Genomic DNA, 56,726 nt, shown 5'->3' on the forward strand with positions numbered 1-56,726 from the left:
CCAGCGGGAATAGCTCAGTTGGTAGAGCGCAACCTTGCCAAGGTTGAGGTCGCGAGTTCGAGTCTCGTTTCCCGCTCCATATATGGACTTGCAGAGGGCTGTCGGTACCTGCAGGTCATTCAGAAGAGAGCCAAGGCTCTCTTTTTTTGTGCCGGAACCCGCTGCGGAATCCAGGCTGTCGCTCCGGGCGGCAGGTGCGCGCAGGCAAGTAGCGGATTTCCCGAATGAATTTGGCCAGACGCCTCCTTGTATGGGCGGCGGGCGCAGCCGCGTGCCTTGAGTGATGGTGATATCGTCTTTGCGAGTGCCTGAACGAAGTTCGTGGATCATGCGAGACAACCTGCTCAAGGACTCTTTTGGCGGACTGTCGGCGTTTTTCGCTGTGGCCCGAGAAAGGAGCTTCACTCGCGCGGCTGCACGCCTGGGCCTGTCCCAAACGGCGGTAAGCCATGCCGTGCGATCGCTGGAAAAGAAGCTGGGTGTCCGCTTGCTTGCGCGCAACTCCCGCACGGTCGCGCCGACCGAGGCGGGCGAGCGGCTGCTCCTGACGGTGGCCCCCCAGTTCGAGGAAATCGATGATGAGCTGTCGTCATTGTCGGAACTGCGGGACAGTCCCACGGGGACGATACGAATTACCGCTTCGGATTACTCGATCCGGACGCTGATAGCCCCCAAGCTGAAGAAATTCCTGCCGAAGTATCCAGGCATCAAGGTCGAATTGTTTGCCGACAATGGACTCACCGATATCGCTGCCGATCGGTTCGATGCGGGTGTTCGTCTTGGCGAGTCCGTTGCTCAGGACATGATCGCCGTACGAATCAGTCCCGACATTCAGTTCGCCACGGTGGCCACCAAGCGTTATTTCGCCGGCCGCCCCATCCCAAAGAAGCCGGAAGACCTGATGCAGCACAACTGCATCAATCTGCGCTTGCCGACATACGGTGGTTTATGGGCATGGGAGTACGAAAAGGCAGGGCGAGAGGTGAACGTCCGTGTCGACGGGCAGTTGATCTACAACAGCATTTACGATTGCGTCGATGCCGCCGTGGCCGGCCTGGGAGTGGCCTATGTGCCGGAGGACTTGGCCAGGCCCTACGTGAAATCCGGGCACTTGGTTTCTGTTCTTGAAGACTGGTCTCCCCCGTGGTCGGGGCATCATCTGTACTATCCCAGCCGACGGCAGTCGTCGGGCGCGATGGCATTGCTCGTGGCGGCGTTACGTTACGAGCCGTAGTTGGACGATAGGCAAATCGTCGTTTCAGCCCTCGCCATACATGGAGCGTATTATGCACTTTCCCATGAGTGCGAAGCTGCTTGCGGCGCGCCGATACCGCATTGCGTGCTTTGTATCGACACGCCACAAGCGGCTTCCCGGAGGGCTGATCGTCAGCGGCAGGGAGTCGGCGCCGTTGATGACTAATGCAGCTCATGAAAAACGGCATAACAAGCTCCAGGCGCGATACCAGGATTCCGCGCACAGGTTCTGCCGAGTGTCGCGTCATTCAAGGACTGTGCCTTATCCGTGTACGCAGCAGTCGTTGGACGCGGCGGAGATCCTCTGACGTATCCACGTCACGGACGACACCGGCATCGTTGAGATGCAGGTCCAGGATGCTGCCGTTTTGTCGATGCGCGCGTACGACGGCGGCCGCGCCACCATCTCCGGAAAGGCCCGCAAGCGCATCGAAACACTCCGCCCGGAAACCGACAGGATGTCCATTGCTTTGCCTGTAATGTGGAACGACGATGGCGTGATCGGCCAGTGCCGCGGCAACACGTCGCAGTGATTGAGCGCGAATCAAGGGCAGGTCGCCGGGCAGAACGAGCCAGCCGGCCGCATCTGCAGTTGCTCTCACACCCATGGCGATCGAGTCGCCCATGCCAAGCGTGCCTCCTGCCGGTTGCACGACGTGGCAGTCCAGGCCGGAAGATTCCACCGCCTGCATCACATGCCATAGCACGGGCTTGCCTGCCAACAGGGCATCGAGCTTGTGGGACGTTCCCCCTGATGCAAGAAAGCGCTCACCACGCCCTGCAGCGAGGACGATGACGGTGATGGACCTGGTGGGTGGGAGGTTTTCGAGCCGGTTCATTGAGCGGTTCTTCCGCTGTGGTGGTGAGTTGATCCGCTTTGATGTGCACACACGTGGCAGAGAGTGGATGCGCCTGTTCGATCACCTCATAAGGATATTCTTCACGATGAGGCGATGTGCTGGGGGTTGATACAATCGGAAACACCTATGCGTGGTGGTCGATAAATGCCTCGGGAACATTACAGCGAGCTTCTTGTGCTGATCGCGGTCGCGCGGGAACGCAGTTTCACACGCGCCGCTGCTCAGCTCGGGATGTCGCAGTCGATGCTCAGCCACACGATCCGCGAAATGGAGGAGCGCCTGGGCGTGCGGCTGCTGACGCGTACCACCCGCAGCGTATCGGTCACCGAGGCCGGGGAACGGCTGTTGAAGGTGGTGACCCCCAGGCTGAAGATCGTCGAATCGGAGCTGCGCTCCATCACGGACTTGAGAGATGTTCCCGTTGGCACGATCCGGATGACCGCGATTGATCATGCCATCGATACGCTGCTGTGGCCGAAGCTCTCGGGAATTCTTGCGTCGTACCCGCAGATCAAGGTGGAGCTGAATGTCGATTACGCACTGACTGACATCGTGCAGGGTGGCTACGATTTCGGTGTGCGGCTTGGGGATGAACTTTCGAAGGACATGTCGGCCATTCGTATCGGGCCGGACCTGCGCTTCGCCATCATCGGAGCGCCTTCCTATCTTGCTTCGCGTCCGACGCCGGTAACGCCGGAAGAATTGGCCGATCACGATTGCATTAATCTTCGGCTTCCAGCGCGAGGCAGCCTGTACACCTGGAGGCTCAAGAAAGGGCAGCGCGAGATGAACGCAAGGGTGGATGGCCGGCTGGCATTCAACGGTTTCTATCAGATATTGAACGCCGCACTATCCGGCTATGGATTGGCCTATGTCCCGGAGGATCTGGCTCAGCCATATCTTGAGTCGGGAAAACTGCTGCCGGTGTTGAAACCGTGGTGGCGCAGGTTTCCGGGATATCACCTTTTCTATGCCAGCCAGCGTGAGACATCACGGGCGATGCAGGTGCTGATCGAGGCGCTGCGCCTGAAGAGAAAATAGCGCATGCCGGACCCGTCGCAAGCTGGGCGAACCTGAGAGCTGGAATCATTGTATTGATCAGGTTGCTTCATGGATCCGGTCGTATGGTTGGTGTTTTCATACGCCTTGCCGGCTCCTGCCCAATGACCTGCCCGGGAATGGATGACATGCCCTAGCCTGATGGAACTGCGGGAGTGACCTGCCTGGTGCGTGCCGCCGCGACGTCGGCCAGGACGGACAATGCAAGCGAGTGTGCATCGCGGGCCTTTGGGAAGATGCCGATAGGTGCTTTGATCCGTGCGATGTCCTGATCGGCATAGCCAAGTTGGGTCAATGCCGCGATCCGTCGGAGATGCGTACGGTGGCTGCCGAGTGCGCCGATATAGAACGGTGCCGAGGCCAATGTGGCGCGGAGGGCGACCAGTTCCTGGTCGAGATCGTGGAAGAGCAGGACCACGGCGGTGTCCGCATCGATGAGTTCGGAAGCCGAGCGTGGCTCGCAGGTGTCATGGGCATGCACGTCGTAACCGGCGGCCCGCGCCAGCTTTGTCGTGGTTTCGACCTCGATGGAACGGCCATAGATCACCAGGCGCGTGCGTGGGTGGTAGCCGATGTCGAAGTACTGGCCATTACTGCCGGTATCCAGCGCTCGCGGGACGTATTCGAGGGTATGCGGGCCGAGGGCGTAGCGCAGGCCGGCAGGCTTGCGGCGGTCCAGTGCGGCCAGTAGCGACAGTAGAGGTTGCGCGGAATCCAGGAGGTGGATATTCAACGTGATGCCACCGCCGCAGGGCAGGACGATATCGAAATAGCTCGATCCCAGGCCAAAGCTGACTTCCCTGTCTTCTCCTGCCGAAAGCGCTTCGAGGGCCTCGGCGGCGGCCGCAGCCTCGGTGCAGCCACCCGAGACGAAGCCGCAGTACCGGCCGTCCGCTCGGACTGCCATCTGGGAACCGAGCTGGCGTGCAGCGCCGCCGCGGATCTCAGTCAAGGTGACCAGCGCAGTGGGTACGCCTGCTGTGACGGCATCGGCCGCGTAGCGGAGAATCGCGGTGCTGTCGTCGCTCAGGATGTCCGGGTAGGGGGAGATGGGTTTAAGCATGATGCTCAGGTGATGTCGGACCACATGTCGGGATAGGCTCCCGGGGCATGGTTATCCTCGCCTATTCGAGACCACGACATGGCGTCATCCGACTGCATGTTGGTATGAACGCGACTCATGAATGTACCTGCCCCTTACCTTCAATTCACAAGGCTTGCACGGGGCGCGGAGCTACATCTGCAGCGCTGTATTTATCAACTTTATTGATAGGTCTTAGCAAGACAACGCTATGAGTGCCTGCGAGTGCCCGTGCTACCTTCGCCGAGCTACTCAGGGCACGCATTGGGGTGTCGTGTATGGCCCGCCGAGGTGTTGAGCCAGGGAGTTTGCTCCCAAGCAAAGGGTTGGTGAACCATGCAGCTTCAGATCAACGACAAGACCTACGAGATCCAGGCCGACGCCGATACGCCCCTGCTGTGGGTGATCCGCGACGAACTTGGCCTGACGGGGACGAAGTATGGTTGCGGGCTCGCGCAATGCGGGGCTTGTTCGGTGCTGGTGGATGGCGAGGTGGTGCGTTCCTGCGTCACGCCCGTGGAGGGCATGGTGGGGCGGAAGATCACCACGATTGAATCCATCGAAGACGATGATGTCGGCAAGCGCGTCGTCGCAGCCTGGGTCAAGCACCAGGTTCCTCAATGCGGTTATTGCCAGTCCGGCCAGGTCATGGCGGCAACCGCGCTGATCAAACAGCTTCCACATCCGACGAACGAGCAAATCGCCGCCGCGATGATCAACCTGTGCCGCTGTGGCACTTACAACGCGATCAACGCAGCGGTCCACGATCTGGCAGGTGGTGATGAAGCCGGCCCGGTTGCCGCGAGCACCGTATCGCGGACTTCAGAGCCTCCGGTGGGTCAGGCCGTCGTCGCCGCGACGATTGCCCTGGCCGGTGCTGCTGTCCTGGGAGCGAACCGCAAGGTTCCCGAGGCGGTCGATGGGGAGGGGGATGCATCATGACCACGTTGGTGGATAAACCCATCGCGGGCGAAGTCTTTCCGACCGGAGAGCAGCCGACCAATATTTCCCGCCGCCGTTTTCTGCTCGCCTCGGCAGGTACTGCCGCGGGAGCGCTGGTACTGGGCCTGGGCCTTCCGGTCGGCAAGGCGCGCGCTCAGGTTGCCGTCAGTGCGACGGTGCCGGGCACGCGGGTTCCCGCGTTCCTGGAAATCCGGCCGGACAACACGATCCGCTTTCTGAGCCCTTTCATGGAAGGCGGGCAGGGCATCTTCACCGCGATGGCGCAGATCGTTGGCGAAGAACTCGATGCCGATCCGGCGACCTTTATCGTGGACAGCGCGCCTGCCGGCACCGAATACAAGGTGATGGACAACGGCATGCGGATCACCGGCGGCAGCATGTCGGTGCGCATGAGTTATTCGACCATGCGCCGGCTGGGCGCGCTGGCGCGGCGAATGCTGCTGCAGGTGGCCTCGGTGCAACTCGGCGTGCCGATTGATGCGTTGACCACCGAGCCGGGCAAGGTCATCCATGCCGCGTCGGGGCGATCTCTGGACTATGGGCAACTGGCCGCGCGTGCCCTGGATCTGCCGGTGCCCGATCCGGACAGCGTGAAGTTGAAGGATCCCAGCGAGTTTCGTTGGATCGGCAAGCCGGTGCTGCGCCTGGATGCGCATGAAAAATCGACCGGCAAGGCGGTCTACAGCATCGACTGCCGCGTGGAAGGCATGTTGCAGGCGGCAGTGCAGCATGCGCCGCGGCTGGGATTGACGGTGGGCGCCATCCGCAACGAAGCGCAGGTCACGGCGATGAAAGGCGTGCATTCCTTGCACCGTCTGCCCGGCGCCGTGGCGGTGGTTGCCGAACGCTGGTGGGATGCCAAGCGCGCGGCGGAAGCAGTGCAGGTCGTCTGGGAAGAACCCACGCCGGATGCCGACGTGCGTTACATGCCCGCCGATTTCTCCACGGCGGCCTTCGTCGAGCGCCTCGCCAACGAGCCAGGGCAGGGCGATGACGCGGAGGTGGTCGGCGATGTCGGTGCGGCGTTCAAGCGTGCCAAGACGATCGTCAGTGCGACCTATCACAGTCAATACCTCAACCACGCGCAGTTGGAGCCGCCTTCGGCCCTGGCCCGGTTCAACCCGGATGGGACGCTGGAATTGTGGGTTCCCAATCAGGCGCCGGAGATGTTCCAGGACGACATTGCCAAGCGCACCGGCTTGCCTGCCGAGAAGATCCTCATCCACTCGCCGTTGCTGGGGGGATTCTTCGGCCGTCATTTTCTTTACAACGCCGCCGTGCCTTATCCGCAGGCGATCCAACTGGCCAAGGAAACCGGGCGTCCAGTCAAGGTCATCTGGAGCCGTGAGGAAGAGTTCCTGCGCGATGCCTTGCGCCCCATGGCCGCTGTCCGCTTTCGTGGTGGACTCGATGCACAGGGCACACCGATTGCCCTGGAGGCGATAAGCGCTACGGAAGGCCCGACCGAAGGCATCAACAACAAGCGCGGCGAGAAGATCGACGACAGCGCGGTGGAAGGGCTGATCGACAAGTCCTACACGATTGCCGATCGACGGATCGCCCAGCTCTACGTGAAGTCTCCGATGGCCGTTGGCTACTGGCGTTCGGTCGGCAGTTCGATGAACGACTTCTTCTATGAGACGTTTCTCGACGAGTTGGCCGACATGGGCGGGCAGGATCCGTATGAGCTGCGAATGCGGCTGTTGCAGGGAAATCAGCGGCTGACCACGCTGCTGCGTGCGGTCGATGAATTGTCCGGTGGCTGGAAGCGCGGCCCCTTCACCGCCGAGGACGGTACGCGCCGCGCGCGCGGCGTGGCGATGGCCAAGGCGTTCGGTACCGAGACGGCGGTGATCGCGGAGGTTTCGATCGAGCATGGACAGGTCAAGGTGCACGACATCTGGGAAGCAATCGATCCCGGCAGCATCGTCAATCCCGCCATCGTCGAGGCGCAGGTGAACGGCGCGGTGGCGCTGGGGCTTTCCGAAGTGCTGCTGGAAGAGGCCGTCTATGAGCACGGCATGCCGGTGGCCCGCAACTACGACATGTATCCGATCCTGCCACCCAACCGCATGGCGCGCGTACACGTGCGGATCGTCGAGAGTGGCGAAAAGATGGGCGGCATCGGCGAGCCGCCATTGCCGGCCGTGCCGCCGGCCGTGGCCAATGCGGTTTCCCACTTGACCGACCAGCGGATTCGCAGCATGCCGCTCTCGCACTACAACTTCACCCGTTAGCAAGACCGCCTTGCCCAGGTCGCAACGTCATATGAAAAAGCACCGGTTGAGAAAATTCCTTGTTCCCGTGCTGCTGGTCTGCCTGGTCGTGGCGGCCGGTGTGGCGTGGTTTGCGAGCCGTACGCCGTCCTCGCCTTTCGATGGTGTTGCCAATACGCAAGCACCACCCGCCGAGTTGATCCAGCGGGGTGAATATGTCGCTCGTCTCAGCGATTGCGTGGCCTGTCACAGCACGCCAAGCAGCGCACCTTTCGCCGGTGGTCTCGAAATGGCCACCCCCCTGGGTTCGATCTTCGCCACCAACATCACGCCCGACAAGGAAACCGGCATCGGCAGCTACAGCCTGGCGGAGTTCGACCGGGCATTGCGCCATGGCGTTGCGCGCTCCGGTCACCGGCTTTATCCGGCAATGCCTTATCCGTCCTACGCCAAGCTCAGCGACGAGGACGTGCGCGCGCTCTATGCGTATTTCATGAATGATGTTCGACCTGTCCACCAGGAAAACAAGCCGAGCGACATTCCCTGGCCATTGAACATGCGCTGGCCGCTGGCGCTTTGGAACGGTGTTTTCGCCGAACCGGGCACATACCAGTCGGAAAGCTCGCGCGATGCGCTATGGAATCGCGGCGCTTACATTGTCCAGGGCCCGGGCCACTGCGGCAGTTGCCACACGCCACGCGGGCTGGCGATGAACGAGAAAGGGCTTGATGAAAGCAGTCCACGCTATCTTTCAGGGGCATTGCTGGATGGTTGGTATGCCCCGAGTCTTCGGGGCGATGCAAACACCGGGATCGGTCGCTGGAGCGAGCAGGACATCCATCAGTTCCTCAAGACCGGACGCAACCAGCACGCCGTCGTCTTTGGCTCGATGACCGACGTGTTCAACAACTCCACGCAGTACATGAGCGACGAGGACCTGAAGGCGGTCGCGCACTATCTCAAATCGCTGCCAGGTGATCCCGGGCGTGATGGAGCGCCATGGCAATACGATGCAGCTTCCAACGCGACGCTGGCGCTTGATCAGCGGTTGAAAGTTCCCGGAGCACAGACCTTCATGGCCAAGTGCAGTTCCTGTCACGGCCAGGACGGACGCGGACAGAGTCCGTGGATTCCTCCCCTGGCAGGATCCACATCATCCATGGCGCAGCAGAACGCCTCTTCGATCAACGTGACGCTGAATGGATCCGGTCGCATCGTCGCCAATGGCGTGCCGGACGCCTATCGCATGCCCCCCTTCCGCAAGCAGCTCTCCGACCAGGAAATCGCCGACGTTCTGACGTTCGTCCGTACATCCTGGGGCAACCGCGGCGGCTCGGTGAAGCCTGAGGAAGTGAAGGACCTGCGTGGACGGACGAACCCGGCCAGCAGTCAGCCTGTCATCCTGCAGATGCGTTGATGCTGTGACTGCGTTGCGCGCTTTGCCTTGGTCGCCCGCCTGAACCGCAGCGCACGCCTTGTCTCGACGCGCTACAAGCGGCTTCGCACTCATGAAAAGTGCATGACACGCTCTGGAAGCTCCAGGTATCGCTCGCACATCAGGCGACGTTACGTTGTTGGGGTCGATGACGCGCCATGAACTCAATGAGCTCCATAAGCACATCGCAGCACCCATCAATGGACGGCTGGCTACCCGCGGAAACGGGCCTGGGTCCTGGTGAGGATTGGAGGGCTGGTACAGGCGAAGAATCTTTCGTATCATATGCAGCTCACGCGGGAATAGCTCAGTTGGTAGAGCGCAACCTTGCCAAGGTTGAGGTCGCGAGTTCGAGTCTCGTTTCCCGCTCCAATTTACGATCTACAGACATCCACTGACGTCTGTAAGTCGTTGAAAACAGGGGCTTCGGCCCCTTTTTTCATTCCAGGGCCGTCCACCGAAATCCACCGACAGCCAGCGTTTTTGAGGCCAGAATTGAGGCCAAAGAATGCGGGTGGATCCAGGACCGGATTGTTGCTGGGCCAGGAGTGGAACCGTGACGAGCATTGAGCCTAAGTCTCAACTTAGGAGCTCGATGATGGCACTCTCTGATCTGATCGTCCGCCAAGCCAAGACGACTGGCAAACTTTACAACCTCCCCGATCTTGATGGCCTCGGCCTGGTGGTCTCACCGGTCGGTGGCAAGTCGTGGCACTTCCGCTACTACTGGCTCGGCAAGCAAAAGCGCATCTCTCTGGGTAACTATCCCGAGATCGGCTTGCGCGATGCCCGCATCTTGCGCGACGAAGCCAGGGCCCTGCTGGCCAAGGGCATCAACCCCCACACTGATCGCAAGCAGAAGCGGCATGCGATCCAGCTTGCGGCCGAGCACACCTTCAAGGCGGTCTTCGACGCGTGGGTGGAGCATCGCCGCAAGGAGCTCAAGGAGGGTCGCCAGAGCACGCTCTCGCAGATCCTGCGGATCTTTGACCGTGATGTGCTGCCCAGCCTGGGCAAGATGTCGATTTTCGACATCCGCCGGCCCCAGCTCTTGGGCGTGCTGGCGAAGATCGAGGAACGCAAGGCCTTCACCACCGCTGAAAAGGTTCGGACCTGGTTCCGACAGATGTTCCGCTATGCCCTGGTGATCGCCGAAGGAATGGAGGTCAATCCGGCCTCGGATCTTGACGTGGTTGCGGCCCCAAAGCCGCCGACCGCCCACAACCCCTATCTGCGACTGCATGAGCTGCCCGAGATGCTCCTGAAGCTGCGCGACTACCGTCGGCGTGGTCTGCAGACGCAGTTGGGCATCCGTCTCTTGTTCCTGACGGGTGTGCGCACCGGCGAGCTGCGCCTGGCTACCCCCGACCAGTTTGACCTGGATCGTGGCCTCTGGATCATCCCACCCGAGTTCGTCAAGCAATTGCAGGACGAGATGCGCAAGGCTGGCAAGCGGCCCCAGGATGTCCCGCCCTATGTTGTTCCGCTCTCCCTGCAGGCCATTGAGGTCGTGCGGTACCTCCTTGGTGAAATGAAGCCGGCCCAGCGGTATCTTCTGGCGCACCGCAGCGAGCTCAAGAAGCGCATCAGCGAAAACACGCTCAACAGCGCTTTGCGCCGGATGGGCTACGAAGATCAACTGACCGGCCATGGCATCCGTGGCACGTTGTCGACTGCGCTCAACGAGGTTGGCTACCCCAAGATCTGGGTGGATGCCCAGCTGTCCCATTCCGATCCGAACAAGGTCAGCTCTGCGTACAACCATGCCAAGTACGTCGAGCCGCGGCGCCGCATGATGCAGGATTGGGCCGACCGCCTGGACCTCTTGGAGCAGGGGCAGGTGGAAGCTGCAAGCGCGCATCTCACGATCCACATCGAAGGCGTGCCGGCGATGGCTGACGGCGAGAAACTGGCCGAGGCTGCAATTGCGGCGGCAATGGGCAATGCGCCAACTGCGGGTGGCGTGCCCATCGTTGTCAGCCCAGGCGGCCAAGGCGCTGGATTCCAGCGCCTGTCCCCTGTCCCGATCGTGCAGGCGCCTGCGGTGCAGGAACCCGAGGTGTCTGGCATCCAGCGCGAGCGCGAGGAGATGCTGGCGATCTACGAGGCGCCGAGCAGCCTGCCTGTGCCGCTGTTCGCCAAGCTGGCGGGCAAGTCCAAGGACCAGGTCAACCGCGAATTGAAGGCGGGCAAGCTGCTGTCCATCAGCATCGGCAACCGCGGACAGCGCGTGCCTGACTGGCAACTTGTGCCGCTCAAGCTCAAGCTTGCGCAGGTGATGTTGAACCAAGCCGCGCACGCTGAAGCGTGGGAGCTGTACCACCTGCTGACGAAGCCCCATCCCGGGCTGGACGATCGCGCAGCCGTGGACATTGTGACGCCGACCAATCTGGATAAGGTCGTGCAGGCGTTGCTGGGTCCCCAACAGCTGGCATCGGAGGCCGTTGCCGAATCAGCCGAGTTCTCCGCGCCCGTTCGCGAAAGCGTGAGGCGCCTAGTGGACAATGCTGCCGCGCTGGAGACTGTGTAGCTTTGTGCTGGATGGAGGGGCGACGACACACCGTCGCCCTTCTCCACAGGGCGTCATCCTTGCCCACCTCCTTTTGACGGGCCATGGACGGGCGCTTTGGCCGCTTGGCTCTCATCAGATCCGTGGTGAAGGTTCCTCCGTATCACCCATGGCCTCCCGCAGCTTCGGAAGAATCACGGCCTTGAGTTGAGCCTTCGCCCATTCGCTTCTTGCGTGAGTCTCGAAGCCGGCCAGAACCCCAAGCGCGATATGTACCCGGGAGAGCAAGGCAACTGAGCCCGAACTGGCCGCAGTCGCGACCCAGTTGTCCGCCTGATCCTCGGCAGCGGAAAGATAGTCGAGGATGCCGAGCGTGACGGGTTCTATGACCCCGGCGTCCGAATGCACGATGGATACGCCATCGGGCATGTCCAGCGTCGGCAGCATCCGCAGCGATTGCGGCCCCCGATTTCCACGCAGAGGCACACGGCACGTCCCAATCTGCAGCAGCAGGTTCGGGTCTTCTCTTACGGCCCCATGGTCCCCCATCACCTCGAAAGGCGTGGATGCCACGTGAGACAAGATCAGCCAGGGGTGGATATTCTTGTAGCTGACCTGTTCATCATCGCCGAGGTCAATCTCGTGCTGCTCCCCATCAATGACGACAACGCCTTTGCCATCGGGCTGGAATTTGATGTCCATCATGGCGCCGTTGGGTAACACCATCGCGTAGTGACCGCCTGTATCCAACACCTCGCGTTCGGGGGGCATCGCCACCAGCGCGCTGATGAGGCCGACGGGTAGGCCATTCGGACGCTTGGCGGCATCGACAATGGCCTGCGCTGCCACCACCTCGCCAAGCGGAAGATTGCTTGCAGCGCCGGCAATCCACGCAGCGGTTTCGTACAGATCCTCCTTCGAGCGCTTCACAAGTTCATCGGCCAGTGCGTGCGCCATCTCGCTGGCCAGCAGCTCTGGTAGTCGAACCAGGATTGTCGCGCCCGCCACGTCGTGCATGCCAGGGCGAACGAATCCATGATCGATCAGCCATTGCAGATCATCGAGCTCAAGCTCCGCTTTGACCGCGGTGCGGCGGATGATGCCCATCTCCAGTTGCTGGAGCACGATTTCGGGCGGCCGGGATTGGTCCTGCGCATCCGCAATCATCGAGCGCGCCAGGCCCCTGAACCTTCGTCGCAGTTCGTGGTGTTGCGCGAAACGCTTGCGAACGACCTCCAGCAACCGCGGCCCGAGCAGCGAAGGCAGCGAAAGCGCCTGCGTCTCGGGCTTGCCCTTGAGCGCAGCCTGGCCAGAGCCGCTGATAGCTCGCAGCACCCACGGCTCTCGATACTCGGGCGCCATCTCGGCGCCATTAATCAAGTACAGGCGGCGCTGTCCCAAAAGGGCTCGAGCAAGCTTGAATTCGCGGTCGCGCAGGTGTCCAACGCTTACGACCTTGGATCGGCGTCCCAACGGTGAAAGCGAAAGCTGGTTTGGCGTCTTGAGCACGCTCTGCGCCACAGCGTCATCCATTGCGACCACCACCGCCAGGGAGGGGCCGAACGCATTGGAAGAGAGATCCTCGATCTCCCGCACCGATGCAGTGTCTGCTGCACGCAGGCCGTCAAATGCCAGGACGAGCCGCACGCCATCGTGGTTTGAGATCCGGTTCAGCCAGTCCCGTGCCTCTTGCGGCGATACGGGCCAGCTCAGCGAACGCGAGAGGGCGTCGGCCAGAGTTTGGAGCACGCCACCGCCAACACCCGCCTCGACGTACAGGGTGGCGAGGGCATCGCTCTGCTCCGTGCGCGCACAAAGTTCGCGAAGCACATTGCTCTTGCCGGCGAGAGGAGGACCTTGCAGCACCAGTAGCTTCTTCCCTACAACCAGGTTTCGCCACAACAGATGGGTGGCAGCGCGCGGAGCGAGAAAATCAGCGGCGAATGGCAGTGCTGGTTCATCCGAGGATGCTGTGAGCTCTTCGATCGTCTCGGTTGATACGCGGCGAACGGCTTGCATCCACACATTCGGTGTTGTGCCCATCAGGGTGTCGATAGCATGCCGAATGTCTGCCCCGGCGACGCGGCTTGCTTGCGTGATGAGGTCTTTGAATGCCTCCGCAGTTGCAGTCGCTGGTTGCCAAGGATTTCCCGTACACGTCTCCAGGATCCTGACGTCGGTGCCGTTCGTGACCACTACGAGCGGCGCCTGAGGCTGCACCAGCCTTGCATACGAAAGGCCTTGCGCGCCATCGTCATCGGTCAACGTGAGGCCGGGCCTCTTCAGCTCCATGATGGCCAGAGGCTGGTCGTCCTTCTCCAATAGGATGTCCAGTCGCGCCTCGGTACGAGACTTTCCAGCATTGACCTCCAAGGTCTGCCTTCCGAACTTGAAGGTGAATTTGATCTGGTGCTTGATGTCACCGTCGGGCATCCAAGGAAATGCCACTTTGATCGCCGCCCGGGCGCGCGCCTCCAGATCGGCTTCTGTCTCGTCGGTTGTTGCACGTTTGATTGGCATATTGCTCCCTTGTACGTGGATTCATTCTCCATCGTAGCCCGCCAAACTGACGCCATGGGCTGTAGTTCGCCGAGGTTGGAAAACGCATGTCATAGTTCTATCAATTGATGGAAGTTGCGAACTGCTTTGAGGATTCCATATGAGCTTTATATGTGCTGACTGCGTTGGGGAGCCATACCTGCAGCGCCTGGTGCAGGACGCCGCTACGCAGGAGAATCCTTGCGAGTATTGCGATCGCGATGCGCCGGCCGCAGAGCTATGGGAGGTGGCACGGCTATGCGAGGAAGTCATCGATACATTTTTCGAGGAATCCAGCAACACGATGGCGGTAATCCATTTCGGTCGAACTCCTGCCGGAAATGATCTGCAGACAACGATTTCAGAGTTGACAGGCATGCCACAGGAGGCCGTCGAGGTTGTCGTTGAGCACCTGGGCAATCTCTGGTACGACGCTGGTTCTGGAGAATCGCGCTACGGCGATGATGACCCCTGGTTTGTCCTCAAGTCGTCGATGGCCGAGCCACTCGGTCACGCTTGGCGTGAGATGGAAGACAGCCTGCGTTCTGACGTGCGCTACTTCAATCCCAAGGCGCTGGCGTTGCTCGACACGATCTTTGGTGAGCTCACTAGTGATCGAGACAAGGAGGGGCGGCCGGTCGTCTTTGAAGCGGGTCCGGGCACATCGCTGAAGACGCTCTACCGGGGCAGAGTGTTCCAAACTGAGGATGCGCTGGTTGCCGCACTACGCTGGCCTGAACGCTTTCTGGGTTCCCCTCCGGTGGGTCTCGGTGCTGCCGGACGAATGAATGGGCAGGGCCAACCTGCTTTCTACGGCGCCACGGCTCCTGAAATCTGCATTGCCGAGGTGCGTCCCCCGGTGGGTAGCCGGATTGCACTGGCTGCGTTTGAGGTGATTCGCCCACTGCGCCTTTTGGATCTTAGACGACTGGCGACCGTTGAGTTGCGTCCGGATGCCAGCCTGTTTGATCCGGCTACACGCTCCGCGGCGCAGCGACGCGACTTCCTGAGGACGTTGGGCGAGCGGCTGTCGGCGCCAGTGGTCCCCGAACTACAGGATCGGGACTACCTTGTCACGCAAGCTGTTGCGGACTATTTAGCTGCTCATGCGACGTTGAATGTCGACGGCATCATCTACCCCTCGGCACAAAGCCGGCGCCCTGAAGAGCCCCCGGTTGGTGACAACGTCGTCTTGTTTCGCAAGGCCTGCGACGTGACCAGTGCTGACGGAAGCGGCGCCACTGCCGAGATCGCTCTGTGGGAGTACGAGGAAGAAGGGCCGGGCCGCTGGTTCAGCCCATCGATCAACTTCGTGGATCGGGACCCCTCGTGGCATGGACACCGCGCGGTGCATCCGGCGCTGTCGCTGATACGGGACTCGATGGTCATTCATGAAATATCTGCTGTGCGCTACGACAGCAAGCCGCATCCTGTGGAGGGTGTCACCTCTCTCAATGACCGGCACGATTGTTGAACGATACGTTGGGGCCAAGTCGATGATGTGAACCTTCTTGATCCGGCGCACGTTTTCGGCGGCGGGGGAATCGCGCAGCGGTGCCGCGAACTACAAATGCGGCGTACCGCTGTGTGTGGATGAGCTGCGGCTGGTCGTCGTGAAACCCGCGGCTGATTCAATGCGACATCAATTGCCGCACGCTTAACTTGCCCGAATCTGGCGACCTCCTTTCGCAGAAAAGGCACCCAGTGATCGCTGGATAAAGCGTTCGACAGTGGGCGATTGTCTGCCGCCGGGCCAATACAGGCGCACTTCTAGGAATGTCCTCTTCGCAAGCGGACGCATTACGACGCCCCATTGAGGGGCTTGGGCAATGCGTGATCTTGGTGCAATCCCTACGCCATACCCTGCGGCTACAAGACATGCGAACACGGCGAAGGACTTCGCGATGTGTGCGGCGTTGCCAGTGTTCTCTGGAGAAAAATCGACCAATCTACTCGGTGATCCTTGCGGTCCGGAGCCCCAGTGGATCAAGGGGTAGTCCCGAAGTGCTGCGGTTGGCACCGATGCGTGTGCCAGCAGCGGAGACCTGACTGAGAGCGCCACGGCCAACTCTTCCCGCCACAGAGTCCGTGAGTTCAGGCCAGTTGGAAACGTCGTCCCTCCTGCGAGCCCAACATCAAACGCCCCGTAGGCTAAGCCCTTGAACAGACTTTCTGCTGGTGTCTCTCTCACGCGCACCGAGGACTCCGGCTCCTCGGCGCGCTGCTGCGCTAGGAGAGGCGCCAAGCTTGCGGTGGGGGTGCCTTGCGATACGCCAATAAGTATCACCGGCGGTTGACTAGGAATGGCCATGCGCGCGATGCCAGGCAAGTGGTGGACGAAACCCAAGATCAAAGAAATATCATATCAAGAGTTAAAGTTAACGTGGTTTAAATTGCACTGATATTCGACGCTTCTGTTGATGCAGAAGCCGACAATCTCAAGAGGTCGCCCGCGAGGCGCGACAACCTATGAACCAGCACCTGCGCAGGCCTTCGGTCAGGCGGTTCGTGATGCACGCGTGGAGCAGGGCTTGGCGCAGGAGCAGCTGGCGTCCCTGGCGGCCATTGAACGCTCTCATATGGGCAAGATCGAGCGTGGCGAGCACATGCCAACCCTCGCGCTCATACTTAGAATCGCGGCGGCTCTGGATTTGAGTGCTGCTGATCTGATGGCTGCCACGGAACTGCACTTGCGTAGCTGCACACAGCGCAGTTCTGACTAGGAGGTTAGATCCTCTTCTCCTTGGGTACGCAGGCGTTCAGCGAACCGTTCCAGAAGAAAATTGGGTTTCGATTGCATTGAGCGGAGCAAATACGTTGTGAGCACCGCATCTTCTGATGCAATGGGGCGGGCGACGATGTCCGGGTGGCGGCATACAGCCGTCCTGACCGAGGACGTGAATCCGATCCCATAGCCCGCCGCGACCAACGTGAGCATCATCTCAGCGGAGGCTACGTGTTCGACAAAGGTAGGTCTGCGTTCTGCCGAACTTAGAATACGAGTGAGTTCGCGACAGTAGCCCTCGCATAGTTGCGGGTCGCACATGATCAGTGGGAATCGCACCAATTCATCCAAAGGAATCTCCTTATGAACAAGGAGTGGATGACGTGAAGGCACTGCCGCCAGCACAGATGCATGCCACACGGGTTCGGCGATGATGTTCCCTCCTACATCATCGGTATGTGCAAAGCCAAGACTGAAATCCTCTGACCGTAAACCTCGCAGTTGCTCTGCTAACGGCACTTCACTGATACGTATATCGATCTCCGGCTCTTCTTGGCGGCAGCGCGTCAGAAAGTCCGAAAATCGTGAATCAACTGCTCCATCTGAAATTGCAATGCGTAGGCTGCCTTGGCGGCCGGCAATTACCGATTTAACATTCTCTCGCGCCTGATCCAGGGTCGTAAAAATGCGCCGCACATCTTGGAGAAATACCGTCCCTGTTTCCGTCAGTTTAGTTCCTCGCCGATCACGATCGAACAGCAGTGTGCCTAGTTCCTCTTCGAGCTCTTTGATTGTTCGTGATAGAGGCGATTGCTCGATGTGAAGGCGTTCGGCAGCCCTGGTGAAATGCAATTCTTCTGCGAGAACTACAAAGCAGCGCAAGTGTCGTAATTCCATTCATCAATTCCATGTCGAAACGCAGATTTTCCCGAGCTGGCACTCGTGTTGGAAGATGTGACGGCTCGCAGTCGATTGCATGCCGCTGGCGGTGAACGCTCACCACCTACGCAGCCAATAGGCGTAAGGCGCTGGGAGCACTGACGCCGGCTCCTCGATCTCCAGTTCTCTTGCCGCCTGGAAAGTCCAGTGCGGATTGGCCAAAAGGCTACGGGCAATGCACACGAGATCGAGCTTGCCCTCGCGCACGAATGCGTCGGCTTCGCTGGCGCTGGTAATCAGCCAACTGGTGCTCACGGGGAGATGGGTCTCGGTTCGAATCCGGTGTGCATACGGCACCATGAAGTTAGGTGCCCAGGGCACTTGCTCTGTGGGTGTAGACAGGGCCAGCCCGACATCGACCAGATCAACACCAGCCTCTTTGAGCCAGTGCACGACCTGGACAGCTTCATCAGCCGATTGCGCAGCGCCATCGTCGAATTCCACGATACCGAGGCGTACCGTCAGCGGCAGATGGTCTGGCCAGACCTGCTGCACGGCAGCGACCGTCTCGATCAGGAAGCGGGCGCGATTCTCCAATGGACCACCGTACGCATCGGTTCGCGCATTCGCATGACGTGACAGAAAACTCTGGGCTAGGAAGCCGTGCGCGAAGTGAAGTTCCAGCCATTCGAAACCAGCGTCTACGGCGCGGCGGGCGGCATCGGCGAAGTCCTGCTGAACTCGCCGGATATCCTGCAGTGTCATCTCGCGCGGAATGTTCGGCTCGCTTGGCATGTAGGGCCGCGCGCTGGGCGCTATTGCCTCCCAGGCGCGCTGATCATCCTTGGGCAGAGGCGATCCTCCCTCCCAGGGTGGCGTGCAGCCTGCTTTACGGCCTGCATGGGCAAGTTGGATCCCTGGTAACGCGCCGCCTTCCCTGATGCCATGCACGATGCGCTTGAAGCCATCGACGTGGGCATCACTCCACAGCCCTAGGTCTCCCGGGGTGATGCGACCCTCCGGCGACACAGAAGTGGCTTCGACCACCAGCAGGCCCACGCCGCCTCGCGCGAGCATCGGGTAGTGAACATGGTGCCAATCATTCACAAAGCCGTCGATCGCTTGGTACTGGCACATCGGCGACGCCACGATGCGATTACGTAACGTGATGCCTTTAAGTGGGTACGAAGAAAAAAGCGATGACATAGGTGCTCCAGAAGGGAGTTTTGACCAATGTTTCAGTGTCTCTGGATCATGCGATTTGCAGTTGTCGAATATGGGCAATTTCTTGCCTAAAACGATGGGGTTGCGCTGAAATATGAAAACGTGTGGCACTGCTTGGTGATATGCTGAAAGCTGCCTCATCCACCAAGGAGACACTTCATGCACACGCACGGGACATTGGAGGTCGTCGGGGGGCAAGCCGATAACGGAAGTGCTCTGGCTCGAACTGTTGCCAGGTTTGCCCGAACTGACGGTGATCACCACACGGCGATACCCGAGCTATCATTCCATCGTCGCAATGCCGTCACCCAGCCATTGCACTGCATTTATGGCGTCGGCCTGGGCGTTGTTCTACAAGGCGCCAAGCAGGTGACGCTTGGCGAAGAGGTTGTCGATTACCGGGAAGGTCAGTCGATGCTGACGACCATCGATCTTCCAGTCCTTGCGCGTGTGACGCAGGCGAGCATGCGGGAGCCTTTTCTCGGTTTGATGCTGACGCTGGATGTTCGATCCATCATGCAAATCGCTTCAGAGCTGGAGCTACCGCTGCCAGAGAAGGCTTGTTCTTGCCAACCTGTGACCATCGAGAAGCTCGACACCGCGTTGGCCGACGCCCTGATCCGGTTGGTAAACTTGCTGGACGAGCCTGCACTGGTGTCCAAGCTGGCACCTCTGATTCAGCAGGAAATCACGATCCGGCTGCTGACGGGCTCCCATGGACCGCAGTTAAGGCACTTGGTCACCGCTGGCGCTCCCGGTCAGAAAATCGCCAAGGCAGTCAGTTGGCTCAAGCAGAACTTCACCGAGCCATTGCACGTCGACGAGTTGGCGGAGCGCGCTCGCATGAGCCCCTCCACGTTCAGGCAGCACTTCCGTACCATCACTGGCATGAGCCCGTTGCAGTTCCAGAAGCAGTTGCGGCTGCAGGAAGCGCGGCAACTGATGCTCAACCAGAACCTCGATGCAGGTCATGCGGGCGGACTCGTCGGCTATGAGAGCGCCTCCCAGTTCAACCGCGAGTACAGCCGCCTGTTCGGTGCGCCGCCTCAGCGCGACGTCAAGCGCATGAGGATGAACTGAGAAAGGGTGGAGTGCCCGAGCGAGTTGCTACGTCCCCTGCCAGCCCCTCCTGAAATGTGATCCTTCCTTAGGGCCTGCGCGCTTGCTCGCGGATGCGCTCCAGGGCCGCATTGAAGCCGTCGGGCGTGCCGCTGGAGCCTGCCAGCTTGCCAACTCGCACTTCTGCAAGAGGGCGGCCTTTGACCAGCGCTGGCACGGCCTCAGCGAAGCGGCGTTGGTAGTCCAGCGATGTCAGGTCGGTGGCATGGGTGCGCACGGAGACGGTTTGTATGAGGTCCTCGGCGAGCGTGAGCGTGACCGTCAGTTTCGAGGGCAGGCCACCGTACAGTCCTTCGGCCGTGTAGGTACCGTTCAGATAACGGGTTTCGTTGCGGCCCGGCACAGATGTCGCGACCTCGGAGCCGGCCGACGCTTCACCACACACAGCAAACAAGGTCGCGGTGGTGGCGAGTGCACGCGCAAGGGATTTATGGATCATCGTCGCTCTCCTCATATCAAACAAAAATTTCACCCTCAAGCCCTGCTGACCATTCGGCGCGCCCGTCGGCAAACATCCGAACGAACTCAAATGATCCCGCGCTCGCCAGCTGTGAAGGGTCAACGAAGAACAGTGCCGTGGCCAAGCCATCCGCCGTCATCGCGTCGTCTGCCACGACCCAAGTGGCCATGATGTCCTGCGCAGGCACACCGGTGCGCGCGTCAAGGATGTGGTGCAAGCCTTCTCCCCATCGCCGCCGATTCGAGGAGGATGCACACAGTGCACGTGCCTTGAGGTTGGCGATACCAATGACGCGGTCTGGGTGTCGAGGATCCTCCAGGCCCACCGCGAGTGCGTTATCGCCGGTTTGCAGGAGGTCACCGCTCGCATCGATCAGATGATCCGAGTGACCGGCATCGCAAAGCAGGTCGCCAATCAGATCGACCAGCAATCCCTTGCCGGCAGCGCCGACATCGATCACGAGGGGGGCACTGCAGGTCAGCAAGCATCCCTGGCGCGCAACGTCATTCGTCCAGCAGGGGCGTCGATAGGCTGCCCGTTCAGCCATTGGAGCCGGAACCAGCCCGTAGTGGCGGTCATAACCGAGCAGCTCCAGGTCACGGCCGATGAGCGGGTCGACCGCGCCAGCCGTCGCGGCATGCAGTTGGTCGTATAGATCGAACAGACGATGGGCTTCCACTGGAAAGCGGAATCGCCCGCCGCGGTCCGCGCGCGCGATCTCACTGACCAGGGAATCCTCTCGGAACCGCGACCACGTCGCGTCGAAGGCTTCTGCGCTGTTGAGGATGGCCTGGCGCAGCGGCTGCTCGATCGGTTGGGGTGTTTCTATCGCCCAGCGCGTGCCGATCGCGTCAAAGGCGAATCTGTCGAGTCCATCGGCTCCGTACCCGTTCATCGATCCGGGAAATCGGCGGAGATGCTCATTGCGCGCACCTGCTCGAGTTGCGCCAGCCGGCTACGGTGATCGGCCAGCACTGCGTCGTACCCCCATTCACCCAGCGGCAGGTGCCGTGGCGGCGTTGCCATCTGGACGAGCTTAATCATTACGTAGGCCGCGCGCGCCGGATCGCCCGCCTGGGTGCCGCTCGATGCCTTGGTGGAATCGAGCCGCTTACCGGCAACTTCTTCGTAGTCTGCGATGCGCGTCGGGGTCTGGCGAAGCGAGCGCCCCGCCCAATCGGTACGGAAAGGTCCAGGCTCAATGCAGGTGATGCGGATGCCCAGCGGTGCCACTTCGGCCAGCAGTGCGTCCGAGAAGCCTTCGACGGCATGCTTGGATGCTGCATAGTAGCCTGAACCTGGGTACCCGATCAGTCCGGCTACTGATGTGATGTTGAGGATGTGCCCACTGCGTCGGGCCCGCATTATGGGCAGTACCGCGCGAGTGACGGCGAACAGGCCAAAGACATTGGCGTCGAACTGGGCGCGGATCTCCGCTTCGATGCCTTCTTCCACGGAACTCTGGTAGCCATAGCCCGCGTTGTTGACCAGTACATCGATCCGGCCGAACAGTGCCTGCGCCGCGTCAACGGCAGCATCGATCTGATCGCTGCGGGTGACGTCGAGATCAAGGAGAAGAACGCGATCTTCAGCGCCGGTGGCAAGGTCAGCGATTCTCTCCTTGTCCCGCGCCGTTGCGACCAGGCGCCAACCTTGGTCCACGATGCGTTGGGCCAGAGCACGGCCCAGCCCGCTCGAGCAGCCGGTGACGAACCAGACGGGCTTGTGGTATGCGTCGTTGCTCATGATCTATGCCTTTCTGCTTTTTGTAAGGCGCCGAGCGCTGATAGGGGTCACTGGTGCGAGAACAGCGCCGGCCCCGTGGCGAATCCGATGGTGCGAAACACGGTCGCGCCACGCGCCCCACCACCATCGTTGGCAACGAAGTAGATTTCGTTCGTGCCGGGCTTGAACGCGAGGCTGGTCGTGAGCAGGAAGCGGCCCTGGTCCCGCCCCGGCACCAGGATCTGACCAATCGGCAAGCCGTTGCGATTGAAGACGAGGATGCGCCCTTGCTGGAAGATGGCCGCATACACATTGCCATCAGCATCCACGCGCAAGCCGTCAGGCGCTGGTCCGGTAAAGTGGTAGGCGATAGCCGTGCCCATAGTCGCGACGGTCGTCGCATCGTCGAGAGTGATTTTGTGAAGCACATTGCGTGCGTACTCGGTGACCCACAGTGTCTTCTCATCCGGCGACAGGGCCACGCCATTGGCTGCAGCAAGGTTGCGCAGGATGGGGGTGATTCGCCCGTCGGGAGCTGAGTAGTACACGCCTCCCGTGGGCTCGGTGGAGCGGCCCTTGAGGTCTGTGAAGTAGAAGCCGCCCACGCTGTCGAAGACCAGATCGTCCGGGAAGTAGCCTGCGCTTGGCGCAACCACTTGCGTATGTTTGCTGCCATCTGGCCCGAAAGCGACAATACTGCCGCCCGTCGCCATGTCTCCAACCTCGGCGACGAATAGGCGCGCGTCCTTGTGAATAGCGAGGCCCGTGGGCGTGATCGCGTTTTCGCTTTTGTCCACAGCAGTCGTGACAGCCTTGTTGGGCGCGACCTTGAGCACCCTTCCACTGAACATATCCACGAACAGCAGGTTGCCGGCCCTGTCGAAGACTGCGCCTTCCAGAAAATGGGGTTGGTCGACCAACTCCAGCCACGGCTCTGCGGTCACCGTCTGCAAGCCAGCCTCAGACGGCGGTATCGGAACAGGCGTTCGATTCGCAGTGGTGTAGGCAAGCCCGGTCGGCGCTTGTCGAGGCGCGCTTTGCTGGGCATGGTTCGCAGAGCACAAGAGAAGCGACAAGGTTACCGCGACGGCAGCGACCTGGCCCTGATATAGCTTCATCAAACAGTGTCCCTGTGCTTTTTTCAGTGGGGGTCAGGTACTCGTCGTACCGACCTGATTGAGCAACTTAGCGCCGACGGGCTTCCACACCGTTGTGTGTCGTGGCGGGGTTCGACACACGAGGTCCGACCACGGGCGCCTGAGCCAGGTCAGCCGCAATCTGCCGCAGTTCGTCAGCCGTCAGCCTGACGGCTGCAGCGCCCAGGTTCTCGGCTAAATGCCAGGGATCGGTCGTGCCTGGGATCGGTACGATCCACGGCTTCTGGGCCATTAGCCATGCGAGCGAGAATTGCGCGGTGGTTACGCCTTTGCGCTCGGCCCATCGGCTGACGACGCCGAAGAAGGCCATGTTCGCTTTCATGTTGTCGGGCAAGAACCGCGGAATTGTCGAGCGGTGATCGTCCGAGCCGAACCGGGTGCCTTCGCCGAACCGGCCGGTGAGAAAGCCTCGCGCCACCGGACCCCATGGAACGAAGCCGATGCCCAGTTCCTCGCAGATGGACAGAATCTCGCCCTCGGGGCTCCGTTCCATCAACGAGTACTCGTTTTGCACGGCAGCGACTGATAGCTCTGCGTGCGCCCGGCGTAGCGTGTTGGGTCCGGGTTCGGAAAGACCGAAGTGCTTGACCTTGCCGGCCTTGACCAGGTCCTTCACGGTGCCGGCGACATCCTCGATCGGAACGTCCGGATCGACACGGTGCTGGTACAGCAGGTCGATCACATCCACCTTGAGCCGTTTGAGGGAGCCATCCACAGCCTGCCGGATGTGCTCGGGACGGCTGTTGCGGGCGCCCGTCGGCTTGCCGTCCTGGTAGGCGAAGCCAAACTTGGTGGCGATTGTCACCTTATTGCGAAACGGCGCCAGTGCCTCGCCGACGATCTCTTCGTTGACGAACGGACCATAGATCTCGGCGGTGTCGAAGAAGGTGACCCCGCGTTCGACGGCGGCGCGGATCACTGCGATCATTCGCTGCCGGCCGGGGAGCGGCAGAAAGTACGCGCTGGCAGACATGCATCCTAGGCCGATAGATGACACTTCCAGGGCACCAAGCCTGCGCGTTCGGCTGACGTCCGCTGGAGATGTCAAAACGCCCGTGGCGCCGGCAGAGCGGAGTGCAGGTAGATTTTGCGTGGCCGCAGAAAGCGGAACGCTCGCAGCGATTGCTGTGCCTGCGACGGCCAGGAGGTCACGGCGACTGATTCCCAGGCCTTGCGGCGAAGATGGCTTGTTGTTGTCGTTCATGGATCACTCCCTTTGGGGTGAATCGGCTACCACCTGCTTTGCTCGACGTAGATCACGTGGAGGGGTCAGGTTTCAGGCCAGATTGCGGCGAAAGAACGCATTGAGCTTTTCGACCGCGGGCGTGACGTACTGCGGCTTGTCGTACATGTCGATGTGAGTTGCACCTGGCACCAAGAAGAGTTCTTTCGGCTCGGCCGCCTTCTTGATGGCGTTCTCGCTGGTGTACAGGCTGTCCGCATTGGCGCCAGCGATCATTAGAATGGGCCGCGGTGCGATCGTCTCGATCTGATCGAACGCGAAAAAAGACATCTGTGCGGGAAGCGAAGAGAACACGGCGCGAGTGGGCGCATTGGGATGTTGGCCCCGTGCCGTCTTGTAGTACTCATAGCCTTCGCGATACATGACAGGGGTGCTTGCGGTGAAATCCTTGGTGGATTCCGGCACCGTGGGAACCAAGCGGATAGGCTCGCCGCGAGCCTCTCGACTGCGCTGCGCTACCGCGTCCTGCAGCAGTTTCATGCGTTCTTCGTAGCTGCGGTTGTTTGCCAGGCCACTCCGACGCAGATCGCCGATATCTGCCGCACTCACAGTAGCCACCGCTCGGATGCGAAGCTCCGTCTGGGCCGCATTCACGACATAGCCGCCACCACCGCAAATGCCAAGGGAGCCTATTCGGTTTGCATCCACCTGCGGATGGTTGCTCAGAAAGTCGATCGAGCTACTGATGTCATCGACGCGCGCCGTGGGGAGCTCCATCAGGCGCGGCAGGCCGCCACTGTCGCCCTGGTACGACGCGTCGTAAGCTAGAGTGATGAAGCCCTGTTCGGCCAGACGCAGTGCGTAAAGGCCCGAGGTCTGTTCCTTGACCCCGCCAATGGGATGCGTCACGACGATCGCGGGGTACTTCTTGGTTGGGTCAAAGTTGGCGGGCTTGAACAGGTTGGCGGCGATTTGGGTCTGTGTGTTCCTGTTCGGATAGTTGACGCGCTCGACCACAATATTCTTAGTGTCAGGATGGCCGATAACAGCCAAGCCCGCTGGAGCAGCGGCTTGCGCCGCGGCTGGAACCGAAGCCAGCAAACCGGATCCGGCGACCACAGCCCCACTCATGGCGATTGCTGATGTGCCCAGGAATTTGCGGCGATGCGCATTGATTTCGATATTGTCCATAGCTGGCCCCTTAATTAAAGATGGTGAAAGAATGTGGCTCGCAGGAGCATTGCGCACCTTGCCCTCAAGCCGTTTGTAAATTTTGAATCCAGTGGCAGGGATCTCTGTCTGCTGATTGCCTGTCAGTCCGGTATTTCAGACATCGATGCACAGGCGTCTATATCTGAGATGAGCTCGAAGGCCGACCTCCAATGAGCTCCCGGGAAAGACGCTGCAAAGGAGAGCGACCACAACTACTTGACAGCGTACGGCTGTGTCCATTCTTGGGCTTGCACGATCTGTCGGATTGGTTGCCCAAAATGACGAGAAAACGTTCAATCGGATAGCACAAAACAACAGGACGCCTCTGTAAAGGGAAACCAGGAAAGCGGTCAGCATCAGCATTGCCATGACGACGAAGGTGTAGGAGAGTTGCACGGCGATCTGGAACAATTTCATGAACACGGCAAGACTGCAGTTGAGAGGCCAAGGAGGGCGGCTCAGCACAATTGCAGAACGACTGCCAATGTAAAAAATTGTGGAAAATGCTTGTCTGCTCCCTCCATCCAGATGACTGGCTGCACGGCTCGCCACCGGGGCGATCTGCGTTTATGTCAGACCAAACTTCAGGATCAACCACTGATGAGTCACATCGAACTCTACGTGGGTTACGCCTTATTGATTAGCCGCCACAATCGGCATAGCTAAAGAAGCTCTCCTTATGAGTCGAATTGCCTCAACTAAGTGATGCGCGGTGTCTCGGCTTCTGCTGCCGGCTGAAGGTAAGGAGTTCGCGTAACGCTCGGCAGTAAGGTATGTGAGGACGCAATGAATCAGAGCGACCCTAATGGTTAATTTGCCCTGCACAGTCCAGTCTGGCCGCGTTGCCTGCTCTGCAACCATCCTTGCTGCGGGGCTGGGTCGACGTCTTGGGCGTCGCCCCAAGGCGGCGCTGCTGATCGGCGATAGCAGTCTTTTGGAACGATTGATCTGCGCGCTTCGGGCCGCTGGCTGCGAGACGGTCGGCGTTGTGATGGGCGCGCATGCACCTGTCTTAGAACCGCTCGCGATACGCTGCGGTGCGGAGGTCTTTAAGCATTCGCGGACGGACCCCGAACTCATCGACTCCCAGCGCTTGGCGATCGAGCGACATGTGGGCGTACGCCCTGGGCAGGATATGTTGCTGTTGGTCGCTGACCTTCCGTTGCTCACCGGGCAGGACATCGCGACATTGATTGAGGTCTGGCGCAGGCGTGGGAGTGCAATGCTGGCCCAGATTCCTGTGGTCAATGGTGTCAGAGGCCACCCAGTCATCCTAGCTTGGGACGCCGTAGAGCAAATCCATCGAACACCAGTCCACGCCGGCATTCGAGACTGGATGCGCGTGCATTCCGATGCGGTGGCATTGATTGAGAGTGATCGAGTAGGTTTTGTGACCGATCTAGACACGCCCGAGGACTTCGCTGCGCTCAGGGCCTTCCTGCATCCGACACCGGTGACGTTGCCACCAGCTAGCATTGAGCCGTAACAGGAGGATGGCTAAGTGCCGTTGTAAGCCATCCGCGCACGTCGTGAAGATCCCAGCGGTCGAAGAACTCCTTGTCCCAAGTCAGATGAGAAGCATCGCGCACCAGCACATCTCTGTGAGATTGCCGCTGCGCGAGGAACGGCCACTCACGCGAATGCCGGGTTGTCCTTCGAGCGATGCTCTTAAGTTAGTTGCCAAGCGTCGAAACGATCTGCGAACAAAGTGCCCGTTCCATGATTGCCACTACATCAACACTACGAGGCAACGCGCCGTATTGATGATGGCCGCGGCTTTCGATGCGAGATATGCAGAATGCCTCTGCCACGAAACTTGGTGATGACTTGAGCAACTGAGCAGCCTGAAATGCAATCGCCATGCGATCCACGACGTCCCGGGCCCTGTACTCGATATCGCTCAAGTCATCCAGGTCGTTCCGAAGCTCGTCGACGTACTGATCGAGCGGCACGTATTGCCCCCTGACTGCGCTGACTTCGTCGAAGAATGCGGCCACCGTCTCTGGCTCTCTCCGAAATACGCGAATCACATCGAGACACTGCACGTTTCCGCAGCCCTCCCAGATGGCATTCAGGGGTGCCTCGCGATAGAGGCGCGGCATCGGACCGTCTTCCATGAAGCCGCTTCCTCCGACGCACTCCATGGCCTCGACAGCATGTTGTGCAGTGCGCTTGCAGATCCAGTATTTCCCCAATGCGGTGCCCAGTCGCGCCATGTGATCCTCATGCGCCGTTCCTTGCTCATCCAGTGCACGCGCGATTCGCAGTGTCATCGACAGTGCGGCTTCGCTTTCAAGTGCAAGGTCAGCCAGGACGTTCTGCATCAACGGTTGCTCACTGAGCTGCTTGCCGAAAACAATGCGGTTTCGGCAATGGTAGAGGGCCTGGGTAAGTGCCATCCGCATGCCTCCTGCGGAAAGAATCATGCAGTCGAAACGGGTCATCGCAACCATCTCGATGATGGTGGAGACGCCCTTTCCCTCCGGCCCCACCATCCAGGCAAGGGCGCCACGCAACTCCGTTTCCCCCGCTGCGTTGGAGGTGTTACCCATTTTCTTTTTGAGGCGCTGCACCTGCATCGGATTCTTGCTGCCGTCCGGCCGCCAGCGCGGCAGAAGGAAGCAAGAGAGACCACCGGGCGCTTGCGCAAGCACGAGGAAGGCATCGGACATCGGGGCGGAGACGAAAAACTTGTGTCCAACCAGTTCGTAGGCCTGACCGGGCCCCTCTGCGCCGACAGGTGTGGCGCAAGTAGTGTTCGCCCGTACATCCGATCCACCTTGCTTCTCGGTCATGGCCATGCCGATGGTGAGAGCGTACTTTTGATCCGCTGGAATGTTGCGAGGGTCATAATGCCAAGCTGTGATCTTCGGCAACCACTGCGCTGCCAAATCTGGCTGCATCTGGATCGCACGCGTTGCGGCAAATGTCATGGCGATAGGGCAGCCGTGCCCGGCTTCAACCTGACACTGAAGATAGAACTTTGCGGCCCGCGCTACATGGGCTCCCGCTTTGGGATCTGTCCAAGGGGAAGAGTGCAATCCCTCCTCGAACGCTACCTTCAGCAGCGCATGGTAGGACGGGTGAAATCGCGCTTGGTCGATGCGACGACCATGCCTATCATGTGTATCGAACTCGGGCTGGAACTTGTTGGCAAGATGGCCTTGCTCAAGATACTCGGCGGTGCCGATCAGCGAGCCGAAGCGTTCGAGGTCAGCGGTGGCCCATTGGGCGCCAGCAAGCGCAACATTCTCACGCAGCGCCATGTCAACATTGAAGAGGTTGTAGTCAACGAGATCAGTCGGCTGATTCTCGACGACATGGGTCACCGCGCCGTAGGCATCTGGCTGTGCGGTAGGGTTTTGTAAGAGTGCTGAGGTCTCGACGGCGGACATGATTCTGCTCCAGGTGATAACCGATATGGGTCTTGGCGGCGAGAGAACAAATTCACGTTCTCGCCTAAGAAAATTCTAGAGAGATGCCTCAACTGTGATGTCCGGATTTCGAAACGCATGACTGATCGGAAGACAACCGTTGCCAAGCCTCGGCGTAAGCCAGTTCAGTCGCGCTCCTGGCAGACATCGGTGGCTATTCAGGATGCCTTTGTTCAGCTTTTGGTGGAGGACGACTACGAGCGGATCACCATCCGGGACATCGTGATGGTCGCCGGAGTCGCGCTCGGCAGCTTTTATGAGTACTTCACCAGCAAGGAGGAGCTTGCGAGAACCTGCGTCCACTTTCGTTCAAAGCGGATTCTGAATACGGTGGAGAATTGTCGGGCAGAGGCGGCCGGACATCCCGTGACAGAGAGTGTTGAAAAAGCGGTGCTCACTCTGGTGGACATGGTCCTGGATGACCATGCGCGTTGGGGGCAGCACTTCCTGCTCGAGCGGCTGCATAGCCCTCTGGTGCAGTACCGCGCAAACTACGCCAGATTTACGCTGCAGTGGAGGCTGCTGCTGGAGGCTTGCTCGGATTGGCCAATTACTCAAGATGCGCATAGACCAGCATTGACAATTTCCATGCTGGTCTATGGAGCGCTGTCGCATACCGCTCTATCGGACAAAGGAAGTCTCGACAAGGATGCGGCGCGAGAACAACTTAGGCTTGCTGTAACAAGCTATCTTGCCGTGTTGATTTAACTCGCCCTCTTGGTGAGGTGTGCTTGAGGATTGGGTAGACGTTTGACCTGAGCACCTGTCGCGGCAACCCAGGCGCGACGCCTCTGACATGGCGAAATCAGCTTCGGGCGCTAGTGGCGCTGCCAGAGTCCCGTCCGTGTCGGGCACATCGCAGGCGAATAATCTTCGCCTGGCTACTGCTTGAGCATAGAGGGTGCCAAGCGACTTGTGGATGGGTCGTCAATACTGGTCGCCATCTGCCTATCGTGCCGCAGCCCCAGCCACACGCTCAGTAGTAGCCACGCCACCGACAGCGGCACCGCCACGATCGCGATGCCGCTCATGCTCAGTCCCAGTCCAAGCATCGCTGCATAGGACCAACTGCCCACCTGGTCGCCTGCGCGGTAAACCACGGTGTCGATGAAGTTTTTGGCCTTGTACCGATCTTCCCTCGTCACCGACGTGAACAGTATTTCCCGAGTGGGCCTGGCCAACGCAAAGTTGCTGACGCGCCGAGCGACCTGCACGGCGACAAAAATTGCCACGGTCGACGACAAAGAAAGGGACGTAAAGCCGATAACGCTGCACAGTGGAAGCGCGCAGAGGATGACGGTGACCCCCATTTTTTTCAGCAACCGGCCGGTGAGGAACAGTTGGAAGACCAGGGTCAGCACGTTCACCCAGAAGTCGATGTCTGCAAAGAAAGCCGTTCTGGCAGCGCGGTCGGTGAAGTTCGCCTCGGCGATGGCTGCTTGTTGGAAGTACAGCACTGTGGACGTGACCGAATACAGCAGGATGAACGCTGCGATACCCAGCAGGTACGGCGAACGCAGCGTATGGCTCACTCCTGCAAGCACTCCGCCGCCCATTGCACGCTGGGTTTCTTTGTCGTCGTCGCTGCGTTCGAAGTCTTGAGTCGAGCGCACCAGGCGACGCGCCGCGAAGACCGCCACTTCCAGCAGGGCAACGCAGGCAATCATCAGCCAGGCCTGACCCAACTGCGCCACCAGGCCAGAGGTCAGACTTGAGCCCGCGATTCCGCCCACTGTTGCACCGGCGGCCAGAAATCCGAACAGCCGCTTGCCTTGTTCGGCATTGAAAATGTCCACCATCAACGACCAAAACACCGAGACGACGAAGAGGTTGAAGACGGATACCCAGATGAAGAAGGCCCGGCCGACCCAGATCTGCTGTGCGGGGTCCGAAAACTTCAGCAACAGCAGAAAGGCCAGCAGGTTCGCCATGAAGAATCGGTACGTGATGGCGATGAAGCGCTCGCGCGGCCAACCGCGCACGACATAGGCAAAAAGCGGGTTGATGGCGAGCATTGCGACGAGCGTGCCGGTGAACAACCAGGGCAAGTTGCGCACGCCGCCGGCGACGCCCAGTTCGTCGCGGATCGGTCTGAGCACGTAGTAGGCAAGAAACAGGACGAACACGTACAGGCAAGCCCACCCGAGGGCCCGCGCCTCAGCTGCGCGAACATCGCCCAATCGTTGTAGAACTCGGACAATGAGCGGAGGGGAATCGAGCTGGGTCATGCTGGTCAGATGCCTTGGATATGCGCCGCGCCTGCAGTGCTTCCCGCAGATCTCGCTCGATCGGTGTCGAGCCGAGGGCAAGTCCAATGGCGCCTGCAGCGCAGAAGGGTTTTAAGGAACTGCGAGGCGAAATGTTTCCGTAGTACGCTAACCACTGCGCACGCGAATTCAGCTTTCGGATCGTCGGTGTTCCCTGTGTATCATTAAGAATGTACAGGTGGTGGCGTTCGATGACTCATTAGATTCACTAATGAGGCCTTGCGGTATTCGGTGGTTATTAGCGAGGCGTAGGTAGTGTTAAATCTAAAGCGATTGCCAACTACTTAAGGATTGCCGTCATGTCGACAACTCGCCGTTCTGTCTTGCTCGCTCTGGGGGCGTTATCGGTTTTAACCCTGATGCCGGCAATTGGAAACGCAGCGGAAAAGATGCGTATTGGAATCGTCGGCGCTGGCTCCCATGGCGGGACGATTGGCCGCCTCTGGGTGCAGGCGGGGCACGAGGTCATGTTCTCCACGCGCAATCCCTCGGAGTTGGAAGCAATGGCAAAGGAGCTGGGGCCAAAGGCTTCTGTTGGCACCTCGCGGCAAGCAGCGGAGTTTGGCTCGGTCGTTCTCTTCGCGACGCCATACAACGCATTGCCTGACCTCGGACGCGACCTGGCACCGGCTCTGCGCGGGAAGATCGTGCTGGACGCCACCAACCCACCGCCGGACGAGGGTAACCCGCTGTCCCGAGAAGCCTATGCCAGTGGTGTTGGCGAGACCTCGGCCAAATACTTGCCAGGGACGCGACTGGTGCGTGCCTTCAGTGCAACCGATGCGTCATCGATCAGTGCTTCTGCACGCCGCGACAACGCAAAACTGGGTGTGCCATTGGCGAGCAATGATGCGCAGGCACTTCAAGTCGCGGCTCAGCTGACCCGGGACTTGGGATCCATTCCTGTCATTACCGGTAACCTTTCGACAGCCCGCACCTTCCAGCGAGGCGGCCCTGGATTCAGGGCCAACACCGACGCGGCAGCGCTGCGCAAGCTTTTAGGTCTGGGCCCAGACGCTTGAATGACCGGATACCGCCTCAGCTGCTGCTGGGCCGGATGAAGATTACTGAGTCCACATCAGCAGCGCTAGAAGGTGAAACGCGATGCTTGGTAAAGCATCGCGATCCGGTTTGAAATAGCCTCAAGTTTCAAGTAGGCCCAGCTGATTGGCCTTCTTATACAGAGTAGTCCTTGAAATGCGCAAGGCTTGGGCTGCCTGAGCAATCGAGCCTTTGCTCTCCACGAGGGCTGCGCCAATCCTTTCTCGCTCAAGAGCTGCAACCGCTTCTGCAAGTGACTGCAATGGGGTCGGCTCCATTGCGGCCGCGCAGGGATTGAGCGGATCGAGTGCGAATGCGCGATCCACCACGGCAGCATTGATTGACGCGCCTTCCACATACATGCTGCACCGCTCAAGCACGTTGCGCAGCTCCCTCACATTGCCAGACCATTCCTGCGCCTGCAGTCGGTCAACAGCGCAGGACAGCAGTTCAGGGGTCGGCATTTGGCTTCGCCTCGCGATTTGCTCGAGCAATAAACGACTTAGTTCGCCAACATCCTCGCTCCTGTCGCACAAGGCGGGCACAACGATCGGCAGCACATTCAATCTGTAATAAAGATCGGAACGAAAACGCTTGTCCGCAACCGCTTTGCGAAGGTCAACGCTCGTTGCCGCAATGACCCGCACATCAACACGTTGCAGACGATTGGAGCCCAACGATTCGAATTCACCGCTCTCTAGAAAGCGGAGAAGCTTGACCTGTGCGCCCTGTGGCATGTCGCCGACTTCATCCAAGAAAAGGGTGCCGCCATCCGCCAGTTGAAGCTTGCCCATACGGGTTCGTCGGTCAGCGCCCGTGAATGCGCCAGGCGTTGTACCAAAGAACTCGGACTCGAACAGGGTCTCCGGGATTGCAGCAACGTTGACCGCGACGAAGTTGCTTGCTGCACGCTTGGATCGCGCGTGGATGGATTGCGCCACGACTTCCTTACCACTGCCCGTTGCGCCTGTGATCAGGACCGAGACGCCGCTTTTAGACGCTTGTGACGAAAGACGGCGTACTTCGGTGGCGGCCTTGCTCTTACCTGAGAACTCCGCCACATGAGCGTTGGCGGTTCGTCGATCAATCGCCTTTTCCTGTGGCCCCTTCAACGAGGACAGCTGTGCAAGCCGTCCTTGGAAAAGATCGAAGCTGTCGGTGCTGTACAGCACGAAGCCAAACGCACCAATGATGTTCTTGCTGTTGTCGAACACAGGGAAGCGGGACACGACGTAGTTCGCGCTCCCAAAAGCCATCACGTCGAGCACGATCGACTGGCCTGTCGACAGCACTTCGGGAATGCGGCTCTCAGGGAGCACGGACGATATGGGCTGGCCGATCAGGTCACCTGCCGTGACCCCGATGAGGCGACAGTATTTTTCGTTTATCCAGACGATCCGAGCTTCGTGATCCGTGGCAAGCGTGCCGGCAGAGGCGGCCTCCATGGTCGAGAAGAAAGAGCGCTCTGCAAGACTCGAGATCTTGTCCGTAGCCCAGGCATGCGTCGCCAAACCTGCCGAAGTGCTCATCGCGGACCTCCTGTCCAGTAGCTGGATTTTGCTGTCCACACATTGAACAGCTGCTAGTTCAGATCGTAGCGGTTAACCCTCAAAACAGGCGACTTTGTGGCCGTACACGGCACTAAACCGAGGGTTTTCGCCAGTTGGAACGGAAGTTGCGCAAAAAGCAGAAGCCGGCGTTTGACCGCGCAACTCTCAAAGCCAGTTCATGACCGCCACTCCTTTGCTTCATCCCTACGCTGCCGGCACTCATCGTTGGAACGTCCCCGTCGTCTTCAACATTGCGGACGATGTCTGCACCAAGTGGGCCGACGGCTCTGAGCGGTTGGCGCTGATCGAGGAAGACCAAGCGGGAGGTGTATGCCGCTACACGTTCGATCAGCTAGAGGCGCGCAGCAACCAGTTGGCTAACGCTTTTGCCGAGTGCGGTCTGCAGGCCCTGGACCGTGTCGCCATTCTTCTGCCACAGAGCGTCGAGACAGCCATAGCACACTTGGCGACGTACAAAAGTGGCGCGATCGCAGTCCCGCTGTTCACTTTGTTCGGCCCCGATGCGCTTCTGTTCAGACTGAACGACAGTGGCGCCCGCATTCTGCTCACGGATAGCGCTGGCTTTGCAAAGATCGCCGAGTTGCGAGCGGAACTTCCATCGCTGGCTTTCGTTTTTTGTATTGACGAGGTGCCTGCAGCGGCTGATGCAGTAGATTTTTGGAACGCGCTAGAGGCACAAGGAACTGCATTTGAGAGCGTGCAAACAGGCGCCGAAGATCCTGCGATCCTGATCTACACCTCCGGCACAACCGGGAAGCCCAAGGGTGCATTGCACGCGCATCGCGTGCTGCTCGGGCATTTGCCGGGTGTCGAGCTTTCACACAATGGGTTGCCGTATCCAGGCGATCTCTTTTGGACACCTGCGGATTGGGCCTGGATCGGCGGACTGCTCGATGTCCTGCTTCCTGCCTGGCACCACGGCGTGCCAGTGCTTGCGCACCGGTTCCGTAAGTTCGATGCACCCGCGGCATTTGACCTGATGCAGCGGCACGGCGTCCGCAATGTTTTCATGCCGCCCACGGCATTGAAGCAGTTGCGAGCGGGCTGGCCTGCGCAGCTTGCGCTGAACTTCACGTTGCGCTCGATCGCCAGTGGTGGGGAGGCCTTGGGCGAGGAGCTTGTGGCGTGGACGCGCAAGGCATTCGGTGTGGAGGTCAATGAGTTCTATGGGCAGACCGAATGCAACATGGTCGTCTCAGGCTGCACGGCCTTGTTTGCCCGGGCTAAGGGTGCCATAGGCAAGCCTGTGCCAGGCCACGCCGTGGCCGTGGTCGACGAGGCGGGCCGCGAACTACCGCCCGGGCAGGCGGGCAACATCGCCATCCAACGGCCCGATCCCGTGATGTTTCTCGGGTACTGGCGCCAACCTGAAGCAACCGCTGAGAAATTCGCCGGCGACTATCTGCTGACGGGCGATGCAGGCTTCCAGGACGTCGATGGCTACATCCATTTCGTAGGCCGAACCGACGACCTGATCACGAGCGCTGGCTACCGGATCGGGCCGGGACCGATCGAGGACTGCTTGATCACCCATACGGCGGTGGCATCCGCGGCCGCCGTGGGTGTGCCCGATCCGATCAGGACAGAGCGTGTGACTGCCTTTGTTGTTCTGCGCCCAGGCTTCGTGGCATCCGACACACTGGCAGCGGAGCTGCAGGATTTGGTCCGCCGTCGATTGGCTGCCCATGAGTACCCGCGTGAAGTCCGCTTTGTCGATGCCCTCCCGATGACTGCCACCGGTAAGGTGATCCGCAAAGCGTTGAGGTCGCAAACGACGCGTGGCCCAAATGACGGCTGAGCGACATCTCATCACAAAAGCAAGGAGACAAATTGAACAAAGAGACCATCTCGAGCGCAACGCCGAATTTCGTGACCTGCGATGGTCACGAGATCCACTATGTCGAATGGGGCGACCCAAAGAAGCCTGCTGTGGTTCTGTGGCACGGTCTGGCGCGCACTGCTCGCGACTTCGATGCGCTTGCGCAATCGTTAGCCTCTGACTACTGGGTGATCGTGCCGGACACCATTGGTCGGGGGCTGTCATCGTGGAGCGAGCGCCCGGCAGTCGAGTACTGCTTCGAGTACTACGCGCAGTTAGCAGCAACGCTGCTCGACCAGTTGGGCGTCCAGCGTTTCTCATGGGTCGGGACTTCCATGGGAGGGGCTCTTGGAATCCGTGTCGCCGCAAGCACGCTCCGAGGGCGGATGGATGCGCTGATTCTCAACGACATGGGTCCCGAGCCAAATCCGGTAGCGATGCATCGCATCAGGAACTACATCGGAACACCGCCGGAATTCGCGTCGGTGGCTCAGTTCGAAGCGTACTGCAGAGAAATATACCGTCCATTCGGATGGCACAGCGATCGGCAGTGGCGCCACATGGCGGTCACTTCGATGCGCCGGCTGGCCGATGGCCGGATCACCACCCACTACGACCCTGCCATTGTTCAGCAGTTGGTCGCTCACCCGAATGACTTCAACCAGTGGCCGGCTTTCGAAGGCCTCCAGATCCCGATGCTGCTCTTACGCGGAGAGTCCTCCGATATCGTTTTGCCGGACCATGCCGTCGCGATGAAGCGAAGTCGTCCACAGCTCGAGATTCTGGAGATCGGTGACTGCGGCCACGCCCCTGCACTGAATGTGCCGTTGCAGTGGAACGCCGTAAGCCGATTCATCGCCCGCCATTCGCTAGCCTGACACCGTCACCCCGACCTGCGCTGCAGGGCTCAGCGCCTCGCCACTCAGCCCCCTAACTCCATCATCAAGAGACAAAAATGCGTATCAAGATTCTGTTGCTTCTCGCTCTCACCTTTGCCATGTCCAGTGCGCATGCGCAAGACATTCGCATCGCCCACATTTACGACAAGACTGGCCCGTTGGAGTCTTACGGGGTCCAGACCCAGACCGGACTGATGCTAGGGCTCGACTACGCCACGCAAGGCACCATGCAAGTCAACGGAAAAAAGCTGGTCGTGATTGAGCGTGACGCACAGGGCAAGCCAGACGTTGCAAAGGCTCAGTTGGCTGCAGCGTACGGCGATGACAAAGCCGATATCGCGATCGGCCCCACCAGCTCGGGCGCTGCGCTCGCGATGCTTCCCGTTGCGGAGGAGTACAAGAAAATTCTGCTCGTGGAGCCTGCCGTAGCCGATGCCATCACGGGCGAAAAATGGAACCGCTTCATCTTCCGAACCGGTCGCAACTCATCCCAGGATGCCAGTTCAGCCGCTGCGGTGCTGGACAAGGAGGGCGTCTCCATCGGCACGCTGGTGCAGGACTACGCATTCGGTCGTGACGGCGTCAAGGCATTCAAGCAGGCGCTGAAGCATGCGAAGGTCGTGCACGAGGAATACCTTCCTTTCAACACCTCGGACTTCACTGCCGGTGCCCAGCGGCTGTTCGATGCCCTGAAAGACAAGCCAGGCAGAAAGGTGATTTTTATCGTTTGGGCGGGCACTGGAAATCCGTACCGAATCGCAGAAATGGACCCCAAACGCTTCGGCATCGAGATTGCTGCGGCAGGAAACACCCATCTCGCGATGGCTCCCTACAAGAACTTGCCGGGCATGGAGGGCGCTACCTACTACTACCACGGCCTGCCCAAAAATGAGGTGAATGACTGGCTCGTCAGGGAGCATGTCAAGCGGTTCAAGTCGCCGCCGGATTTCTTTACTGCCGGAGGTTTTTCGGCAGCAGTGGCTGTAGTGACTGCGCTGAAGAAGACAGGCGGCGACACAGGAACCAACAAGCTGATCGGTGCCATGGAGGGCATGAGCTTCGATACGCCCAAAGGGAACATGACCTTCCGCAAGGAGGATCATCAAGCCCTGCAATCGATGTACCACTTCAAGATCAAGAATGATCCTGCAGTCGCGTGGGGCGTGCCTGAGTTGGTTCGGGAGATCAAGCCCGAGGAGATGGACATTCCGATCAAGAACAAGCGCTGATCCGAGATGCTTGAAACCTGCGGACTCACTATTCGCTTCGGAGGCCACGTTGCAGTCAATGATGTCTCGTGCAACTTTGCACCGGGCACGTTGACAGCCATCGTCGGCCCTAACGGGGCGGGGAAAACCACCTATTTCAACTTGATCTCGGGCCAGCTTAAGGCGAGCGCGGGGTCGGTGTCGCTCGACGGTCACCCGTTGTCGGGCCTCTCACCGTCGGCCCGGACGCACGCGGGCCTGGGTCGAGCCTTTCAGCTCACCAACCTGTTTCCCAACCTCACAGTACTGGAGAACGTGCGGCTGGCCGTACAGGCCACGCGCGAGGGCGCGCACCGCCGCGGCTTGAATCTCTGGAGCATCTGGAGCGACCACAAGGCTTTGACGGCGCGCGCCGATGAGCTGCTGGCGCAGATCAATCTCAAGTCAAAAGAGCACGCCACGGTGGCGAGCCTTCCGCATGGTGACCAGCGCAAGCTTGAGGTCGCGCTGTTGATGGCGTTAGAGCCCAAGGTTTTCATGTTCGATGAACCGACTGCCGGCATGAACGCGGCCGAGGCCCCAGTCATCCTCGACTTGATCCGGCAACTCAAACAGGACAAGACCAAGACCATCTTGCTGGTCGAACACAAGATGGACGTGGTTCGCGAACTCGCCGATCGCATCATCGTGCTGCACAACGGCCAGCTCGTGGCCGACGGAGAGCCGGCGGCAGTGATCGCTTCGCCGGTGGTGCAGGAAGCCTACCTGGGTATGGCCAAGGAGGCCGCATGAGCACCACGAATCTGCTGACCCTTGAGGCCGTGCATACGCACATCGGCGCGTACCACATCCTGCATGGCGTCGACCTGGCGGTGCCGAAAGGCCAGCTCACCATGCTGCTCGGCCGCAACGGTGCAGGCAAGACCACCACGTTGCGCACGGTGATGGGCTTGTGGCACGCATCGCAAGGGCGCGTGCGCTTTAACGGTCATGACATCACTTCGCTGCGAACGCCCGAGATTGCGGAACTCGGCATTGCTTACGTGCCCGAGAACATGGGGATCTTCAGCGACCTCACGGTGAAGGAAAACATGTTGCTTGCCGCACGCAGTGCGAAGAACGTTGATTTGATGGACGACGCCCGCCTGAAGTGGATCTTCAAGCTCTTCCCTGCGGTCGAGAAGTTCTGGAACTACCCGGCTGGCAAGCTCTCCGGCGGTCAAAAGCAAATGCTGGCTGTGTCCCGCGCCATCGTCGAGCCGCGCGAGCTGCTGATTGTCGATGAACCCAGCAAGGGACTGGCGCCCGCCATCATCAACAACATGATCGACGCCTTCGGCGAGCTCAAGGCGCAAGGCGTGACGATCTTGCTGGTCGAACAGAACATCCATTTCGCGCAGCGGCTGGGCGACAACGTGGCTGTGATGGACGACGGCCGGGTAGTGCACAGCGGCAGCATGGCCGCATTTTCTGCCGACGAACAGCTGCAGCAGTCGCTGCTTGGACTCGCACTATGAAAACCCTCGCTCTGGACTGGAAGCCGCTCGCGCTTGTGCCGGTGCTCGCGCTCATCGCGCTGCCACTGACCGGCTCGTTGTCTACCTGGCTCACGCTCACGGTTGCGGGCCTGGCGATGGGCATGATCATCTTCATCATCGCCTCGGGCCTCACGCTGGTCTTCGGCCTGATGGACGTGCTGAACTTCGGCCACGGCGTGTTCATCGCGCTGGGCGCCTTCGTCGCGAGCAGCGTGCTCGGGCTGATGGGCGACTGGACCGGCTCCGGCGAACTCTGGCGCAACCTGGTGGCGGTGTTCCCCGCCATGCTGGTCGCGATGCTCGTGGCCGGCGCCGTGGGGCTGGCCTTCGAGCGTTTCATCGTGCGGCCGGTGTACGGCCAGCACCTGAAGCAGATCCTCATCACCATGGGCGGGATGATCATCGGTGAAGAGCTGATCAAGGTGATCTGGGGCCCGGCGCAGATCCCGCTGCCGCTGCCCGACGCCTTGCGCGGCTCGGTCTTCGTAGCCGATGCGGCGATCAGCAAGTACCGCCTGCTGGCGGTGGCTGTCGGCCTCGTCGTCTTCGGGTTGCTGGCCTGGACGCTCGGGCGCACCAAGATCGGCCTCTTGATCCGCGCCGGCGTGCAGGACCGCGAGATGGTCGAGTCCCTTGGTTATCGCATCGGTCGGCTGTTTGTCGGCGTGTTTGTCGTGGGCAGCGCGCTGGCGGGCCTGGGCGGCGTGATGTGGGGACTGTTCCAGCAGAACCTCGTTCCGCAGATGGGTGCGCAGGTTAATGTGCTGATCTTCATCGTCATCATCATCGGCGGGCTGGGCTCGACAGGTGGCGCGCTGATCGGCGCTTTGCTCGTGGGCCTGATGACCAACTACGTCGGCTTCCTGGTGCCCACGCTCACGCAGTTCGCAAGCATCTTCCTGATGGTGGCGGTGCTTCTATGGCGGCCGCAGGGTGTGTACCCCGTGGCGAGCAGCCGGTGAAGAGGATCGACTTATGTTTTTGACACGCCTTCTTTCCAATGATTTGCCGCGCAGCCGTTGGCTCGCGCTGCTCCTGGTCGCGCTGTTCCTGGCGCTGGCCTTCGCACCATTTCTGTTCCCGGGCGTGAAGTCGCTGAGTGTTGCAGCCAAGATCCTCGTCTTCATCGTGCTCGTGGCGAGTTTTGACCTGCTGCTGGGTTACACCGGCATCGTGAGCTTTGCACACACGATGTTCTTCGGTATCGGTGCCTATGGCATCGCGATATCGGCCTCGCGCCTGGGTTCGGGGTGGGAGGCGCTGTTCATCGGCCTCGGCGCATCGTTGGCGGTGTCACTCGTGCTTTCCCTGACCATCGGTCTTTTCTCGCTGCGGGTCAGGGCTATCTTCTTTGCGATGATCACGCTGGCCGTCGCGTCGGCTTTCCAGACATTGGCTTCGCAACTCTCGCAGTTCACAGGCGGCGAAGACGGGCTGACCTTCAGATTGCCGGAGTTGATCTCACCGAGCTTCGAGTTCGCACAGGAGCCCTTCCTAGGCGTCTCGCTCGACGGGCGGTTGCTGTGCTATTACCTGTTGTTCGTCACCGCGGTGGTGCTGGTGCTGGCGCTGCTGCGCATCGTCAACTCGCCGTTCGGTCGCGTGCTGCAGGCGATCCGCGAGAACGAGTTTCGCGCTGAGGCTATCGGTTACCGCGTGGTGGTCTACCGTACGACGGCAGCGGTGCTGTCTGCCTTGTTCGCGACGCTGGCCGGCGCGATGCTCGCCATCTGGCTGCGCTACAACGGCCCGGACACATCGCTGAGCTTCGAGATCATGATCGACGTGCTTTTGATCGTGGTGATCGGTGGCATGGGCACGATCTACGGGGCAGCCATCGGCGCGGTGCTGTTCGTGGTTGCGCAGAGCTACTTGCAGGATCTATTGCGTGTCGGTCATGAAGCCGCTAGTGCGCTGCCTTGGCTTGCAGCATTGCTGTCACCCGATCGCTGGTTGTTGTGGCTGGGTGTGCTGTTCGTACTGTCCGTCTACTATTTCCCTACGGGTGTTGTCGGCCGGCTGCGGATGAGGGCGTTGAGATGAGGCAAGCCACTGCTGGTGAGCCGAGATGCTTCTGCACATCACCGCTCTCGCAGTGCCTGGACGACAAGCATCAGGGCTGGCGAGGCGCTGCGGCTCGCGTAGTAAAGATGATGGCCGGGATAGACCATGGCCCAGCCGTCCAGGACCGTGACCAAATCACCACCGGCGAGATGTTCTTTGACGAAGTTAACGGAAGCCCAGGCCAGGCCCTGACCGGCAAGGGCGGCCTGTACAGCCAGTGCCGTGGTGTTGAACACAAGCTGGCCATTGGGATGTACGTTGAGGGTTTTGCTCCGGCGCTTGAACTCCCAAGCCAGCAAGCCACCATGCGTAGGCAAACGCAACGCAATACAGGCATGCCCGGTGAGGTCCTCTGGCGTTTGAGGAGCGTTATGACGCGCCAAATAGTCAGGGCTTGCAACCACGGCCATGCGGAGTTCGGGCGACATGCGTACGGCAATCATGTCCTTGGCGACGTCGTTGCCCAGGCGCACGCCGATGTCGAAGCGTTCAGCGACGATATCGATGAAGCGGTTGTCACTGCTGATCTCGACCTTGATGTCGGGGTGCAGGGGCAGCCAGGGCTTCAAGCGCGGCCAGACAAGAGTCTGCACAGCGCTCTCGGTTGCGCTGATGCGCACCGTGCCCGCAGGCTTGCCGCGCAGGTCTCCCAGCACTGCCAGTTCTGCCTCGATGTCGGCGAAGCGGGGCGCGACGGTCTGGTAAAGACGTTCGCCCGCTTCAGTTGGCGAGACGCTTCGCGTCGTGCGGTTCAAAAGCTTTAGTTCGAGCCGGGTCTCCAGTGCCCGAACTGTCTGACTGAGGGCGGATTGCGAGACCCCCATCTGCGCGGCGGCGCGGGTAAAGCTGCGTTCACGCACGACTGTCGCAAAGGCTGCCAGTTCATCGAATCTAGCCATGGAACATTACCGATATTGATTAGACGAAGTTATGAGTCTATCCCGATTTGGCAGTCTATTCATCACAGGGAAGCCGGTATAAATTTGAGCAATTCTGAGAAATTGACTGTAATTAAGGATTCCCATGAAAACACGCGCACTTGGAACTAGCGGCCTGAATGTCTCGGCCATCGGCCTGGGGTGCATGGGCCTGAGCTTCGCCTATGGACCGGCAACGGATACGAAGGACGCCGTGGCTTTGATCCGTGCTGCGGTCGATCTTGGCGTCACGTTCTTCGACACCGCCGAAGCCTATGGTCCTTTCACTAACGAAGAAGTCCTCGGCGAGGCTCTGGCCCCGATCCGCGATCAGGTGGTGATCGCTACCAAGTTCGGTTTCCGGTCAGGTGACTCCACCAAGGGCCTGGACAGCCATCCCGACAGCATCAAGGCGGTGGCCGATGCTGCGCTGAAGCGCCTGAAGACCGATCGTATCGATCTTTTCTATCAACACCGCGTGGATCCGGCCGTCCCGATCGAAGACGTTGCCGGCACGGTCAAGGAGTTGATCCAGCAGGGCAAGGTCAAGCACTTTGGCCTGTCCGAAGCCGGAGCCGATGCGATCCGTCGCGCCCACGCCGTCCAGCCTGTCGCCGCGCTGCAGAGCGAATACTCGTTGTGGTGGCGCGAGCCCGAGACCGAGATCTTGCCGACGTTGGAAGAACTGGGCATCGGCTTCGTGCCGTTCAGCCCGCTCGGCAAGGGCTTCCTCACCGGCGCGATCACCGAGCAGACGGTCTTCGCCAGCGACGATTACCGCAACACCGTTCCCCGCTTCAATCCGGACGCGCGCAAGGCGAACCAGGTGCTGGTGGAATTGATCGGGCGCATTGCAGCGCAGAAGCAGGCCACCCCGGCACAGATCGCGCTGGCCTGGCTGCTCGCACAGAAGCCTTGGATCGTGCCGATCCCGGGCACGACCAAGCTGCATCGCCTGCAGGAAAACGTCGGTGCCGTGGCCGTCGTTCTGGAGCCCGAGGATCTGAGCCAGATCGAACAGGCGCTGGCCCAACTCACCATCCATGGCGCTCGCTACTCCGAGGATCGCCAGCGTTTGGTCAATCGCTGAATTCGGGCTTCGACGCAGGTCGTCGCCACAAGGCAGGTGCAACTTTATTGCGGAGAACAACCCCACCATGAGCACTCTCAACATCAATGGCCGTGCACAAACGGTCGACGTCGATCCCAGCACGCCGATCCTTTGGGCCTTGCGCGACACGCTGGGCCTGACCGGCACGAAGTTCGGTTGTGGTGCGGCGCTGTGTGGCGCCTGTACCGTGCACCTGGACGGGCAGGCCATCCGCTCCTGCATCACCCCCATCGCAGCGGCCGAGGGCAAGGCAATCACCACGATCGAGGCCGCGACGGATGGCAGTGACCCGGTGGGTGCTGCGGTTCACGCCGCCTGGGTGAAACACGACGTGGCGCAATGCGGCTACTGTCAGAGCGGCCAGATCATGAGTGCGACGGCCTTTCTCAAGGCGCAACCCAAAGGCAAGGCCCCTACGGCCTCCGAGATCGATTCGGCCATGGCGGGCAACATCTGCCGCTGTGGCACCTATGCCCGCATCCGCGCCGCCGTGGCCGATGCAGCCCAAACCCTGGTCTGATCGGAGCGCCACCATGTTGAACGAATGCTTCCCTGTTGAACTTCCGCGCGCGTTGCAGCACATGCTGGAGCGGGATCAGCCCGAAGCCCCCGCCACTTATCCGCGCCGCAGCTTTCTGAAGGTGCTGGGCATAGGTGGATTGGCATTGGGCGCTTTTCCGCACTTGGCGATGGGGCAGACGACCGGCGCGGCCGGCGGTTCCGCTGCTGCAGCGCTCAAGCCGCAGGAGCAGCCCAGCGCCTTCGTCCAGATCGCGCCCAACGGCGAGGTCACGGTGACGATCAACCGACTAGAGTTCGGCCAGGGTGTCCAGACCGGACTTCCCATGATTCTGGCTGAAGAGCTGGATGCCGATTGGAGCCTGGTGCGCAGCCGCAACAGCACCGAGGCCGCCGCCTACCACGACCCGCGCGCGGGGATGCACCTCACCGGCGGCTCCAACTCGATCAAGAACAGCTACACGCAGTACCGCGAGCTCGGTGCGCGCGCACGGGCCATGCTGGTGTCTGCGGCAGCCACACGCTGGAACGTGGACGTGTTCAGTCTGCGCACACAGGCCGGCACGGTGATCGGCCCGGGTGGCCGCCAGGCGAGCTATGGTGAACTGGCCGAGGCGGCCATGGCACTGCCCGTCCCGGAGAAGGTCACGCTCAAGGACCCCAAGACGTTCCGGATCATCGGCAAAGCCACCACCCGCATCGATGCCAAGGCCAAGAGCAGCGGGCAGCAGGATTTCGGCATCGACATGCGCCTGCCCGGACAACTTACGGCCGTGGTCGCCCGACCGCCAGTGTTCGGCGCCAAGCTGAAATCTGTGGACGACAGCGCGGCACGTGCGGTTAAAGGCGTCAAGGCCGTACGACGCATCCCCTTCGATGGCGGTGCGGAAGGTGTGGCCGTCATCGCCGAGGGCTACTGGCCGGCCAAGCAGGGTCGCGATGCGCTCAAGCTGGAGTGGGACACCGACAGCGTGGAGAAGGTGGACAGCGAGAAGCAACTGGCGCAGTACCGCGAACTGGCGAGCCGCCCTGGTCCCCAACAGTTCCAGGCGGATATGGCTCCGCTGGAGGCCGCCCCGCACAAGCTAGAAGCCGAGTTCGTGTTTCCGTATCTGGCCCATGCCGCCATGGAGCCGTTGAACTGCACGGTCCAGCTGTCCGAGGGACGCGCCGAGCTGTGGGTCGGAACCCAGTTCGCCGGCACTGACGCTGCGGCTGCTGCACGCGTGCTCGGCATGCCGGCGGAACAGGTGCGCGTCAATGTGCAGACAGCGGGCGGTGGATTTGGCCGACGCGGACCCGGTAGCAGCGACGTCGTTGTACTGGCGTGCGAAGTGGCCAAGGCGGCGCGCACTGCTGGGCTGAATGTCCCGGTGCGCACCCTGTGGAGCCGTGAAGACGACATTAAGGGCGGCTATTACCGTCCCATGCACCTGCACCGTGCGCGCATCGGATTTGACGACAAAGGCAAAGTGCTGGCGTGGGATCACGCCCTGGTGGGACAGTCCATCACAGCAGGCACCATGTTCTCGTCCGGTGTGAGGAACGGCATTGATCGCACTGCGGTCGAAGGCATGCGTAACCCGTATCCGCTGCCCATGCGCCTGACGGTGCATCACCCGAAACTCAACGTGCCGGTGCTGTGGTGGCGCAGCGTGGGCTCTACGCACACGGCGTTTGTGATGGAGACCTTGCTCGACGATATTGCGCGCACGACCAAGCAGGATCCCGTCGCCTATCGCATGGCGCTGTTTGGCGACCAACATCCCCGCCATCGCGCCGCGCTGCAGTTGGCCGTCGACCGAAGCGGCTACGGCAAAAGCAAACTGCCCGAGGGCCGTGCCTGGGGCGTGGCAGTGCACGAGTCCTTCAGTTCGGTCGTGGCCTATGTCGTGGAGGCTTCGGTAAAAGACGGACAGCCAGTGCTGAACCGCGTCACAGCCGGCGTGCACTGCAATCTTGTGGTCAATCCGCGCAGCGTGGAAGCCCAAGTCCAGGGCGCAGCCGTCATGGGCCTGTCGATGTGCCTGCCCGGCGGCGCCATCACGTTGAAGGACGGCGAAGTGCAGCAAAGCAACTTCGGTGACTTCGCCGTTCCACGCATCACCGACATGCCCGAGTTCGCTGTGCATATCGTGCCCAGTGCCGAGCCGCCTACCGGGATGGGCGAACCTGGCCTGCCGCCGTTGGCTCCCGCTTTCGCGAATGCCATCGTCCAGCTGACCGGCAAGCCCTTGCGCACGCTGCCCTTCACGTTGACTTGATGGAACACGCAATGGGTGGCGCGATGGAGGACCTCGACACCCTGGTGCTGCGCACGGCGCGTGACTGGCAAGCTAGCGGGATTACCGTGGTGCTGGTGACCGTGGCGCGCACCTGGGGCTCTTCCCCGCGACCGCCGGGGTCGCTTATGGCGATCAACGATCAGGGTGCGACCGTCGGATCGGTGTCGGGTGGTTGTATCGAGGACGATCTGATCGACAAGGTCAGGCAGGACGGCGTTCAGGCGTTGTGCGCCGGGTCGCGTCCCTCTGTTCTGCGCTACGGCATCTCCGCGGACGAAGCCCATCGCTTCGGTCTTCCTTGTGGAGGAACCATCGAGTTGGTGCTGGAGCCAGTTTCTGCGGTCAGTCGCATCGACGAGCTCTTGCTCGCCTGCCAACAGAGGCGCTCTACGCGACGTGTGCTGGATCTGAAGACTGGCGGGGTCACGCTCGGCGAAGGGGATCGCGACGGCGTGCCTCGCCTCGATGCGCAATCTCTGACGACCTTCCTCGGACCGCGCATTCGGCTGATCATCGTCGGTGCCGGTGACCTGCCTCGCTATGTCTGCCAGATCGCGTTGAGCCTGGGGTTTGAGGTGATCGTTTGCGACCCCCGCGAGCAGCATGAAACGTGGCGCCTGGACGGCGTGACCACGAGCCGGGAGATGCCGGATGACTTGGTGCGACGGTTGCAGCCTGACGCACGCACAGCAGTGATCACCCTGACCCATGACCCGAAGATGGATGACCTTGCATTGCTCGAAGCCCTCGAGTCGGGCGCGTTCTACATCGGCGCCATTGGCTCGCGCCGCAATACGCAGACGCGTCGAGCCCGGCTCAAAGAGCACTTTGGATTCTCGGATGCCGTGCTCAGCAAACTGAGAGGACCAGCAGGCCTGTACATCGGCAGCAAGACACCGGCCGAAATCGCACTGTCCATCATGGCGGAGATCGTGGCCGCCAAGAATGGCATCGCGCTCGGCGAATCCGTGCAGGTGGCCAAGGACAGATCGCAGAACGACTCCCGTCAGCAAAGAGGTGCCGCCATTGAACACACCGCGGCGGCGCCTTCTATTCTTTACCTCAACCTGTCTTGAAGCGAAAAAACTATGAGTCTCCCCACAAGCCCGCGCACCCGAACACGGCGAACGCCCTTAACTCGTCGAGTCGCCCTCGCGTCATTCGCCGTGACGTTGGCGGCAGGTGCTTTCCTGCCTGGCCAGGCCGCAGCCAACCAAGCCCTTGTGCAGAAGAACGCATGCATCGCCTGTCACCAGCCTGCCACAAAAGTTGTTGGCCCGTCCTGGAAGCAGATCACGGAGAAGTACGGCGATGGCAAGATAACCGCCGAGCAGCTCGCCGCGAGCATCAAGGGCGGCAGTTCGGGCAAGTGGGGGCCGATGCCCATGCCGCCTCAGGCACAGGTGTCCGATGCGGACCTTAAGACAATTGCGCAGTGGCTGCTTGATGGGGCGAAGTAGCTGAACTTGTCTCATCGGATGTCGAGCCAAGACGGCTTCTGCTCACCAGATGCTCGTGACGCAACGGAGGACGTCCATCGACCGTCGCGCCATTCGCAGTCCTGCACCATCCGAAACCATGGCCTGCCCTGTTTTCGTTAGGCGCTTCACGTCGGGTCAATAGTCCCAGTTTAGTTGGCGGCCCATGTACCGATTTCGATTATCCGAAATCGGTACACTGCTGTAGGTCAGCAGGGAACGGTCTGCAGCCATAAGGGGTAGGTGCTGTCCGTACGGCCCTTGACTGCCGCCTCAACACAGCTGGACAAGCTAGCGAAATGCACTGGACGCCCCACCAATCCCGGCGCGTAATGAGCAAACTTCGCCGAGTTAGTCATGACAGTCTTTGCAGCTGGAGGAATTACGGGCTCACCGAGCATGCACCAGCAGGTATCGTTCACAATCTGGGCACCAAATCGCTCGAGCTCTGCCACAAATCCTGCTTTTTCTGCTTGCTCATAGATTGAGCGGCCGCAGGTAATCACCATTGCCGTGCCTGGTGACTTTTTGAGACCTTTGCACATTCCGGCCAGTGTACGGAACTCGGAAAGTGAGAAATGGGGATTTCCCAAAGACACGATGCCGACAGCTGGATCGCTGGCACTATTCAATACAATCCAGCTGGAAATTAGATCTGTGACGTTCACGGAAAGCACATCTGGAGGGGTCGCAGCGCCCAGCGCCCGTTCAGGATCAATCGCTTCTGGAGTGATTCCAGCGATATGAAAAAGTGGCGCACCCGAGGTGGTACCAAACGCTGCTGAGAACGCTTTGAGATGATCTAAGGTCGGCGCAGCATTTTCAAGGCCGTAGACAATAGGGATTCGTTTCCCTGCCAGCAAGCCTACGTGATATCCAAGTAGAGGATAGAACGCATCATCGACCTCTTCAGGCATTTCGATCTGAATGCGCAATTGGGCCTTTCTGTTTTCATCCAGATGACAGCCTGAAAGCGGAGCCCGCCCACATATAGCAATGCAGATATCCAGATAGTCCGGGTACTTCAATGTGCGGGCCGCCAGAACACTATTAGCGAAGACAACAGCATTGGACTCGGCCCAGACGATTTGCTCACCCGCCTGAGGTGCTGTTTCGAGCAAGTAAGGTGCGCAGGTGTAACTCATTCGCGCACCCATTGCCATGTAGGCGTCACCCAAGGCACTTGCAGGCTCGCCAAATGCCGGGTCGACACCCAACGCGCGCCAGCGGCGTTGATCAACGGAGATCGAGTTCAAAGTGGTTGGTACGACAACCTTACCGCCCCAATCGACCAATTGTTCGGCGAAACGAAGGCTTGCAGGACCGGTGTATATGCATCCGTCTATGTGTGCTTGGGTCACATTAACAAGCTCTGTAGCGCCCTGCAGTTCTGCCATACGCAAAACCACCTGCATCGCTACCTGGGAAGCTTTCCCATTTTGGCCGGCTAACATTTTGCCGTCCTGCTCATTCAGTACAACTTGGCAGTTCGTGAAGTCCAGCGTATTAGCGGATTTTTTCGACGTCAACTCACCCGCCAAAGGCTGTTCGGAAGCTTGAACGACCGTATCGCTAACTCGGGCATATCGACAGCCTTCCAAATCTGCAAATGCCTCCTTGCCGATGCTGACGACTGGAAGCGAGCGGTCGTAGATCATCTCGGCCAACAGCACGCCCAGGGCAAGAATCTCGTCCACATCCGCAAGGATTAATGCCGCAGGCGCATGACCGGAACTGATCAACTCCATCATGACACTACTACCGGTGCACGACCCTCTTCCCGAAGGAATGGCTAACACTCGTCCGGCAAGGTTCTTTCCGGCTAGCGGGTGATGCTGGTCAATTACGTCACCGGTGATTGAGTTAACACCACCCCAAAAGCTGAGGCCCACGTCCGCAAAAAGCAACTCGCCCTGGGCAGTGCCGTCAATCAAACTACGTCCACTGTGGCGTTTAATCCCACTCGTCATTAGTAACCTCAGTTATTGCTTACAACGGCCTTGATCGCCGCTGGGCCGGCGAGCCAATTGCGTAACCTTCAGAGAATAACTGCCTGTATGTCTATAAACTTCGCTTCTCCATCCGGAATTGAGGTGCGTTGCCAGCGGCTTAGCTCCGCGCGGAAGTTTCTGGGTCGCGGCCACTATTCCGAATGAAACTTGAAAAAACGATCGCTAGAGATCGCGACTATGCACGTGAGTGAATAATGCTTAATCCAATAGGCATTTAGCTGCGTTTTGCCCAGGCGAGCTTTAGCGGGAATTGTAGCCTGTTGCCTTCGACCTCCCTTAGGTCATGATGCTCAAATTTCATCGAGTCCTTGTGCTCAGTCCTCGATTTTGAAGCCGAAAAGGGCGGTGTTCACCAGCTCGGGATCTGGTCCACCACGCAAACCAGTATTTAGCGCCGAGATTGCCCGTACTTCATCGCGGTGCAGAGAAAAATCGAAGACGTCGGCATTCTCGACGATGCGATGCGACTTTACTGATTTCGGGATGGCCGCAATGCCCAGCTCCAGGTGCCAGCGCAGCACGATCTGTGCTGGCGACTTCCGGTACTTCGAAGCCAACGCGACCACGGTGGGATGAGCCAGAGGATCCCGTACCTGCCGGCTGTCTCCATGCATGTAGCGGCTGACGCCGCCGATGGGCGACCAGGCCTGGGTCACGATGCCCAACTTCTCGTCTGCCGCCTGCACAGCTTCCTGAACAAAGAACGGGTGCAGCTCCACTTGGTTGACTGCCGGAACCACGGCGGAGCGCGCGATGAGATCGTCCAGATGCTTTGGGCTGAAGTTGCTCACCCCAATGGCGCGCACGCGGCCGTCAGCGAGCAGCTTTTCTGCCGCCCTCCAGGCGCCTAGGGTCGCCTCAAAGTCGGTAGGCACTGGCCAGTGCAGCAAATACAGATCGAGATTTTCCAGGTCAAGGAGGCGCAGGCTGCGGTCAAAGGCGTGCAAGGTGCCATCGTAGCCGTAGTCACTGATCCACGCCTTCGTGGTCACGAAGATGTCCGAGCGGTCAATTCCGCTAGCGCGCACAGCCTGGCCGACCTGTGCTTCGTTGCCGTATGCAGCAGCGGTGTCAATCAACCGATAGCCGGTCGCCAATGCGGTTGCAACCGCGCTGACGGTTTCTTCTGGGCCGCTTTGATAGACGCCCAAGCCCAAAGCAGGCATCTGGACGCCATTGTTCAAGGTGAGAAAACTGGTTTTGACAGCCATGTGAAGGTCCTTTAATAGTTGGAATACAGCGCCTCTCAGCGATCGATGGCCGCATCCAGTCCGGCGGACAGGGGCGCCCCTTGAATATCGATGGCAGCGAAGGCCGCGTCGATCTCGCGAAGATCGGACGCGCTCAGTGCGAGCTCGCTCGCAGGAAGGTTGTCGTCCAGGTGGGCCAGACTCGTACCGCCCGGGATCGGCACAATCCATGGCTTCTGTGCGAGTAGCCATGCCAGGGCAATGCGAGCGGGACTCGCGCCCTTGCGTGCAGCCAAATCACGCAGGAAATCCACGACCTTGAAATTGGCTTCCAGTGCTTCGGGTGTGAAGCGCGGGAAGTCGCGGCGCAAGTCCGCAGGGTCGTCGAAGCGCATGTCCCGGGTGATTTTTCCGGTCAGGAAGCCCTGGCCCAGCGGTCCCCAGGCCACCAAGCCGATGCCCAGCTCTTCACACAGGGCGAACTTGGTGTTCTCGGGTTCACGCATCCACAAGGAGTAATGGTCCTGGACGGCCGTCACGGGCTGTACCGCGTGGGCACGGCGGATGGTCTGCGCGCTGGCCTCCGACAGGCCGAAGTGCTTGACCTTGCCATCGGCGATCAGGTCCTTGACGGTTCCGGCCACATCCTCGATCGGCACGGCTGGGTCGACGCGGTGCTGGTAAAGCAGGTCGATGCGATCGGTGCGCAGGCGCTTGAGCGAGGCTTCCACCACGGCGCGGATGTGCGCCGGACGGCTGTTGAGCCCCACCGTCTCTCCACTGTCGTTGATATCGAAGCCGAATTTAGTGCCGATGATCACCTGGTCCCGCAGCGGCTGTAGCGCCTCGCCAACCAGTTCCTCGTTGGTGTACGGACCGTAGCCCTCGGCCGTGTCGAAGAAGGTCACGCCGCGCTGAACCGCGCTGCGGATGACCTGGATGGCCTCTTGACGGTCGGTGGCAGGGCCCAGGCCGAAACTCAGGCCCATGCAGCCCCAACCGATGGCGGAGACCTCCAGGCCGGAGCCCAATACGCGCTTGTTCATGGTCATGGTCATGATCTCCATTGAAGTGAATGCAATGGCGGCGCGATTGCCTGACAGCTCGGCGCATTGCGATGGTTGATGCAGCTACTTTAGAGCCGCCCATTGCGATTGATAAGATGCTAGATCTTTAATGAATCTATATCTCAGGATAATGAATGAGGCGAGAAGATCTGAGTGACCTGACGGTTTTCTTGGCGGTGGCTGAGGAGCGCAGCTTCACCCGCGCCGCTGCCAGGCTGAACACGTCACAGTCATCCTTGAGCCAGACGGTGCGCCGCCTGGAGGCGAGACTGGGCTTGCCTTTGCTCAGCCGAACCACCCGCAGCGTTGCGCCAACAGAAGCTGGCCAAGAGCTGCTGAATACGCTGAGTCCTGCTCTGGCCGATATCGAAACTAAGCTCATGGCCTTAGGCCAGTTGCGTGCGCGGCCTGCGGGAACCGTCAGGCTCACTACGAGCAAGCATGCTGCCAAAACCCTGCTGTGGCCCGCCATTGGCCGCCTGTTGCCCGACTATCCGGAGCTGAAGGTCGAGCTTTCGATCGATGCCGCACTGACCGACATCGTCGCGGACCGCTTTGATGCCGGCGTTCGCCTGGGCGAGGAGGTGGACAAGGACATGGTGGCGGTGCGCATAGGTCCCGATCTGCGCATGATCGTGATAGGCGCGCCCAGCTACTTCCGTGCCAGCCCAGCACCTCGCACTCCCCACGACCTTCCGCATCATCCGTGCATCAACGTTCGCCTGCCCACGGCTGGCGGACTCTATCCCTGGGAATTCGCCAAGGGCGGGCGCAAGCTCAACGTCCGGGTCGATGGCCCGCTGGTGTTGAACGATATGTCCATGGTGCTGACGGCCGCTTGCGAGGGATTCGGGCTGGCTTGCGTGCTGGAAGACCAAGCATCGGATCTGATCGCTCAAGGCAAGCTCGTGCAGGTTCTCGAAGACTGGTCTCCCACCTTCGCTGGCTACCATCTGTATTACCCTAGCCGGCGCCAGATCTCACCGGCTTTTGCCCTGTTGCTGGACGCGCTTCGCTACACCGCGCCGCGCAAGTCCGCATTGAGCCGAGCTCCTTAGCATCGCGAGAGCAGCGTCGACATCAAGCGACAGGGCTGGTCTTATCAGACGCGCGTGGCGAGCCAGTCGAGCACCAGCTTCGGATTCCTGCCGAAGTAGTTGTAGCCTTCGAAGCGCTTGTCGGTGCCCTCGATCCAGAACAGCGTCTTGTCCTTGGAGGAGATGGTGTCGTAGATTTCCTGCACATTGGAAGGCTTGGTCAGGAAGTCTGACCGCACCTGGGCGACCAGCGTCGGCAGTTTCACGGACTTCGCGTACTCCATCGGCCACACGTCGGCCAGGTGGTAGCCGGTGCGGCGGTGCAGAGCCGCATCGAAGAGTGCAACGCCGTTGGCAATCTTCTGGTTTTCGACAGCGGTTGCCACAAACACGGCCGGTGACACTGGCTGCAGCGCGATCATCGCCTTGATGTGCTCGAATTCCTTGGGGTGCTTGTGCATGCCGACGATGCTGGCGTTGGCGCCCAGGCAGCGGCTGTACAACGCGGTGCGCATGTTGCGGGTGTCCGAGCGCGACTTGGCGTAGCGCATCGAGCCGATCACGTCCCGGTACTCCAGCACGCCATGGCCATTGATGCCCCCGCTGCCCGTGCCGCTGCGCCCATGGTTGCGCATGTCGTAGGTAAGGATGTTGTAGCCTGCGTCGTGAAGGATCTTGTACTCCGGCAGGAAGTTCACTTCGAAGCCGCCGAAGTCCTGCCATGGCGCCAGATGACCTGGATAGCCGTAGCGGTTGCATGGCATCGGGTGATTGAAGATCAGCAGCTTGTCGGAGTTGGCGGGGATGAACCAGCCCTCGATCGGCACACCGTCGATGGCCGGGAAGAAGACTTCTTCGAACTCCAAGCCATACTCGTGAGGCCAGCGCAGGATGGGCGTGCGCGTGGAATGGGCCATCAAGTCGGCCATGCCGTTGATGAAGGCTTCCGACTTCGCATCCGCTGCGACGGGAGCGCCGGCTGAGGCGGCCTGGCCAGCGCCTGCCGCCTGCGCACCGGAGGCGGCCATGGCCACCAGGGGAAGTGCAGCCAGCGATGCGCTTGCCTTGAGGATCTGGCGGCGGCTGTGTGAACTTGCGCCGTCGCGAGGCGCGACGCTGTCGATGTCATTGCTCATGCGAAACTCCTGGAGTGAGTGGAAGCTTGGATACGGAGGAGGTCGTCGACCAGCCGCGTGGTGGCGGCCAGCGCCGTCCGAAGTGATTGCGCCAAGGGCTCTCCGCCCTCGGACTGGTGCTCGACTGCGATGCTGTGGATTTCTCGCAAGCCGATAAAGCCAAGCGCCGTCCCGATAGCTGGGTCCAGATGGTTCATGAGCGCAAAGGGGCCGCCCGCGTCCATGCCGTGGTCACCACGCGAAGAGAGCACGACGACCGGCACATCCCGATCGGCGAAGGCGCCTGTGAACGGGTGGTCCTTGACGTTGGGCCTGTAGTGCAAGGTGCGGCCCAAACGAACGATGTGGTCAATCCAGGCCTTCAGGCTCGACGGCATGCCGAAGTTGTACATGGACACACCCAGCACCAGCACGTCTGCCCAGAGCAGTTCGTCCGACAGTTCGTTGCTATGTGCCAGAACCTCCGCTGCCCAAGGCGCATCTCGTTCAGTACCGAATGCTGCCTCGATCCAGCGGTGGTCGATATGGGCCGGTGGCTGCCTGCCCACGTCGCGGTAGCGGACTTGGGCGTAGGGTTGTTGGGACAGCCAATGGCTGACGAACGTGTCGCTCAACCGGCGGCTGTACGAGCCGTGCGCATCGATACCACCCAGGCCGGGCCGGGCGCTGGCATCGATGTGAAGGATGTTCGTCATGCTGCGCTCCCTTTGATTACGTGGTGAATCGCCGCCAGCCGGCGGGATGTCATTGCTTGGGCGGCACGAACCCTTCGGTGATCACGACCGATCCCTTGGTGGACGCCACGCGGAATTTGCGGGCCGCGGTGTATTCGGGGGAGCCATAGAAGCGCTGGGCATCGGCCAGGCTGGGGAACTCAGCGATGGCCATGACGGACTCCGGTTTGCCCTCCACGGCGGTTGCGTTCAAGTTGAAGACGATGATCTTGCCGCCGTACTGGGCGGCGAGCGAGCCTGCCGCGTCCATGTAGCGCTGGAAGCCGGCCTGGTCGGTGATCGTGTAGTTGGCGATCATGTAGCCGGGCGCCTTCGTGCTCTGGGCGTAGACGCCCGAAGAGAGCGTCAACGCGATTGCGGCGAGTACGCCCATCATTTGCTTTTTCATACTGTCCATTCCTTGTGCATGATTTGAAGAGAAGCCCACAACTGCAGGCCGTGAACGCCAACCTTCAAAGACTCGCCAAACGTTGCTTGAGGCGGTCGGTGTCGCGTTGGATCTGAGGCGCGCGCATGACGTCGAAGGCGCCAAAGGTCGGCAGGATCGCGATGCCGCAGAATTTGTAGACCGAGGTCGTTGCCCAGAACAGGTCGTCCAATGACCGGCCCTCGTGCAGCTTCTGGCTGCGGTCGTCGAACACCTCTTTAGGGGCGTTCATGGTCAGGGAGAGCAGGAACTGCTTGCCCTGCAGTTTGCCGCCGGTGCCGTACTGCCGGGTCGGTTCATCGTTGGTCCGGCCGTCGCCGGAGATGAAGCTCTGCTGGACCATGCCGGCAGTGAAAACCTCGTCGATGTACTTCTTGTAGATCCATGGCGCACCGAACCAGAACACCGGCGACTGGGTGATGATGATGTCGGCCCAAAGATGCTTCTGGACTTCGTCATCGACGATGTATCCCTGCTCGATGGTGGTCAGCCGAACCTGATGGCCCTTCTTCTCCAGTTCATCCTTCATCAGCGCGACCAGGGTGCGGTTGAGTCGGCCCTCGCTGATGCCCGGATAGTTCTGGTGCGCGTTGATGATCAGCACCTTCTTCGCGACACCCGCATTGCGAGGACCTGCGCCAGCAGATGCCGCAGAGGCGATGCCCGGCACCATGGCGGCAGCCGTGACGACCAGCCCGGCCTTGATGAAATCCCTGCGCTCGCGCGCGGCGGGGGAGTCGTCGGTGTCGATGTCGTGGTTTGGGGGCATGCTCATGCGGAAACTCCTTGAAATCGGTTGGTCCGGAGGTGACTAGGCCTGGTCGGTTGGCATGATCCATAGCTCGCTGATCGAGGCGTGGCGCGGGCGAGTGACCATGTAGGCCACGCCATCGGCGATGTCCTCTGCCTGCAGGACTTCGGTCGCTTCGTAGAAAGCATCGATGCCTTCGCGCATCACGCCGGTGTTGTGCGAGCCCAGTTCCGTCGCGACACCACCGGGCTCGAGCACGCCGACGCGCACGTGCTTCTTGGTGATTTCCTGGCGCAGGGCTTCGGTGAATCCGTTCACGCCGAACTTCGTCATGTTGTAGGCGCCATAGTTCGCCCAGGCCACACGGCCGGCGATCGACGAAATGTTGACGATGTCAGCGACACGTCGCGGGTCGTCCTGCGCAGCGGCGAGCAGATGTGGCAGCGCGGCGTGCGTCATGTAGAGCAGGCCTTGCTGGTTGATGGCGATCATCCGGTTCCACGCGTCCGGATCTCCACCTACGATGGGGCCTAGCAACATGAGGCCCGCGTTGTTGACCAGGATGTCCAGCCGCCCGAAGCGCTCAACAGTGGCCTGGACCGCAGCTTCGGCCTGGGTGCGC

48 protein-coding genes, 2 tRNA genes and 1 pseudogene (1 of these 51 only partly in view) are annotated in these 56,726 nt (G+C 60.5%); 27 read left to right on the top strand and 24 right to left on the bottom strand.

What is annotated here, in order from left to right; translation table 11 throughout:
• The first annotated feature begins 3 nt into the window (after positions 1-3).
• Together AC3WJE_RS03215 and AC3WJE_RS03220 are read left to right on the top strand one after the other, a co-directional pair.
• Positions 4-79: transfer RNA gene (locus AC3WJE_RS03215), tRNA-Gly, on the top strand.
• Positions 80-328: 249 nt separating this feature from the next.
• Entirely contained in the window at positions 329-1,234 is a 906-nt protein-coding gene (locus AC3WJE_RS03220; RefSeq protein WP_493729336.1) for a LysR family transcriptional regulator, read from the top strand.
• 268 nt (positions 1,235-1,502) lie between these two features.
• Here the strand turns inward: AC3WJE_RS03220 and AC3WJE_RS03225 are convergent, their stop codons facing one another.
• A complete protein-coding gene (locus tag AC3WJE_RS03225) occupies positions 1,503-2,093 on the bottom strand; it encodes a nucleotidyltransferase family protein (RefSeq protein WP_493729337.1) in 591 nt (196 codons plus the stop codon).
• Between the two features lie 165 nt (positions 2,094-2,258).
• Between AC3WJE_RS03225 and AC3WJE_RS03230 the strand changes: the two genes are divergently transcribed.
• Positions 2,259-3,155, top strand: a complete 897-nt coding sequence (locus AC3WJE_RS03230) for a LysR family transcriptional regulator (protein WP_493729338.1) — start codon at positions 2,259-2,261, stop codon at positions 3,153-3,155.
• Between the two features lie 151 nt (positions 3,156-3,306).
• Here AC3WJE_RS03230 and AC3WJE_RS03235 read toward each other — a convergent pair whose 3' ends face one another.
• Positions 3,307-4,236 (bottom strand): XdhC family protein, encoded by a 930-nt coding sequence (locus AC3WJE_RS03235; protein WP_493729339.1) that lies wholly within the window; start codon positions 4,234-4,236, stop codon positions 3,307-3,309.
• A gap of 354 nt (positions 4,237-4,590) precedes the next feature.
• On the opposite strand from AC3WJE_RS03235, the pseudogene AC3WJE_RS03240 reads away from it, so the two are divergent.
• The 5 genes and pseudogenes from AC3WJE_RS03240 to AC3WJE_RS03260 all read left to right on the top strand — a co-directional run.
• Positions 4,591-5,043 (top strand): annotated as a pseudogene (locus tag AC3WJE_RS03240) ((2Fe-2S)-binding protein); the annotation flags it as partial.
• 149 nt (positions 5,044-5,192) lie between these two features.
• A complete protein-coding gene (locus tag AC3WJE_RS03245) occupies positions 5,193-7,454 on the top strand; it encodes a xanthine dehydrogenase family protein molybdopterin-binding subunit (RefSeq protein WP_493729340.1) in 2,262 nt (753 codons plus the stop codon).
• A gap of 31 nt (positions 7,455-7,485) precedes the next feature.
• Positions 7,486-8,850 carry a c-type cytochrome gene (locus AC3WJE_RS03250; RefSeq protein WP_493729341.1) on the top strand — a complete coding sequence of 455 codons (1,365 nt, stop codon included), beginning with the start codon at positions 7,486-7,488 and terminating at the stop codon, positions 8,848-8,850.
• A 314-nt stretch (positions 8,851-9,164) separates the two neighbouring features.
• Positions 9,165-9,240: transfer RNA gene (locus tag AC3WJE_RS03255), tRNA-Gly, on the top strand.
• A gap of 226 nt (positions 9,241-9,466) precedes the next feature.
• On the top strand, positions 9,467-11,398 hold the full coding sequence (locus AC3WJE_RS03260; protein WP_493729342.1) for a tyrosine-type recombinase/integrase: 1,932 nt from the start codon (positions 9,467-9,469) through the stop codon (positions 11,396-11,398).
• 114 nt (positions 11,399-11,512) lie between these two features.
• Here AC3WJE_RS03260 and AC3WJE_RS03265 read toward each other — a convergent pair whose 3' ends face one another.
• Complete coding sequence (locus tag AC3WJE_RS03265) at positions 11,513-13,897, bottom strand: type I restriction enzyme HsdR N-terminal domain-containing protein (RefSeq protein WP_493729343.1); 2,385 nt, start codon at positions 13,895-13,897, stop codon at positions 11,513-11,515.
• A gap of 190 nt (positions 13,898-14,087) precedes the next feature.
• Between AC3WJE_RS03265 and AC3WJE_RS03270 the strand changes: the two genes are divergently transcribed.
• Positions 14,088-15,389, top strand: a complete 1,302-nt coding sequence (locus AC3WJE_RS03270; protein ID WP_493729344.1) for an RES family NAD+ phosphorylase — start codon at positions 14,088-14,090, stop codon at positions 15,387-15,389.
• A gap of 183 nt (positions 15,390-15,572) precedes the next feature.
• On the opposite strand, the gene AC3WJE_RS03275 is transcribed toward AC3WJE_RS03270, so the two are convergent.
• Positions 15,573-16,226 (bottom strand): substrate-binding domain-containing protein, encoded by a 654-nt coding sequence (locus AC3WJE_RS03275; protein ID WP_493729345.1) that lies wholly within the window; start codon positions 16,224-16,226, stop codon positions 15,573-15,575.
• 109 nt (positions 16,227-16,335) lie between these two features.
• Here AC3WJE_RS03275 and AC3WJE_RS03280 point away from each other — a divergent pair, with 109 nt between their 5' ends.
• Positions 16,336-16,638, top strand: coding sequence for a helix-turn-helix transcriptional regulator (locus tag AC3WJE_RS03280; protein WP_493729346.1), 303 nt, complete (start codon positions 16,336-16,338; stop codon positions 16,636-16,638).
• On the opposite strand, the gene AC3WJE_RS03285 is transcribed toward AC3WJE_RS03280, so the two are convergent.
• A complete protein-coding gene (locus AC3WJE_RS03285; protein ID WP_493729347.1) occupies positions 16,635-17,537 on the bottom strand; it encodes a LysR family transcriptional regulator in 903 nt (300 codons plus the stop codon). The genes AC3WJE_RS03280 and AC3WJE_RS03285 overlap by 4 nt on opposite strands.
• Before the next feature lie 99 nt (positions 17,538-17,636).
• Positions 17,637-18,725, bottom strand: a complete 1,089-nt coding sequence (locus tag AC3WJE_RS03290) for an NADH:flavin oxidoreductase/NADH oxidase (protein WP_493729348.1) — start codon at positions 18,723-18,725, stop codon at positions 17,637-17,639.
• A gap of 177 nt (positions 18,726-18,902) precedes the next feature.
• Here AC3WJE_RS03290 and AC3WJE_RS03295 point away from each other — a divergent pair, with 177 nt between their 5' ends.
• Entirely contained in the window at positions 18,903-19,823 is a 921-nt protein-coding gene (locus tag AC3WJE_RS03295; RefSeq protein WP_493729349.1) for an AraC family transcriptional regulator, read from the top strand.
• Positions 19,824-19,890: 67 nt separating this feature from the next.
• Here the strand turns inward: AC3WJE_RS03295 and AC3WJE_RS03300 are convergent, their stop codons facing one another.
• The 6 genes from AC3WJE_RS03300 to AC3WJE_RS03325 form a co-directional block, all read right to left on the bottom strand.
• A complete protein-coding gene (locus AC3WJE_RS03300) occupies positions 19,891-20,301 on the bottom strand; it encodes a hypothetical protein (RefSeq protein ID WP_493729350.1) in 411 nt (136 codons plus the stop codon).
• 16 nt (positions 20,302-20,317) lie between these two features.
• On the bottom strand, positions 20,318-21,217 hold the full coding sequence (locus tag AC3WJE_RS03305) for an FAD:protein FMN transferase (RefSeq protein WP_493729351.1): 900 nt from the start codon (positions 21,215-21,217) through the stop codon (positions 20,318-20,320).
• On the bottom strand, positions 21,214-22,068 hold the full coding sequence (locus AC3WJE_RS03310) for an oxidoreductase (protein ID WP_493729352.1): 855 nt from the start codon (positions 22,066-22,068) through the stop codon (positions 21,214-21,216). The genes AC3WJE_RS03305 and AC3WJE_RS03310 overlap by 4 nt, the downstream gene beginning before the upstream one ends.
• 47 nt (positions 22,069-22,115) lie before the next feature.
• Positions 22,116-22,991 (bottom strand): SMP-30/gluconolactonase/LRE family protein, encoded by an 876-nt coding sequence (locus AC3WJE_RS03315; protein WP_493729464.1) that lies wholly within the window; start codon positions 22,989-22,991, stop codon positions 22,116-22,118.
• Positions 22,992-23,232: 241 nt separating this feature from the next.
• Positions 23,233-24,177, bottom strand: a complete 945-nt coding sequence (locus AC3WJE_RS03320) for an aldo/keto reductase (protein WP_493729465.1) — start codon at positions 24,175-24,177, stop codon at positions 23,233-23,235.
• 303 nt (positions 24,178-24,480) lie between these two features.
• Positions 24,481-25,578, bottom strand: coding sequence for an alpha/beta hydrolase (locus tag AC3WJE_RS03325; protein WP_493729353.1), 1,098 nt, complete (start codon positions 25,576-25,578; stop codon positions 24,481-24,483).
• Positions 25,579-26,404: 826 nt separating this feature from the next.
• Here AC3WJE_RS03325 and AC3WJE_RS03330 point away from each other — a divergent pair.
• Positions 26,405-27,085 (top strand): nucleotidyltransferase family protein, encoded by a 681-nt coding sequence (locus AC3WJE_RS03330; protein ID WP_493729354.1) that lies wholly within the window; start codon positions 26,405-26,407, stop codon positions 27,083-27,085.
• Positions 27,086-27,272: 187 nt separating this feature from the next.
• Here AC3WJE_RS03330 and AC3WJE_RS03335 read toward each other — a convergent pair whose 3' ends face one another.
• Entirely contained in the window at positions 27,273-28,994 is a 1,722-nt protein-coding gene (locus tag AC3WJE_RS03335) for an acyl-CoA dehydrogenase family protein (protein ID WP_493729355.1), read from the bottom strand.
• 117 nt (positions 28,995-29,111) lie between these two features.
• Here AC3WJE_RS03335 and AC3WJE_RS03340 point away from each other — a divergent pair, with 117 nt between their 5' ends.
• Entirely contained in the window at positions 29,112-29,741 is a 630-nt protein-coding gene (locus AC3WJE_RS03340; RefSeq protein ID WP_493729356.1) for a TetR/AcrR family transcriptional regulator, read from the top strand.
• A 173-nt stretch (positions 29,742-29,914) separates the two neighbouring features.
• On the opposite strand, the gene AC3WJE_RS03345 is transcribed toward AC3WJE_RS03340, so the two are convergent.
• Positions 29,915-31,261, bottom strand: coding sequence for an NTP/NDP exchange transporter (locus AC3WJE_RS03345; protein WP_493729357.1), 1,347 nt, complete (start codon positions 31,259-31,261; stop codon positions 29,915-29,917).
• Positions 31,262-31,599: 338 nt separating this feature from the next.
• Here AC3WJE_RS03345 and AC3WJE_RS03350 point away from each other — a divergent pair, with 338 nt between their 5' ends.
• Positions 31,600-32,322: an NADPH-dependent F420 reductase gene (locus tag AC3WJE_RS03350; RefSeq protein ID WP_493729358.1), complete on the top strand. Its 723-nt coding sequence runs from the start codon at positions 31,600-31,602 to the stop codon at positions 32,320-32,322.
• Positions 32,323-32,442: 120 nt separating this feature from the next.
• Here the strand turns inward: AC3WJE_RS03350 and AC3WJE_RS03355 are convergent, their stop codons facing one another.
• Positions 32,443-33,870, bottom strand: a complete 1,428-nt coding sequence (locus AC3WJE_RS03355; protein WP_493729359.1) for a sigma-54 interaction domain-containing protein — start codon at positions 33,868-33,870, stop codon at positions 32,443-32,445.
• Between the two features lie 199 nt (positions 33,871-34,069).
• On the opposite strand from AC3WJE_RS03355, the gene AC3WJE_RS03360 reads away from it, so the two are divergent.
• The 7 genes from AC3WJE_RS03360 to AC3WJE_RS03390 all read left to right on the top strand — a co-directional run bounded on the left by AC3WJE_RS03360 (position 34,070) and on the right by AC3WJE_RS03390 (position 41,419).
• On the top strand, positions 34,070-35,710 hold the full coding sequence (locus AC3WJE_RS03360) for an acyl-CoA synthetase (RefSeq protein ID WP_493729360.1): 1,641 nt from the start codon (positions 34,070-34,072) through the stop codon (positions 35,708-35,710).
• Positions 35,711-35,742: 32 nt separating this feature from the next.
• Complete coding sequence (locus AC3WJE_RS03365; protein ID WP_493729361.1) at positions 35,743-36,609, top strand: alpha/beta fold hydrolase; 867 nt, start codon at positions 35,743-35,745, stop codon at positions 36,607-36,609.
• A 77-nt stretch (positions 36,610-36,686) separates the two neighbouring features.
• Positions 36,687-37,859: a substrate-binding domain-containing protein gene (locus tag AC3WJE_RS03370; RefSeq protein ID WP_493729362.1), complete on the top strand. Its 1,173-nt coding sequence runs from the start codon at positions 36,687-36,689 to the stop codon at positions 37,857-37,859.
• 6 nt (positions 37,860-37,865) lie between these two features.
• Entirely contained in the window at positions 37,866-38,630 is a 765-nt protein-coding gene (locus AC3WJE_RS03375; protein WP_493729363.1) for an ABC transporter ATP-binding protein, read from the top strand.
• Complete coding sequence (locus AC3WJE_RS03380; RefSeq protein ID WP_493729364.1) at positions 38,627-39,355, top strand: ABC transporter ATP-binding protein; 729 nt, start codon at positions 38,627-38,629, stop codon at positions 39,353-39,355. The genes AC3WJE_RS03375 and AC3WJE_RS03380 overlap by 4 nt, the downstream gene beginning before the upstream one ends.
• Positions 39,352-40,338: a branched-chain amino acid ABC transporter permease gene (locus AC3WJE_RS03385; protein WP_493729365.1), complete on the top strand. Its 987-nt coding sequence runs from the start codon at positions 39,352-39,354 to the stop codon at positions 40,336-40,338. Before AC3WJE_RS03380 ends, AC3WJE_RS03385 begins: the two co-directional genes overlap by 4 nt.
• Positions 40,310-41,419: a branched-chain amino acid ABC transporter permease gene (locus AC3WJE_RS03390; RefSeq protein ID WP_493729366.1), complete on the top strand. Its 1,110-nt coding sequence runs from the start codon at positions 40,310-40,312 to the stop codon at positions 41,417-41,419. Before AC3WJE_RS03385 ends, AC3WJE_RS03390 begins: the two co-directional genes overlap by 29 nt.
• Positions 41,420-41,457: 38 nt before the next feature.
• Here the strand turns inward: AC3WJE_RS03390 and AC3WJE_RS03395 are convergent, their stop codons facing one another.
• Positions 41,458-42,339 carry a LysR family transcriptional regulator gene (locus AC3WJE_RS03395; protein WP_493729367.1) on the bottom strand — a complete coding sequence of 294 codons (882 nt, stop codon included), beginning with the start codon at positions 42,337-42,339 and terminating at the stop codon, positions 41,458-41,460.
• Between the two features lie 124 nt (positions 42,340-42,463).
• Here AC3WJE_RS03395 and AC3WJE_RS03400 point away from each other — a divergent pair, with 124 nt between their 5' ends.
• The 5 genes from AC3WJE_RS03400 (at position 42,464) to AC3WJE_RS03420 (ending at position 47,732) form a co-directional block, all read left to right on the top strand.
• Positions 42,464-43,447 carry an aldo/keto reductase gene (locus AC3WJE_RS03400; RefSeq protein ID WP_493729368.1) on the top strand — a complete coding sequence of 328 codons (984 nt, stop codon included), beginning with the start codon at positions 42,464-42,466 and terminating at the stop codon, positions 43,445-43,447.
• Positions 43,448-43,514: 67 nt separating this feature from the next.
• Entirely contained in the window at positions 43,515-43,988 is a 474-nt protein-coding gene (locus tag AC3WJE_RS03405) for a (2Fe-2S)-binding protein (RefSeq protein WP_493729369.1), read from the top strand.
• A gap of 13 nt (positions 43,989-44,001) precedes the next feature.
• Positions 44,002-46,251 (top strand): xanthine dehydrogenase family protein molybdopterin-binding subunit, encoded by a 2,250-nt coding sequence (locus tag AC3WJE_RS03410; RefSeq protein WP_493729370.1) that lies wholly within the window; start codon positions 44,002-44,004, stop codon positions 46,249-46,251.
• 11 nt (positions 46,252-46,262) lie between these two features.
• The gene (locus AC3WJE_RS03415) at positions 46,263-47,348 is read left to right on the top strand and encodes an XdhC family protein (protein ID WP_493729371.1); all 1,086 of its coding nucleotides are present in this window, start codon (positions 46,263-46,265) and stop codon (positions 47,346-47,348) included.
• 90 nt (positions 47,349-47,438) lie between these two features.
• Complete coding sequence (locus AC3WJE_RS03420) at positions 47,439-47,732, top strand: c-type cytochrome (protein WP_493729372.1); 294 nt, start codon at positions 47,439-47,441, stop codon at positions 47,730-47,732.
• Positions 47,733-47,959: 227 nt separating this feature from the next.
• Here AC3WJE_RS03420 and lhpI read toward each other — a convergent pair whose 3' ends face one another.
• The 3 genes from lhpI to AC3WJE_RS03435 form a co-directional block, all read right to left on the bottom strand.
• Positions 47,960-49,720 carry a cis-3-hydroxy-L-proline dehydratase gene (gene lhpI, locus AC3WJE_RS03425; protein WP_493729373.1) on the bottom strand — a complete coding sequence of 587 codons (1,761 nt, stop codon included), beginning with the start codon at positions 49,718-49,720 and terminating at the stop codon, positions 47,960-47,962.
• 356 nt (positions 49,721-50,076) lie between these two features.
• Complete coding sequence (locus tag AC3WJE_RS03430; protein ID WP_493729374.1) at positions 50,077-50,973, bottom strand: aldo/keto reductase; 897 nt, start codon at positions 50,971-50,973, stop codon at positions 50,077-50,079.
• Positions 50,974-51,008: 35 nt separating this feature from the next.
• Complete coding sequence (locus AC3WJE_RS03435) at positions 51,009-51,998, bottom strand: aldo/keto reductase (RefSeq protein WP_493729466.1); 990 nt, start codon at positions 51,996-51,998, stop codon at positions 51,009-51,011.
• A 155-nt stretch (positions 51,999-52,153) separates the two neighbouring features.
• Here AC3WJE_RS03435 and AC3WJE_RS03440 point away from each other — a divergent pair, with 155 nt between their 5' ends.
• The gene (locus tag AC3WJE_RS03440; RefSeq protein ID WP_493729375.1) at positions 52,154-53,077 is read left to right on the top strand and encodes a LysR family transcriptional regulator; all 924 of its coding nucleotides are present in this window, start codon (positions 52,154-52,156) and stop codon (positions 53,075-53,077) included.
• Between the two features lie 44 nt (positions 53,078-53,121).
• Here the strand turns inward: AC3WJE_RS03440 and AC3WJE_RS03445 are convergent, their stop codons facing one another.
• The 5 genes from AC3WJE_RS03445 to AC3WJE_RS03465 form a co-directional block, all read right to left on the bottom strand.
• Positions 53,122-54,192, bottom strand: coding sequence for an alpha/beta hydrolase family protein (locus AC3WJE_RS03445; protein WP_493729376.1), 1,071 nt, complete (start codon positions 54,190-54,192; stop codon positions 53,122-53,124).
• On the bottom strand, positions 54,189-54,887 hold the full coding sequence (locus tag AC3WJE_RS03450) for an FMN-dependent NADH-azoreductase (protein WP_493729377.1): 699 nt from the start codon (positions 54,885-54,887) through the stop codon (positions 54,189-54,191). The genes AC3WJE_RS03445 and AC3WJE_RS03450 overlap by 4 nt, the downstream gene beginning before the upstream one ends.
• Before the next feature lie 49 nt (positions 54,888-54,936).
• Positions 54,937-55,314 (bottom strand): DUF1330 domain-containing protein, encoded by a 378-nt coding sequence (locus AC3WJE_RS03455; protein WP_493729378.1) that lies wholly within the window; start codon positions 55,312-55,314, stop codon positions 54,937-54,939.
• A gap of 64 nt (positions 55,315-55,378) precedes the next feature.
• A complete protein-coding gene (locus AC3WJE_RS03460) occupies positions 55,379-56,128 on the bottom strand; it encodes an NAD(P)H-dependent oxidoreductase (protein ID WP_493729379.1) in 750 nt (249 codons plus the stop codon).
• A 36-nt stretch (positions 56,129-56,164) separates the two neighbouring features.
• Positions 56,165-56,726: the 3' portion of an SDR family NAD(P)-dependent oxidoreductase gene (locus tag AC3WJE_RS03465; protein WP_493729380.1), read on the bottom strand. The gene runs 200 nt beyond the window's last position; only the last 562 of its 762 coding nucleotides appear in the window; its start codon lies beyond the right edge, outside the window; it ends in the stop codon at positions 56,165-56,167.

The sequence above is a fragment of the Pseudomonas sp. GW821-FHT07E12 genome (assembly GCF_058986605.1).

Excerpts from the sequence above, each read along its gene's own strand:
- AC3WJE_RS03220 (WP_493729336.1), top strand. The coding sequence starts at position 329 with ATGCGAGACAACCTGCTCAAGGACTCTTTTGGCGGACTGTCGGCGTTT.
- AC3WJE_RS03225 (WP_493729337.1), bottom strand. The coding sequence starts at position 2,093 with ATGAACCGGCTCGAAAACCTCCCACCCACCAGGTCCATCACCGTCATC.
- AC3WJE_RS03230 (WP_493729338.1), top strand. The coding sequence starts at position 2,259 with ATGCCTCGGGAACATTACAGCGAGCTTCTTGTGCTGATCGCGGTCGCG.
- AC3WJE_RS03235 (WP_493729339.1), bottom strand. The coding sequence starts at position 4,236 with ATGCTTAAACCCATCTCCCCCTACCCGGACATCCTGAGCGACGACAGC.
- AC3WJE_RS03245 (WP_493729340.1), top strand. The coding sequence starts at position 5,193 with ATGACCACGTTGGTGGATAAACCCATCGCGGGCGAAGTCTTTCCGACC.
- AC3WJE_RS03250 (WP_493729341.1), top strand. The coding sequence starts at position 7,486 with ATGAAAAAGCACCGGTTGAGAAAATTCCTTGTTCCCGTGCTGCTGGTC.
- AC3WJE_RS03260 (WP_493729342.1), top strand. The coding sequence starts at position 9,467 with ATGGCACTCTCTGATCTGATCGTCCGCCAAGCCAAGACGACTGGCAAA.
- AC3WJE_RS03265 (WP_493729343.1), bottom strand. The coding sequence starts at position 13,897 with ATGCCAATCAAACGTGCAACAACCGACGAGACAGAAGCCGATCTGGAG.
- AC3WJE_RS03275 (WP_493729345.1), bottom strand. The coding sequence starts at position 16,226 with ATGGCCATTCCTAGTCAACCGCCGGTGATACTTATTGGCGTATCGCAA.
- AC3WJE_RS03280 (WP_493729346.1), top strand. The coding sequence starts at position 16,336 with ATGCAGAAGCCGACAATCTCAAGAGGTCGCCCGCGAGGCGCGACAACC.
- AC3WJE_RS03285 (WP_493729347.1), bottom strand. The coding sequence starts at position 17,537 with ATGGAATTACGACACTTGCGCTGCTTTGTAGTTCTCGCAGAAGAATTG.
- AC3WJE_RS03290 (WP_493729348.1), bottom strand. The coding sequence starts at position 18,725 with ATGTCATCGCTTTTTTCTTCGTACCCACTTAAAGGCATCACGTTACGT.
- AC3WJE_RS03295 (WP_493729349.1), top strand. The coding sequence starts at position 18,903 with ATGCACACGCACGGGACATTGGAGGTCGTCGGGGGGCAAGCCGATAAC.
- AC3WJE_RS03300 (WP_493729350.1), bottom strand. The coding sequence starts at position 20,301 with ATGATCCATAAATCCCTTGCGCGTGCACTCGCCACCACCGCGACCTTG.
- AC3WJE_RS03305 (WP_493729351.1), bottom strand. The coding sequence starts at position 21,217 with ATGAACGGGTACGGAGCCGATGGACTCGACAGATTCGCCTTTGACGCG.
- AC3WJE_RS03310 (WP_493729352.1), bottom strand. The coding sequence starts at position 22,068 with ATGAGCAACGACGCATACCACAAGCCCGTCTGGTTCGTCACCGGCTGC.
- AC3WJE_RS03320 (WP_493729465.1), bottom strand. The coding sequence starts at position 24,177 with ATGTCTGCCAGCGCGTACTTTCTGCCGCTCCCCGGCCGGCAGCGAATG.
- AC3WJE_RS03325 (WP_493729353.1), bottom strand. The coding sequence starts at position 25,578 with ATGGACAATATCGAAATCAATGCGCATCGCCGCAAATTCCTGGGCACA.
- AC3WJE_RS03330 (WP_493729354.1), top strand. The coding sequence starts at position 26,405 with ATGGTTAATTTGCCCTGCACAGTCCAGTCTGGCCGCGTTGCCTGCTCT.
- AC3WJE_RS03335 (WP_493729355.1), bottom strand. The coding sequence starts at position 28,994 with ATGTCCGCCGTCGAGACCTCAGCACTCTTACAAAACCCTACCGCACAG.
- AC3WJE_RS03340 (WP_493729356.1), top strand. The coding sequence starts at position 29,112 with ATGACTGATCGGAAGACAACCGTTGCCAAGCCTCGGCGTAAGCCAGTT.
- AC3WJE_RS03345 (WP_493729357.1), bottom strand. The coding sequence starts at position 31,261 with ATGACCCAGCTCGATTCCCCTCCGCTCATTGTCCGAGTTCTACAACGA.
- AC3WJE_RS03350 (WP_493729358.1), top strand. The coding sequence starts at position 31,600 with ATGTCGACAACTCGCCGTTCTGTCTTGCTCGCTCTGGGGGCGTTATCG.
- AC3WJE_RS03355 (WP_493729359.1), bottom strand. The coding sequence starts at position 33,870 with ATGAGCACTTCGGCAGGTTTGGCGACGCATGCCTGGGCTACGGACAAG.
- AC3WJE_RS03360 (WP_493729360.1), top strand. The coding sequence starts at position 34,070 with ATGACCGCCACTCCTTTGCTTCATCCCTACGCTGCCGGCACTCATCGT.
- AC3WJE_RS03370 (WP_493729362.1), top strand. The coding sequence starts at position 36,687 with ATGCGTATCAAGATTCTGTTGCTTCTCGCTCTCACCTTTGCCATGTCC.
- AC3WJE_RS03375 (WP_493729363.1), top strand. The coding sequence starts at position 37,866 with ATGCTTGAAACCTGCGGACTCACTATTCGCTTCGGAGGCCACGTTGCA.
- AC3WJE_RS03380 (WP_493729364.1), top strand. The coding sequence starts at position 38,627 with ATGAGCACCACGAATCTGCTGACCCTTGAGGCCGTGCATACGCACATC.
- AC3WJE_RS03385 (WP_493729365.1), top strand. The coding sequence starts at position 39,352 with ATGAAAACCCTCGCTCTGGACTGGAAGCCGCTCGCGCTTGTGCCGGTG.
- AC3WJE_RS03395 (WP_493729367.1), bottom strand. The coding sequence starts at position 42,339 with ATGGCTAGATTCGATGAACTGGCAGCCTTTGCGACAGTCGTGCGTGAA.
- AC3WJE_RS03400 (WP_493729368.1), top strand. The coding sequence starts at position 42,464 with ATGAAAACACGCGCACTTGGAACTAGCGGCCTGAATGTCTCGGCCATC.
- AC3WJE_RS03405 (WP_493729369.1), top strand. The coding sequence starts at position 43,515 with ATGAGCACTCTCAACATCAATGGCCGTGCACAAACGGTCGACGTCGAT.
- AC3WJE_RS03410 (WP_493729370.1), top strand. The coding sequence starts at position 44,002 with ATGTTGAACGAATGCTTCCCTGTTGAACTTCCGCGCGCGTTGCAGCAC.
- AC3WJE_RS03415 (WP_493729371.1), top strand. The coding sequence starts at position 46,263 with ATGGGTGGCGCGATGGAGGACCTCGACACCCTGGTGCTGCGCACGGCG.
- lhpI (WP_493729373.1), bottom strand. The coding sequence starts at position 49,720 with ATGACGAGTGGGATTAAACGCCACAGTGGACGTAGTTTGATTGACGGC.
- AC3WJE_RS03430 (WP_493729374.1), bottom strand. The coding sequence starts at position 50,973 with ATGGCTGTCAAAACCAGTTTTCTCACCTTGAACAATGGCGTCCAGATG.
- AC3WJE_RS03435 (WP_493729466.1), bottom strand. The coding sequence starts at position 51,998 with ATGAACAAGCGCGTATTGGGCTCCGGCCTGGAGGTCTCCGCCATCGGT.
- AC3WJE_RS03440 (WP_493729375.1), top strand. The coding sequence starts at position 52,154 with ATGAGGCGAGAAGATCTGAGTGACCTGACGGTTTTCTTGGCGGTGGCT.
- AC3WJE_RS03445 (WP_493729376.1), bottom strand. The coding sequence starts at position 54,192 with ATGAGCAATGACATCGACAGCGTCGCGCCTCGCGACGGCGCAAGTTCA.
- AC3WJE_RS03450 (WP_493729377.1), bottom strand. The coding sequence starts at position 54,887 with ATGACGAACATCCTTCACATCGATGCCAGCGCCCGGCCCGGCCTGGGT.
- AC3WJE_RS03455 (WP_493729378.1), bottom strand. The coding sequence starts at position 55,314 with ATGAAAAAGCAAATGATGGGCGTACTCGCCGCAATCGCGTTGACGCTC.
- AC3WJE_RS03460 (WP_493729379.1), bottom strand. The coding sequence starts at position 56,128 with ATGAGCATGCCCCCAAACCACGACATCGACACCGACGACTCCCCCGCC.